At 72.6% G+C, this 57057-nt stretch carries 50 protein-coding genes (1 of these 50 cut by a window edge); 28 read left to right on the forward strand and 22 right to left on the reverse strand.

From position 1 onward, the window contains the following. Positions 1 to 129: 129 nt before the first annotated feature. Positions 130 to 534 carry an ATP-binding protein gene (locus tag KUM40_RS20365; protein WP_374227401.1) on the reverse strand — a complete coding sequence of 135 codons (405 nt, stop codon included), beginning with the start codon at positions 532 to 534 and terminating at the stop codon, positions 130 to 132. A gap of 112 nt (positions 535 to 646) precedes the next feature. Here KUM40_RS20365 and KUM40_RS20370 point away from each other — a divergent pair, with 112 nt between their 5' ends. Continuing rightward, on the forward strand, positions 647 to 1465 hold the full coding sequence (locus tag KUM40_RS20370; RefSeq protein WP_217167444.1) for a helix-turn-helix transcriptional regulator: 819 nt from the start codon (positions 647 to 649) through the stop codon (positions 1463 to 1465). Beyond that, complete coding sequence (locus tag KUM40_RS20375) at positions 1462 to 1701, forward strand: DUF397 domain-containing protein (protein ID WP_217167445.1); 240 nt, start codon at positions 1462 to 1464, stop codon at positions 1699 to 1701. Before KUM40_RS20370 ends, KUM40_RS20375 begins: the two co-directional genes overlap by 4 nt. Here the strand turns inward: KUM40_RS20375 and KUM40_RS20380 are convergent. Continuing rightward, positions 1658 to 3160 (reverse strand): carboxylesterase/lipase family protein, encoded by a 1503-nt coding sequence (locus KUM40_RS20380; protein WP_217167446.1) that lies wholly within the window; start codon positions 3158 to 3160, stop codon positions 1658 to 1660. The genes KUM40_RS20375 and KUM40_RS20380 overlap by 44 nt on opposite strands. A gap of 146 nt (positions 3161 to 3306) precedes the next feature. Here KUM40_RS20380 and KUM40_RS20385 point away from each other — a divergent pair, with 146 nt between their 5' ends. Next, entirely contained in the window at positions 3307 to 3645 is a 339-nt protein-coding gene (locus tag KUM40_RS20385) for an STAS domain-containing protein (RefSeq protein WP_217167447.1), read from the forward strand. A gap of 185 nt (positions 3646 to 3830) precedes the next feature. Beyond that, complete coding sequence (locus tag KUM40_RS20390; RefSeq protein WP_217167448.1) at positions 3831 to 4985, forward strand: LacI family DNA-binding transcriptional regulator; 1155 nt, start codon at positions 3831 to 3833, stop codon at positions 4983 to 4985. Here the strand turns inward: KUM40_RS20390 and KUM40_RS20395 are convergent. Next, positions 4900 to 5229 (reverse strand): hypothetical protein, encoded by a 330-nt coding sequence (locus KUM40_RS20395; protein WP_217167449.1) that lies wholly within the window; start codon positions 5227 to 5229, stop codon positions 4900 to 4902. The two genes, KUM40_RS20390 and KUM40_RS20395, sit on opposite strands and share 86 nt — an antisense overlap. A gap of 133 nt (positions 5230 to 5362) precedes the next feature. Here KUM40_RS20395 and KUM40_RS20400 point away from each other — a divergent pair, with 133 nt between their 5' ends. Beyond that, positions 5363 to 5788, forward strand: a complete 426-nt coding sequence (locus tag KUM40_RS20400; protein WP_217167450.1) for a VOC family protein — start codon at positions 5363 to 5365, stop codon at positions 5786 to 5788. On the opposite strand, the gene KUM40_RS20405 is transcribed toward KUM40_RS20400, so the two are convergent. The 3 genes from KUM40_RS20405 to KUM40_RS20415 are packed head-to-tail and all read right to left on the reverse strand — an operon-like array spanning position 5765 to position 8624. Further along, positions 5765 to 6448: a helix-turn-helix domain-containing protein gene (locus KUM40_RS20405; RefSeq protein WP_217167451.1), complete on the reverse strand. Its 684-nt coding sequence runs from the start codon at positions 6446 to 6448 to the stop codon at positions 5765 to 5767. The genes KUM40_RS20400 and KUM40_RS20405 overlap by 24 nt on opposite strands. A gap of 10 nt (positions 6449 to 6458) precedes the next feature. Next, complete coding sequence (locus KUM40_RS20410) at positions 6459 to 7394, reverse strand: AraC family transcriptional regulator (protein WP_217167452.1); 936 nt, start codon at positions 7392 to 7394, stop codon at positions 6459 to 6461. 51 nt (positions 7395 to 7445) lie between these two features. Continuing rightward, positions 7446 to 8624 carry a YihY/virulence factor BrkB family protein gene (locus tag KUM40_RS20415; protein WP_217167453.1) on the reverse strand — a complete coding sequence of 393 codons (1179 nt, stop codon included), beginning with the start codon at positions 8622 to 8624 and terminating at the stop codon, positions 7446 to 7448. A gap of 110 nt (positions 8625 to 8734) precedes the next feature. Between KUM40_RS20415 and KUM40_RS20420 the strand changes: the two genes are divergently transcribed. The 16 genes from KUM40_RS20420 to KUM40_RS20495 all read left to right on the forward strand — a co-directional run bounded on the left by KUM40_RS20420 (position 8735) and on the right by KUM40_RS20495 (position 27016). Continuing rightward, entirely contained in the window at positions 8735 to 10378 is a 1644-nt protein-coding gene (locus tag KUM40_RS20420; protein WP_217167454.1) for an acyl-CoA dehydrogenase family protein, read from the forward strand. A 241-nt stretch (positions 10379 to 10619) separates the two neighbouring features. Next, positions 10620 to 11909 carry a GAF domain-containing protein gene (locus KUM40_RS20425; RefSeq protein ID WP_217167455.1) on the forward strand — a complete coding sequence of 430 codons (1290 nt, stop codon included), beginning with the start codon at positions 10620 to 10622 and terminating at the stop codon, positions 11907 to 11909. A 647-nt stretch (positions 11910 to 12556) separates the two neighbouring features. Next, the gene (locus KUM40_RS20430) at positions 12557 to 13870 is read left to right on the forward strand and encodes a hypothetical protein (protein WP_217167456.1); all 1314 of its coding nucleotides are present in this window, start codon (positions 12557 to 12559) and stop codon (positions 13868 to 13870) included. A gap of 84 nt (positions 13871 to 13954) precedes the next feature. Then, positions 13955 to 14527: a GNAT family N-acetyltransferase gene (locus KUM40_RS20435; RefSeq protein WP_217167457.1), complete on the forward strand. Its 573-nt coding sequence runs from the start codon at positions 13955 to 13957 to the stop codon at positions 14525 to 14527. A gap of 126 nt (positions 14528 to 14653) precedes the next feature. Next, positions 14654 to 14737 carry a putative leader peptide gene (locus tag KUM40_RS42685; protein ID WP_309475039.1) on the forward strand — a complete coding sequence of 28 codons (84 nt, stop codon included), beginning with the start codon at positions 14654 to 14656 and terminating at the stop codon, positions 14735 to 14737. A 141-nt stretch (positions 14738 to 14878) separates the two neighbouring features. Beyond that, positions 14879 to 16576 carry a sulfite reductase SirA gene (sirA, locus tag KUM40_RS20440; RefSeq protein WP_217167458.1) on the forward strand — a complete coding sequence of 566 codons (1698 nt, stop codon included), beginning with the start codon at positions 14879 to 14881 and terminating at the stop codon, positions 16574 to 16576. Continuing rightward, on the forward strand, positions 16573 to 16752 hold the full coding sequence (locus KUM40_RS20445; RefSeq protein ID WP_217167459.1) for a hypothetical protein: 180 nt from the start codon (positions 16573 to 16575) through the stop codon (positions 16750 to 16752). The genes sirA and KUM40_RS20445 overlap by 4 nt, the downstream gene beginning before the upstream one ends. Next, a complete protein-coding gene (locus KUM40_RS20450; RefSeq protein ID WP_217167460.1) occupies positions 16749 to 17459 on the forward strand; it encodes a phosphoadenylyl-sulfate reductase in 711 nt (236 codons plus the stop codon). Before KUM40_RS20445 ends, KUM40_RS20450 begins: the two co-directional genes overlap by 4 nt. 1 nt (position 17460) lies before the next feature. Next, positions 17461 to 18069 carry an adenylyl-sulfate kinase gene (gene cysC / locus KUM40_RS20455; RefSeq protein WP_217167461.1) on the forward strand — a complete coding sequence of 203 codons (609 nt, stop codon included), beginning with the start codon at positions 17461 to 17463 and terminating at the stop codon, positions 18067 to 18069. Further along, positions 18066 to 19013 (forward strand): sulfate adenylyltransferase subunit CysD, encoded by a 948-nt coding sequence (gene cysD, locus KUM40_RS20460; protein WP_217167462.1) that lies wholly within the window; start codon positions 18066 to 18068, stop codon positions 19011 to 19013. The genes cysC and cysD overlap by 4 nt, the downstream gene beginning before the upstream one ends. 2 nt (positions 19014 to 19015) lie before the next feature. After that, positions 19016 to 20470, forward strand: a complete 1455-nt coding sequence (locus KUM40_RS20465; RefSeq protein WP_254395396.1) for a sulfate adenylyltransferase subunit 1 — start codon at positions 19016 to 19018, stop codon at positions 20468 to 20470. Between the two features lie 239 nt (positions 20471 to 20709). Continuing rightward, positions 20710 to 21813, forward strand: a complete 1104-nt coding sequence (locus KUM40_RS20475) for an aliphatic sulfonate ABC transporter substrate-binding protein (RefSeq protein ID WP_217167463.1) — start codon at positions 20710 to 20712, stop codon at positions 21811 to 21813. A 66-nt stretch (positions 21814 to 21879) separates the two neighbouring features. After that, entirely contained in the window at positions 21880 to 22689 is an 810-nt protein-coding gene (locus KUM40_RS20480) for an ABC transporter ATP-binding protein (protein WP_217167464.1), read from the forward strand. Beyond that, complete coding sequence (locus tag KUM40_RS20485; RefSeq protein WP_217167465.1) at positions 22676 to 23587, forward strand: ABC transporter permease; 912 nt, start codon at positions 22676 to 22678, stop codon at positions 23585 to 23587. Before KUM40_RS20480 ends, KUM40_RS20485 begins: the two co-directional genes overlap by 14 nt. 8 nt (positions 23588 to 23595) lie before the next feature. Further along, positions 23596 to 24366: a sirohydrochlorin chelatase gene (locus tag KUM40_RS20490; protein WP_217167466.1), complete on the forward strand. Its 771-nt coding sequence runs from the start codon at positions 23596 to 23598 to the stop codon at positions 24364 to 24366. A gap of 370 nt (positions 24367 to 24736) precedes the next feature. Beyond that, on the forward strand, positions 24737 to 27016 hold the full coding sequence (locus KUM40_RS20495) for an MMPL family transporter (protein WP_217167467.1): 2280 nt from the start codon (positions 24737 to 24739) through the stop codon (positions 27014 to 27016). A gap of 70 nt (positions 27017 to 27086) precedes the next feature. Here the strand turns inward: KUM40_RS20495 and KUM40_RS20500 are convergent, their stop codons facing one another. The 5 genes from KUM40_RS20500 to KUM40_RS20520 form a co-directional block, all read right to left on the reverse strand. Next, positions 27087 to 28340, reverse strand: a complete 1254-nt coding sequence (locus KUM40_RS20500; protein WP_217167510.1) for a glycosyltransferase — start codon at positions 28338 to 28340, stop codon at positions 27087 to 27089. A 68-nt stretch (positions 28341 to 28408) separates the two neighbouring features. Then, positions 28409 to 29191: a 23S rRNA (adenine(2058)-N(6))-methyltransferase Erm(O) gene (gene erm(O) / locus KUM40_RS20505; RefSeq protein ID WP_217167468.1), complete on the reverse strand. Its 783-nt coding sequence runs from the start codon at positions 29189 to 29191 to the stop codon at positions 28409 to 28411. A 314-nt stretch (positions 29192 to 29505) separates the two neighbouring features. After that, positions 29506 to 30789 (reverse strand): ABC transporter substrate-binding protein, encoded by a 1284-nt coding sequence (locus KUM40_RS20510; protein ID WP_217167469.1) that lies wholly within the window; start codon positions 30787 to 30789, stop codon positions 29506 to 29508. Further along, complete coding sequence (locus tag KUM40_RS20515; protein ID WP_217167470.1) at positions 30789 to 31622, reverse strand: carbohydrate ABC transporter permease; 834 nt, start codon at positions 31620 to 31622, stop codon at positions 30789 to 30791. Before KUM40_RS20515 ends, KUM40_RS20510 begins: the two co-directional genes overlap by 1 nt. Then, positions 31619 to 32566 carry a carbohydrate ABC transporter permease gene (locus KUM40_RS20520; protein WP_217167471.1) on the reverse strand — a complete coding sequence of 316 codons (948 nt, stop codon included), beginning with the start codon at positions 32564 to 32566 and terminating at the stop codon, positions 31619 to 31621. Before KUM40_RS20520 ends, KUM40_RS20515 begins: the two co-directional genes overlap by 4 nt. Positions 32567 to 32718: 152 nt before the next feature. Here KUM40_RS20520 and KUM40_RS20525 point away from each other — a divergent pair, with 152 nt between their 5' ends. Beyond that, positions 32719 to 33585, forward strand: coding sequence for a phosphotransferase enzyme family protein (locus tag KUM40_RS20525; RefSeq protein ID WP_217167472.1), 867 nt, complete (start codon positions 32719 to 32721; stop codon positions 33583 to 33585). A 67-nt stretch (positions 33586 to 33652) separates the two neighbouring features. Here the strand turns inward: KUM40_RS20525 and KUM40_RS20530 are convergent, their stop codons facing one another. Next, a complete protein-coding gene (locus KUM40_RS20530) occupies positions 33653 to 34387 on the reverse strand; it encodes a 3'-5' exonuclease (RefSeq protein ID WP_217167473.1) in 735 nt (244 codons plus the stop codon). A 124-nt stretch (positions 34388 to 34511) separates the two neighbouring features. Further along, positions 34512 to 35759, reverse strand: coding sequence for an SAV2148 family HEPN domain-containing protein (locus KUM40_RS20535; RefSeq protein ID WP_217167474.1), 1248 nt, complete (start codon positions 35757 to 35759; stop codon positions 34512 to 34514). A gap of 377 nt (positions 35760 to 36136) precedes the next feature. On the opposite strand from KUM40_RS20535, the gene glgX reads away from it, so the two are divergent. After that, positions 36137 to 38284, forward strand: coding sequence for a glycogen debranching protein GlgX (glgX, locus tag KUM40_RS20540; protein WP_217167475.1), 2148 nt, complete (start codon positions 36137 to 36139; stop codon positions 38282 to 38284). A gap of 72 nt (positions 38285 to 38356) precedes the next feature. After that, positions 38357 to 40840: a malto-oligosyltrehalose synthase gene (treY, locus tag KUM40_RS20545; RefSeq protein ID WP_217167476.1), complete on the forward strand. Its 2484-nt coding sequence runs from the start codon at positions 38357 to 38359 to the stop codon at positions 40838 to 40840. Positions 40841 to 40898: 58 nt separating this feature from the next. On the opposite strand, the gene KUM40_RS20550 is transcribed toward treY, so the two are convergent. The 3 genes from KUM40_RS20550 to KUM40_RS20560 form a co-directional block, all read right to left on the reverse strand. Beyond that, positions 40899 to 41363 (reverse strand): SSI family serine proteinase inhibitor, encoded by a 465-nt coding sequence (locus KUM40_RS20550; RefSeq protein ID WP_217167477.1) that lies wholly within the window; start codon positions 41361 to 41363, stop codon positions 40899 to 40901. Next, the gene (locus KUM40_RS20555; protein ID WP_217167478.1) at positions 41360 to 42685 is read right to left on the reverse strand and encodes a M14 family zinc carboxypeptidase; all 1326 of its coding nucleotides are present in this window, start codon (positions 42683 to 42685) and stop codon (positions 41360 to 41362) included. The genes KUM40_RS20550 and KUM40_RS20555 overlap by 4 nt, the downstream gene beginning before the upstream one ends. A 224-nt stretch (positions 42686 to 42909) precedes the next feature. Continuing rightward, a complete protein-coding gene (locus tag KUM40_RS20560; RefSeq protein ID WP_217167479.1) occupies positions 42910 to 43461 on the reverse strand; it encodes a DUF1707 and FHA domain-containing protein in 552 nt (183 codons plus the stop codon). 195 nt (positions 43462 to 43656) lie between these two features. On the opposite strand from KUM40_RS20560, the gene treZ reads away from it, so the two are divergent. Further along, a complete protein-coding gene (gene treZ / locus KUM40_RS20565; RefSeq protein WP_217167480.1) occupies positions 43657 to 45402 on the forward strand; it encodes a malto-oligosyltrehalose trehalohydrolase in 1746 nt (581 codons plus the stop codon). A 77-nt stretch (positions 45403 to 45479) separates the two neighbouring features. On the opposite strand, the gene KUM40_RS20570 is transcribed toward treZ, so the two are convergent. Both KUM40_RS20570 and KUM40_RS20575 read right to left on the reverse strand, forming a co-directional pair. Then, positions 45480 to 46421, reverse strand: coding sequence for an aminoglycoside phosphotransferase family protein (locus KUM40_RS20570; protein ID WP_217167481.1), 942 nt, complete (start codon positions 46419 to 46421; stop codon positions 45480 to 45482). Positions 46422 to 46476: 55 nt separating this feature from the next. Beyond that, positions 46477 to 47607 carry an aminopeptidase P family protein gene (locus KUM40_RS20575; RefSeq protein WP_217167482.1) on the reverse strand — a complete coding sequence of 377 codons (1131 nt, stop codon included), beginning with the start codon at positions 47605 to 47607 and terminating at the stop codon, positions 46477 to 46479. Between the two features lie 170 nt (positions 47608 to 47777). Here KUM40_RS20575 and KUM40_RS20580 point away from each other — a divergent pair, with 170 nt between their 5' ends. After that, positions 47778 to 48551: a metallophosphoesterase gene (locus tag KUM40_RS20580; protein WP_217167483.1), complete on the forward strand. Its 774-nt coding sequence runs from the start codon at positions 47778 to 47780 to the stop codon at positions 48549 to 48551. On the opposite strand, the gene KUM40_RS20585 is transcribed toward KUM40_RS20580, so the two are convergent. The 4 genes from KUM40_RS20585 to KUM40_RS20600 form a co-directional block, all read right to left on the reverse strand. Further along, positions 48544 to 49158, reverse strand: a complete 615-nt coding sequence (locus tag KUM40_RS20585) for a PDZ domain-containing protein (RefSeq protein ID WP_217167484.1) — start codon at positions 49156 to 49158, stop codon at positions 48544 to 48546. The two genes, KUM40_RS20580 and KUM40_RS20585, sit on opposite strands and share 8 nt — an antisense overlap. A 91-nt stretch (positions 49159 to 49249) precedes the next feature. Beyond that, a complete protein-coding gene (gene cyc2 / locus KUM40_RS20590) occupies positions 49250 to 51448 on the reverse strand; it encodes a germacradienol/geosmin synthase Cyc2 (RefSeq protein WP_217167485.1) in 2199 nt (732 codons plus the stop codon). A gap of 130 nt (positions 51449 to 51578) precedes the next feature. After that, complete coding sequence (locus KUM40_RS20595) at positions 51579 to 52808, reverse strand: damage-control phosphatase ARMT1 family protein (protein WP_217167486.1); 1230 nt, start codon at positions 52806 to 52808, stop codon at positions 51579 to 51581. Positions 52809 to 52897: 89 nt separating this feature from the next. Further along, positions 52898 to 53545 (reverse strand): ScbR family autoregulator-binding transcription factor, encoded by a 648-nt coding sequence (locus KUM40_RS20600; RefSeq protein WP_217167487.1) that lies wholly within the window; start codon positions 53543 to 53545, stop codon positions 52898 to 52900. A 378-nt stretch (positions 53546 to 53923) separates the two neighbouring features. On the opposite strand from KUM40_RS20600, the gene KUM40_RS20605 reads away from it, so the two are divergent. Continuing rightward, positions 53924 to 54937, forward strand: coding sequence for a substrate-binding domain-containing protein (locus KUM40_RS20605; RefSeq protein ID WP_217167488.1), 1014 nt, complete (start codon positions 53924 to 53926; stop codon positions 54935 to 54937). 44 nt (positions 54938 to 54981) lie between these two features. After that, positions 54982 to 57057: the 5' portion of a nitrate- and nitrite sensing domain-containing protein gene (locus tag KUM40_RS20610; RefSeq protein WP_217167489.1), read on the forward strand. The gene runs 459 nt beyond the window's last position; 2076 of the gene's 2535 nt are visible here — the first part of the coding sequence; the start codon lies at positions 54982 to 54984; its stop codon lies off the right edge, out of view.

Consider the following 57057-nt stretch of genomic DNA (forward strand, 5'->3'; position numbering starts at 1 on the left):
AGTCAAGGGTGACCCGAAGGGGCATCGCCGAAGGCGACGCGCAGCGACAGCGGAGCGCCCTTGACGCGGGTCGCGGAAGCACGACACTGGCCAAGAAGCGGGCGGCCCCACGCCCACTCCTCCAACTCCCTATGCACCACCCACCTCAAACCACACGACCTTGCCGGGCTCCCGCTCCGCCACGCCCCACTTGTCCGCCAGTTCCGACACCAGCAGCAGCCCGCGCCCGCCTTCGTCCGACTCGCCGGGGTCCAGGGGCACGGCCGGTACGCCGTCCCCGCTGTCGTGCACCTCGACGCGTACGCCGTCCCCGCAGGACAGCAGCCGCAGCAGGAAGCCCCGGCCGGGCGGCACGCCGTGCACCAGCGCGTTGGTCGCCAGTTCGCTGACGCACAGCACCACGTCGTCCGCGCGCCCGCGCACACCCCAGTCGGCGAGCACCTCTCGTGCGAACACCCGCGCGGCGGGAACGGACTGGCGCTCACGGCGGTAGAAGCGCTCACGTGGGGACGAGGGTGGAGTTTCACTGTTCACGTGACGAGAGTCACGCTCCGTGGTCATGATGAGACAGTGCGCATGGCAGTACGACCGGTCTGTACGGGTGCGCGATGGTGAAAGTACGCGACCGAGTGGGGAGTTCGACCTCATGGGCACGACTACACGGAGGAACGCCTCCGCGATGAAGATGGTGGGTGCGCTGCTCGCCCTCTACCGCCAGGCCGCCGGGCACACCCAGAGGTCACTGGGCGAGCGGTTCGTCATCGGCGAGCAGCAGATCGCCTCGATCGAGCAGGGCAGACGCCCACTGAAATCCGATCTCGCCGAGCAGCTCGACGAACTCCTGGAGACGAAGGGGGCGTTGTCAGTTGCCTTGAGCAGAATGCCCGAGGTCGATCTGGTTCCGTTGTGGGCGGAGGAGTACCTGGATCAGGAGCAGGAGGCCATCGTCATCTCCTCCTACGAGAACCAAGTGCTGCCCGGTCTGCTTCAGAGCGAGGGCTACGCCCGAGCCGTGTTCCACAGCCGCATCCCCGCCCTTGATGAGGACGAGATCGAACGGCACGTGGCGGCCCGCGTCGAACGCCAGGCACTCTTCCATCGCAAGGAGCCGCCCATCACCTGCTTTGTCGTCTGGGAGGCCGTATTGCGAGACCACTTGGGCGGCAAAGCGGTGTTCCTGGAACAGATCCGCCACCTGCGAGAGTCCTCCGAACTCCCCAACCTCGCTGTGCAAGTCTTGCCCCTGGCACGCACCGCGCATGCGGCACTCGACGGGCCGTTCGTGCTGCTTGAGACACCCGATCATCAGCGGCTTGCCTACACTGAGACACAACGGGGCAGCCAACTGATCGCTGCTCCCGACGAGGTGGCCATCCTTACGCAGAGGTGTGCGATGCTGCGGTCACAAGCCCTCACACTCGAGGACACGAGGGACCTTCTGGACCGTCTGCTAGGAGACCAATGAGCGGCAGCGCACTTCAGTGGTTCAAGTCGAGCTACAGCGGCAGCGACGGCGGCAACTGCATCGAAGTCGCCTACGACTGGCGCAAGTCCAGCTACAGCGGCGACGAAGGCGGCAACTGCGTAGAAGTCGCCACGCTCCCCACCGCCATCCACATCCGCGACTCCAAGTCCCCCGAGGGCACGGCCCCCCACGTCACCGTCGCACCAGCCGCCTGGTCCGCGTTCCTCGCGTGGTGACGTCGGCCTTCCACAGATCGAACTCGGCGTCGAGCGGGCCGTAGGCCGTACGGGGCGCACCGTCGCCGAAGACCCGCACGGGATGCGTGGCGTCCCAGGCCTCCCACCCGGGGTCTCCGGACTCCACGAACCGCACCCACGCCCCGTGCATGGCGTCGGCCAGCGACTGCGGAGCCCCCTCGCCCGCGAGCCTGCGCGAATCAGGCGTGTCTCCGGAGTCGAAGACGAAGCCCAGCTCCAGGGCGTGGCAGGCGCCGAGGTCGGGCAGGTTGGACGGCCAGGCGAACTCGTAGACGTACGACGATCCCGGGCGCGCGTCGGCCACGCGGTGCAGCGGGAGTCGGAGCAGGTGGTCGGTGACCAGTTGGCCCACCGTCTCGGCGGCCCCCGCGTCGGGACGCAGCGCACGGTAGCCGCGTACCACCTCGTTGCCGCAGTGGCAGCGGGCACGCGCGCCCGCGAGGGCCACCGCGCCGAGCCGGTCGACGCGTTCGAGGAGGCCACCGGGGACCAGCCAGAGCCGGTACTCGTCCCGGGTCCAGCCCATCATCAGGTCGACGCCCGGTGCCGCGTCGCCGTCGACGAGCGCCTCCAGCGGATCGCGGGTCAGCACGTCGCCGTCGACGACGAGGCCGAACCCGGGTCCGCCGAGTACGGGGCTGCTGAACCGCCCCACCTCGGCCTGGGCCCGCAGCAACTGAGCGCGGTCGGCGGCGGCGAACGCCTCGGCGGTGGCGGGGATCCTGAGGCGGGAGGCCATACGGCGGACGACGCGCCGTACCTTGTCGCGGTCGGCGGCCTCGGGGGCGCCGCTCTGGAGCACGGCCCGCCGGAACAGGCCCTGGGCGCGCGGCGCGGCGAGGAGGGCGCCGGTGCTGATGGCACCGGCGGACTGGCCGGCGACGGTGACCCGGTCGGGGTCGCCGCCGAAGGCCGCGATGGACTCGCGTACCCACTGGAGGGCGGCGATCTGGTCGCGCAGGCCGGCGTTGGCGGGGGCGTCCGGGAACAGTCCGTAGCCCTCCACACCCAGCCGGTAGTTGATCGAGACGCACACCACGCCGTCGCGGGCGAAGGTGTGGCCGTCGTAGACGGGGACGGCGGAGGAACCCCTGGTCAGGGCGCCGCCGTGGAGCCAGACCAGGACCGGCAGGCGGGCGCCGGGGCCCGGCTCGGGGGTCCAGACGTTGAGGTTGAGGCAGTCGTCGCCGGGGACGTCCGGGTCGGAGAGGTACTGGGCGAAGGCCTCGGAGTACGGCGGTTTCGGTGCTGTCGGGCCGAAGGAACCCGCGTCGCGCACTCCGCCCCAGGGCTCGGGCGGCAGGGGCGGGCGGAACCGGCGGGGGCCGGAGGGGGGCGCCGCGTAGGGGATGCCCCGGAACACGGCGACCGCGTGCTCGTACCTGCCGCGTACAGCCCCGTGAGGAGTGCTCACCACGGGGTTCGTCTGGCCTGCCATCTCCGCCACCAGCCCTTCGCCGCACAGTTGCACCGCTCATGTCAGAGCGTCCCGGGGCCCGGATCTATTCCGGGCCGCCCCACTTGTGACCGCTGGGGGACAATGGGAAGCACGTACGCCCGTGACGCGCCACCGAGGAGGCTGTCGTGACCGTCGACCCTCATCACTCCGGTCAGAACGCACCCGTAAGGATCGCCGAGGCCGACGGGCAGCACGCCGTGCTGAACTTCTCCGGAACGCTGGACGCACCCGCCCTGGGTCTGCTGGAAGAACTCCTCCTCGAGCCCCGGCTGCGGCAGCCCGGGGCGTTGGTCCTGGAGATGGGCGACCTGGAGCACATCGATCTGGCGTGCGCGTACGCGCTGCTGCGGACGGTCACCCGGACGCCGGCACCGGAGGCGCTCACCGTCCGGGGTGCCCGCCCGGCCGTGCACCGGACGCTGCGGCAGGCCGGGCTGGACTCCGTCGCCACCTTCACCGGGTAGCCGGCACTTCCCTGCCTCCTGCCTGGTCTCCTCCCTGTCTGCTCCCCCTGCCTCTTCCCCCTGCCTCTTCCCCCTGCCTCTTCCCTCTGCCCCCTCCCCGCTCTTCCCGCCGGGTCGCGGCGAACCTAGGATAGGAAGCGCTTTCTATCCCCGGGTGCCGGGGAGGCCGGAGAGGTGGTCGACCGATGGTCCGTACGGCGAGTGCGAGCACGTCGGCCGGGCCGACGCTGGCGGTGGTGGCCCGGGAGGCCGGGGTCTCGGTGCCGACCGCGTCCAAGGTGGTCAACGGGCGCGAGGACGTGGCGCCCGAGACCCGCCGCCGGGTCGCGGAGGCACTGGACCGCCTCGGCTATGTCCGCCGGCCCCGCTTCGACACCGCACGGGCCCCGCGGCTGGTCGACCTCGTCGTGCACTCCCTGGAGCGTTCCCGGTCGGGCGCGGTGCTGCACGGGGTGGAGGAGGCGGCGTACGGCGCGGGCCTCGAGGTCGTGGTCTCGGCGGACCTGAACCGGCCCAGGTCCGGGCCGCAGGAAGAACCGCGTCCGGCGGGCGGCCTGCTGGACAGGTTCGTCGTACGCGGCACGTCCGGGGTGCTGTTCAACCTGGCCGGGCTGACCGCCGCGCAGCACGCCTGGCTGGGGCAGCACCGCATCCCCTACGTGATGATCGACCCGGCCGTGGAACCGCCGCCCGGCGTGGCGTCGGTGGGCGCGGCGAACTGGCAGGGCGGGGTGACGGCGACCGAGCACCTGCTGCGCCTGGGGCACGAACGCATCGCCGTCGTCGCCGGCCGGCGACGCACGCTGTGCGGCGACGCGCGGGTCGCCGGGTATCGCTCCGCCCTCGCCTCGGCGGGGGTGCGCCACCGTCCCGAGTACGTCCGCCACGCCGGTTTCGACCGGGCCGCGGCCCGCCGCCGCATGCGGGAGCTGCTGGACCTGCCCGTGCCGCCGACGGCGGTGTTCGTCTGCTCGGACGCGATGGCCCTCGGCGCGTACGAGGCACTGGGCGAGCGGGGGCTGACGGTGCCCCGGGACATGAGCGTGGTCGGCTTCGACGACCTGCCCGAGGCCCGCTGGGTGACCCCCGCCCTGACCACGGTCCGCCAGCCGCTGTCGGAGATGGCGGCCACCGCGCTGCGCCTGCTGCTGCTCATGATGGACGGCCACCGCCCGGAGAGCACCCGCACGGAACTCTCGACCCGGCTGGTGGAGCGGGCGAGCACGGCAGCGCCGCACATCGCCCAGGGCGGCCCTACGGGTGGTGTGCCGCGGCGTCCTTCGTCAGCTCGACGGCCTGCACCAGGCCGAGTCCCGGCGCCGCTTCGCGCAGCACCTTGACCGCCCGGACGGAGTCGGCGGGGCCCTCGTAGCCGGCCATGGCGAAGCGTTCGTGGACCCAGCGGGCGCGCAGTTCCGCGTCGGAGGCCGCGGCGGCCCGGTCGACCAGCGCGGCGGCGCGTTCCAGTCCGGGCCGCTCCTCGGGCGTCGCCTCCGCGAGCGCCTGACGGATGCCGTGGGCGATGACGTCGGCGTCGCGCAGGACGAGGACGTTGAGTTCCGGTTGTCTGCCGCGTCCGAACATGGAGCCATGGTCGGTGCGGCGGCCGGTGGGTTGCAAGGGACTTGAGGGGCTTCTGAGGCACGGGGGCGAGACGACGTCCCCGGTGTCCGTTTTCTTCAAGACCGGGGCCGTACGCCCTGCCTACGGTGGCGCCATGACCGCACGATTCAACGCCATCAGCCTCATCGTCTCCGACATGGCCGCCTCCGTGGCCTTCTACCGCAGGCTCGGCTTCGCCTTCCCCGAGGGTTCCGAGGGCTCCGACGGTTCCGAGGGGCAGCCGCACGCCGAGGCCGAGTTGCCGGGCGGGATCCGGCTGCTGCTGGACACCGAGGAGTCCATCCGTTCCTTCACCCCCGGGTGGCAGCCGCCGGCCGGCGGCGGGCGGCACTCGCTCGCCCTGCTGTGCGACACGCCCGCCGAGGTCGACGCGTTCTACGCGGAGCTGACGGGCGCAGGCTGCAAGGGCGAGCGCGAGCCCTGGGACGCCCCCTGGGGGCAGCGGTACGCCGTGCTGGGCGACCCCGACGGCCACGGCGTCGACCTGTTCGCGCCACTAGCCGCGCAAGAGCGCGAGTAGCGTCGTGCCCGCCAAGTCGCGCACGTCCCGCGCCAGATGCGCCTGGTCCGCGAAACCGGTCCGGGCGGCCGTCTCGGCGAGGGGCGTGCCGTCGCGGGCCAGGGCGAGGGCGCGTTGCAGCCGCAGTACGCGGGCCAGCGTCTTGGGGCCGTAGCCGAAGGCGGCCAGGCAGCGGCGGTGCAGCCGGCGGGCGCCGATGCCGAGTTCGTCGGCGGTGGCGGCGACCGGGCGGCCCGCGTCGAGGGCGGCCACGACGCGGTGCAGCAGCGGGTCGGGGGGTTCGGCGTCGGCGGCCCTGGACAGCGCGGCCTCCTCCAGGCCGGTCGCCGGGTCGGGGGCCGCGTTCACGCGGGCGGCCAGGCGTCGTGCCCGCGCGGCCGGCCAGAGGTCGGTGAGGTCGACGCGCCGGTCGCGCAGTGCGTCGGCGGGGACTTCGAGGAGGGCGGGTGCGGTGCCGGGGTAGAAGCGGACGCCCGCCCAGCGGCCGGGGGCGCCTTCGGTGACGTACGCGCGGGTGTCGGGGCCCGCGACCAGCAGCCGGCCGTCGTACCAGAGCAGGTCCATGCAGCCGTCGGGCAGGACCCTGCCGGGGCCGGGCTCGCTCGGGGTGTTGGTCCACACCACCGCGCCGGCCAGCCGGGACGCCCGTTCCGCGTACACGCGTGCCAGGTTACGCCGGGGTCCGGTACTCCTGCGGGCTGACGCCGTACACCCGTTTGAAGGCGGTGGACAGGGCGAAGGCGCTGCCGTAGCCGACCTGGCGGGCGATCGCGCCGAGGGTGTCCTCGGTGTCGCGCAGCCGGTCGGCGGCGAGGGCGAGGCGCCAGCCGGTGAGGTACCCCATGGGGGGTTCGCCCACGAGGTCGGTGAAGCGCCGGGCGAGCGCGGCGCGGGAGACCCCGGCCTTGGCGGCGAGGGACGCGACCGTCCAGGGGTGCGCCGGGTCGTCCTGGAGCAGCCGCAGCACCCGGCCGACGACCGGGTCGCCCAGGGCCCGGTACCAGGCGGGCGTCTCGGCCGACGGACCGGCGAACCAGGCCCGCAGCGCGGCGATGACCAGCAGGTCGAGGAGCCGGTCCAGGACGACCTCCTGGCCCGGTTCGTCCCGCGTGACCTCTGCCGTCAGCAGGGGCGTGAGGGAGTTGTTGTCCCACGCGTCGGAGGTGAGGGACAGCAGTGGGGGCAGGGCGTCGAGCAGCCGGCCGCCGATCTCGCCCCGCACCAGGTAGGTGCCGATGAGCAGGGCGGCCTCGCCGTCGGGGCGGTCGCCCCAGGTGCGTACGCCGAGGTCCATCGAGCCGTTGAGGGGGCGTCCGTCGGGATAGCCGCACGCGCCGCCCGGCAGGATGACCGCCTGCGGGGCGGTGCCGGGGTCGTCCGCACAGGTGTACGGGTCGGGGCCGCGCGCGATGGCCAGGTCCCCGGCCCGCAGCCGCAGCCGCTCCCCCGTGTCCGGCACGACCCAGGCGTCGCCCCGGACCATCAGCATCACCGTCAGCGGCGCCCGGTCCTCGACGCGTACGGCCCACGGCGGGTCGAAACAGGCGCGGATCATGAACGCGCCACGTGCCCGGGGGCCCTCCAGCAGGCCGGCGAGTGCGTCCATGACGGCACAGCGTAGACGCACGCGCATGCGAGCGAGCCGTTCGGCGAACGGTTACGAGGCCTCGGGCTTGTCGTGGTTGTGGCCGTGGTTGTTGTGATTGTTGTGGTTGTTGTTGTGGGTGGTGGGTGGTGGGTTCTTCGCGTGGGTGCGCAGGCGGGCCGTGACGTCCTCGGGGGGCAGGAAGCGGGACCAGCGTTCCGGGAACTCGGAGGGCATGTCGGGGTCGCTGTCGCCGGCGGCGGCGGAGGTGCGGGCCACGTACTCGGCGACCTGGGCCTGGCGCAGCCGCTCGTTGGCCTCGCGGGCCGCGGCGGTCGCGGCGGCCGGCCACACCCGGTCGATGGCGGCGTTGACGGCGGCGCCGACGAGCACCGCGAACGCGGACACGCCGATCCACAGCAGCACGGCGACGGGCGCGGCCAGGGAGCCGTAGATGGTGGGGCCCTCGACCGTGTTGGTGAGGTAGATGCGCAGCAGGAAGCTGCCGAACACCCACATGGCGAGGGCGACCAGCGCGCCGGGGATGTCCTCGATCCACGGGGAGCGCACGGGCACGGACACGTGGTACAGCGTGGTCAGGAACGCCACCGACAGGATGATCACGACCGGCCAGTACAGCACCTGTACGACCGTCGTCGACCAGGGCACGATCCGCACCACGGCGTCCGGTCCCGCCACCATCAACGGCAGCGCGATCGACCCGATCAGCAGCGCGACGATGAACAGCAGGAAGGCCATCAGGCGGGTCCTGACGATGCCCCGGACGCCGTCGAGGCCGTACATCACGGTGATGGTGTCGATGAAGACGTTCACCGCGCGGGAGCCCGACCACAGGGCGAACAGGAAGCCGATGGAGATGACGTCGGGCCGGCCGCCCTTCATCACGTCGTCCAGGATCGGCTCGGTGATCTGCTTGACGCCCTTCTCGGAGAGCACCGCGCGGGAGGCGTCCAGGATGTTGTCGCGCAGGCTCTCGGTGGTGTCGGAGCCGATCCAGGAGTCGACGTAGCCGAGCAGTCCGAGGAGGCTCAGCAGCAGGGGCGGCACCGAGAGCAGGGTGAAGAACGCGGCCTCGGCGGCCAGGCCGAGGATGCGGTACTCCATGCACGAGTTGACCGTGTCCTTGAGCAGCAGCCAGGCGGTCCTGCGTTTGGAGACGTTCCGGTACAGAACCCGGGCGCGGTGGAGCCGGCCCGGGGGCCGTTCGGGGGATTCACTTGCTGGCTGCACGCCCTAAAGGTATCCGCCGCGGGGGGTGGCGCTCATCCGCGGACGGTCCGCGGACGTCCACGGTTCCGTCCCGGCTCGCCGCGGGCGCACGGCACGGTAGGTTCACGTTCATGGCAGGCAGTACCCACACCGTGACGAATCAGGCGCCGCCGCTGACCGGCTACGACGTCTTCACCGCCGACCGGGCCCTGACGGAGGCGGTCGAGCGGCACCTGGCCCCTCGGCTGCGTACGGAGGCGCTCGCGGAGCTGTCGGGCCTCGGCCGCGGTTGCGGCTCGCTCCAGACCCAGGAGTGGGGCGCGCGGGCCAACGACAATCCGCCGGTCCTGCGCACCCACGACCGCTACGGCCACCGCGTCGACGAGGTCGACTTCCACCCGGCCTGGCACCGGCTGCTGGGCAAGGGCGTCTCGGCGGGTCTGACCGACGCCTGGTCCCGGCCGGGCGGGCATGTGCGGCGCGCGGCCGGTTTCCTCATGTGGACCCAGGTGGACGCGGGCAACTGCTGTCCGCTGTCGATGACCCACGCCGCGGTGCCGGCCCTGCGCACCGACCCGGACCTGGCCGCCGAGTGGGAGCCGCGGCTGACCTCCCGCGTGTACGACCGGGAGCTGCGGCCCGCGCACCTGAAGGCCGGGGCGCTGTTCGGGATGGGCATGACGGAGAAGCAGGGCGGCAGCGACGTACGGGCGAACACCACCTCTGCGCGGCCGCTGGCCGAGGACGGGACGTACGAGCTGACCGGGCACAAGTGGTTCTGCTCGGCGCCGATGTCGGACGGTTTCCTGGTGCTGGCGCGGGCGCCGGGAGGGCTGACCTGCTTCCTGGTGCCGCGCGTGCTCGCCGACGGCACCCGCAACGTCTTCCTGATCCAGCGGCTCAAGGACAAGCTGGGCAACCGGTCCAACGCCTCCGCCGAGGTCGAGTTCGCCGGGACCTGGGCGCGCCGGGTCGGCGAGGAGGGGCGCGGGGTGCCCACGATCATCGACATGGTGGCGGCGACCCGGCTCGACTGCGTGCTGGGTTCGGCGGGGCTGATGCGGCAGGCGGTGACGCAGGCGGTGCACCACTGCGCGTACCGCGAGGCGTTCGGCGGGAAGCTGGTCGACAAGCCGCTGATGCGCAACGTCCTCGCGGACCTCGCGCTGGAGTCGGAGGCGGCGACCACGCCGGCGCTGCGGCTGGCGGCGGCGTACGACGCGGCCCAGGCCGGTGACGAGGGGGAGCGGGCGCTGCTGCGGCTGGTGGTGCCGGCGGCCAAGTACTGGGTGACCAAGCGGTGTGCGCCGGTGGCGGTGGAGGCGGCCGAGTGCCTGGGCGGCAACGGGTACGTGGAGGAGTCGGGCCTGCCCCGGCTGGTGCGCGAGTCGCCGCTGAACTCGATCTGGGAGGGCGCCGGGAACGTGCAGGCGCTGGACGTGCTGCGGGCGCTGGGACGGGAGCCGCAGGCACTGGACGCGTATCTGACGGAGGTGGGCCGGGCGCGCGGCGCCGATCACCGGCTGGACGGGGCGATCCGGGGGCTGCTGACGGAACTGGCCGACCTGGAGGCCGCCGAGGGGCGGGCGCGGCGTCTTGTGGAGCGGCTGGCGCTGGTGTTCCAGGGCGCGCTGCTGGTCCGGTACGCGCCGCCGGAGGTGGCCGACGCGTTCTGCGCCTCGCGGCTGGGCGGCGACGGGGGCGCGGCCTTCGGCACGCTGCCGCCCACGCTGGACCTGGCGTCGGTGGTGGAGCGGGCCCGGCCGGTGGCCTGATCCCGCCGCGTGGCGCGGGGGTGGTGCTGCGCCGACACGGCACCACCCCCGCCACACGGGCCCGTTCAGGCCGCGTACGCCGCTCGGGACGGCGTAGTTCAAGTTTGGACACCTGCAGGTCCGTCCACCAGGGTTGCAGGGGGTTGCAACTTGCGGTCGGCTGTGTGCGGACTGTGTCCTCGTGGCCCGGGCAACCGGTCACTATGAGACGAACATTCGGCTTCCGGAAGGACGAGGACCCGTGGCGCTCTCGCCGATGGACGTGACGCAGTTCGCCGCCGTCGACACGGCGCGTGCGGCCCGGATGCTCAGCGAGGTCCGCTCGGCGAGACTCTCGGGCGGGCGGGCTCCGGTGGCGCCGCGTCCGGTGATCGAGCAGTCCTGGGAGCGGATGCTGCGCGGCGGCGTCGATCCGGAGCACGACTTCCGCTCCGGGCTGCTGTCCCCCGAGGAGGTACGGCGGCGGCGCGAGTCCTCGGAGCTGCGGCATGTGCTGCCGGTGCTGCGGGAGGCGCTGCTGTCGGTCGCGGACGTGGCCCACCACATCATGGTGGTCGCCGACGACGACGGCCGGGTGCTGTGGCGGGAGGGCAGCGCGCCGGTGCTGCGCAGGGCCGACGGGCTCGGGTTCGAACTGGGCGCGGACTGGCGGGAGGAGGTGGTCGGCACCAACGGCGTGGGGACGCCCGCGGTCACCCGGCGGCCCGTCCAGGTCTTCGCCTCGGAGCACTTCGTACGGTCCCAGGCGACCTGGACCTGTGCCGGGGCGCCCATCACCGACCCGCGCAGCGGGCTGCTGCTCGGCGTGGTCGACGTGAGCGGGCCGCTGGAGACGATGCATCCGGCGACGCTCGCCTGGGTCGACTCGGTGGCCAAGCTCGCCGAGGCCAGGCTGCGGGAGTTGCACACGCAGTCGTTGGAGCGGCTGCGGGCGGTGGCCGCGCCGGTGCTGGCCCGGCTTGCGGGGCGGGCGCTGGTGGCGGACCGGGACGGCTGGACGGCGGCGGTGACGGGGATGCCGTACCTGGAGCGGGTGGTGCTGCCCAAGTCGCCGGAGGCGGGGGCACGGTGGCTGCCGGTGCTCGGGGCGTGCACCGTGGAGCCGCTTGCCGAGGGCTGGTTGGTGCGGGCCGCCGCCGAACCGGTGCCGCAGGGTGCCACCCGGATCGTGCTGGACCTCGGGCAGCCGCGCCGCTGGTCGGTACGGGTGCTGGGGGGCGCGGAGGACTGGGCCCGGGAACTGAGTCCCCGGCACGCGGAGTTGCTGTACCTGCTGGCGGTGCACCGGGGTGGTCGCAGCGCGGCCGGGCTGGCCGGGGACATGTTCGGCGACCCGGCCCGCACGGTGACGGTCCGGGCCGAGATGTCGCGGGTCCGCAGGTATCTCGGGGCCTACTTGGAACACCGGCCGTATCGTTTCTGCGAAGACGCCGAGGTCGAGATCCTCCTGCCTCCCGACCCCCGCGACCTGCTCCCCCACTCGACGGCACCGGCGGTGATGGACGGCCGCGCGTCGACGGGGGTGCGGTAAGGGCGGGGTGCCGTAAGGGCGGGGCCGTTAGGGCGGGGGCGTTCGCCCACATCCACGGCGCCCGGGCCCTCCCGCCCGGGCCTTCGTCGCGCCGAGCCTCCCGCCGCTCTCCCTACGCCGGGCGCCGGGTGTGGGGCGTGGGACGCAGGGCGTGGGGCCGTGGGGCGCAGGGCGCCGGTGCCACGGGACGTACGCGGCATGGGTCCCCGCCCGGCCGGACACCCGCCGGGCCCCGCCCGGGCCCCCGGCGCCCGGCCGGGCCCCGGCGGAGGGCAGGGTGCCCGTCGCGGCGCGTTCCCGGGCTCCCCGGCACCCGCCCAGGGTCCCGGCGGAGGGCGGGTGCCCGTCCCGGCGCGTCCCGGGCCCCCTGACGCCCGCCCGGGGCCCCGCCGGAGGGCGGGTGCCCGTCCCGGCGCGTCCCGGGCGCCCTGACGCCCGCCCGGGGCCCCGGCGGAGGGCTGGTGCCCGTCACGGCCCGTCCCGGGCGCCACGGATGGCCGTAAAGACGGGTTGATTTCGCATAATTGCATCGTCCGCGTCCGCCGACCCGCCCGTCTGTCGTAGCATCGTCTACGGACCGCCCCATCCGCTCCTCGGTCAACGCGACCACCGTCGAGCGCAGTTGGACCGGTGCTCGTGGAGGTTCTATGCAGCAGCGCGGCAGACACCGCCGGCGCAGACGGGGCAGGGCGCTGCGCGCGGCCCTGACCGGCGCGGCTCTCGCGCTGACCGGCGCCGCCACGCTGATCAGCGCCTCGCAGGCCACGGTCGCCGACGACCCCGGCGCCCTCAAACCCCTCACCTCCGCCACCGAGACCGACGCGCTGCGGCTGACGGAACACCGCGTACCGCGCCCCTGGCTCGACCGGCTCTCCGCCGCGATGGGCGAACCGGTGGGCGTCGACGCCGTCCTCGACTCCGCCGACCACACACTGCGTGACTCCGCCGACTGCACGGCCGGGGAGCGGGAGGCCCTGCCGGTCTTCCCCGCCGCCACCCGCGCCTACTGCTGGGACGACGCCGACACCGAGGGCTGGCGCCCCGGCGCGGTCACCACCTCCGGGGACGCCGACGAGGACGGCCGCTGGGGCACCCACCGCGTCATCCTCTCCGCCTGGTCCCGCGACGACGACACGCCCGAGGGCGGCCTCGCCCGGGTCTCCTTCGTCGACGCCGACGACCCCGCCCACCTCGGCTACACCTCGGCGCTCCTCGCCGTACCGGTCGACGGCGGCCACGACTACCGGGGGCTCGCCTCCCCCGTCACCGGCATGGTCTGGTACCAGGACAAGCTGCTGGTCACCACCGGCGCCGGGGACCGCGACGCGCTGTACGTGTACGACGTGGAACGGATCCAGCGGGCCACCACCACGGCGAACGCCGTCGGCCGGGTGCCCGGGGGCTGGGCGGCGAACGGCCACCGCTACGTGCTGCCCGCCGTCGCCTCCTACCGGCTCCCCGACACCGACGACGCCGCCCGGCCCGGCGCGATCTCCCTGGACCGGGGCACGTCCCCCGACAGCCTGGTGGCGAGCGAACGGGTCGACGCGGACAGCGACCGCCCCACCCGGCTGTGGCGCTACGCGCTGCGCACGGGCACGGACCCCGATCGCACCGGACTGCCGGTCACCGACTCCGCCGGGCAGGTGGACGCGGTGGAGGCGTACGAGACCGGGGCCGCCGAGGTCGGCGGCGTGCTGTCGCACCGCCGGCCCGGCACGGCGGGCTCCGACTGGTACCTGGGGCGCGCGGCCGGTGGACAGGACGGGCGCGGCACCCTGTGGCGCCAGGACTCGGAGGGCGCCCGGGCCACGGAGTGCGGGGCGGACCGGTCGCAGCGGTGCTGGAGCGGAGAGGCGGGCTCCCTGTCGTACTGGGCGCAGACCGGCGAGGTCTGGTCGCAGTCGGGCCGCATGCTGTTCGCGCTGCCCCTGACGTCGATCGAGGACGCGCTCGACTGACGGGCACGGGTGACGGGGTCCGGGTGACGGGCCCGTACGGGCGGGGATCGACAGATCCGCGAGGCGGATGATTCCCTGACCGGCATGACCAACATCGCCGTGACCACGTGGTCCCTGGAGCAGACGGCGCCCACCGATCTGCTGCCGGCCGCCGCGCCGGAGGGGGACGTCCGGATCGTCCGCTCCGAGGTTCCCTCCCCCGAGTTCAGCCGGTTCCTGTACGCCTCGGTCGGCGGCGACATCCGCTGGACGGACCGGCTCGGCTGGAGCCACGCGCGGTGGCGGGAGCACCTGGAGCGGCCCGGCGTGGAGACCTGGGTCGCCCACGACCACGGCACGCCCGCCGGGTACGTGGAGCTGACGCCCGGCGACGACGGGGTCGTGGAGATCGAGTACTTCGGCCTGATCCCGGCGTTCCGGGGCCGGCGCATCGGCGGCCACCTCCTCTCGTACGGCACCGCCCGCGCGTGGGACCTGGCGGAGCGCTGGCCGGGGCTGGCCACGACGAAGCGTGTGTGGCTGCACACGTGCAGCAAGGACGGCGCGTACGCGATGGACAACTACCAGCGCCGCGGGTTCCACCTGTTCGACACCAAGGTGGAGGAAGAAGCGGAAGTGGCCACTCCGGGGCCGTGGCCGGGGGCTTTCCCTTCCTGACCTGCGTCGACACGTCTGTTTTCGGCCGTGTGACCAACGACACCCTTGTCTCACTCTACGGGACAAGGGTGTCCGCATCTTGGATTAAGCTGGACCTGCTCCAGACCGCCGTGCCACGCTTCCGTCATGCCTGGAACTGGAATTGCCTTGGTGAGTCGGCGGCACGTCGACCTCGGCCGCATGTCCAGCGCCATCTGTCCGGGCCGCTGAGAGCACCCTCCAGCCCTTCCGGATTCCCCGCATTCGCCTGATTCCCGCGCAATGACGCGCACGTATGCCTCCCGTACGCCATGCGCCCATGCGCGCAGGTCAGAGCCGCTTTCCGCCTGTCCCGAAGGACGTGTCAAAACGATGACCGCCACCCCACCCAAGCCTGCTGCCGCGACCCCACGCCGCAAGGTGAGCCGTCACCGCGGTGAGGGCCAGTGGGCGGCCGGGCACTTCACCCCGCTCAACGGGAACGAGCAGGCCAAGAAGGACGACGACGGTCTCAACGTTCGGACACGTATTGAGACGATCTACTCCAAGCGCGGTTTCGACTCGATCGACCCCGGCGACCTGCGCGGCCGGATGCGCTGGTGGGGGCTCTACACCCAGCGCCGCCAGGGGATCGACGGCGGCAAGACGGCGATTCTGGAGCCGGAGGAGCTGGACGACAGCTACTTCATGATGCGCGTCCGTATCGACGGCGGCGCGCTGACCACCGCGCAACTGCGCGTCATCGGCGAGATCTCGCAGGAGTTCGCGCGCGGCACGGCCGACATCACCGACCGGCAGAACGTCCAGTACCACTGGATCCGGATCGAGGACGTGCCCGAGATCTGGAACCGCCTGGAGGGCGTCGGCCTGTCCACGGTCACCGCCTGCGGCGACACGCCCCGCGTGATGATCGGCTCCCCGGTCGCGGGCATCGCCGAGGACGAGATCATCGACGGCACGCCGGCGCTCGAGGAGATGAAGCGCCGGGTCCTGAACAACCCGGCGTACTCGAACCTCCCCCGCAAGTTCAAGACCGCGATCTCCGGGTCGCCGGTCCTTGACGTGGTGCACGAGATCAACGACGTGGCGTTCGTCGGCGTCGAGCACCCCGAGCACGGGCCGGGCTTCGACCTCTGGGTCGGCGGCGGGCTGTCCACCAACCCCAAGCTGGGCGTGCGCCTGAACGCCTGGGTGCCGATCGAGGACGTCCCGGACGTCTACGAGGGCGTCATCTCCATCTTCCGCGACTACGGCTACCGGCGGCTGCGCAACCGCGCCCGCCTGAAGTTCCTGGTCGCCGACTGGGGCGCGGAGAAGTTCCGCCAGGTCCTTGAGGACGAGTACCTGAAGCGGAAGCTGACCGACGGCCCGGCGCCGGCCGAGCCCACCAGCCGCTGGCGCGACCACATCGGCGTGCACCGGCAGCGCGACGGCCGCTACTACGTCGGCTTCGCCCCGCGCGTGGGCCGCGTGGACGGCACGATCCTGACCAAGGTCGCCGAACTGGCCGAGGCACACGGCTCGCAGCGCGTCCGCACCACCGTCGAACAGAAGATGATCGTCCTTGATGTCGAGGAGGGCCGGGTCGACTCCCTGGTGGAGTCCCTGGAGGCGCTCGACCTCACCGCCCGCCCCTCCACCTTCCGGCGCGGCACCATGGCCTGCACCGGCATCGAGTTCTGCAAGCTCGCCATCGTCGAGACCAAGGCCCGCGGCTCCGCTCTGATCGACGAGCTGGAGCGCCGCCTCCCGGACTTCGACGAGCCCCTCACCATCAACCTCAACGGCTGCCCGAACGCCTGCGCCCGCATCCAGACCGCGGACATCGGTCTCAAGGGCCAGCTCATGCTCGACGAGCGGGGCGAGCAGGTCGAGGGATACCAGGTGCACCTGGGCGGCGCACTGGGCCTGGAACCCGGCTTCGGCCGCAAGGTGCGCGGCCTGAAGGTGACGGCGGAGGAGCTGCCGGACTACGTGGAGCGCGTCCTGACGCGCTACCGGGCCGAGCGGGAGGACGGCGAGCGCTTCGCCACCTGGGCGGCCCGCGCCTCCGAGGAGGCCCTGTCGTGACGGAGCGCGCCGCACCCTTCTACTGCCCCTACTGCGGCGACGAGGACCTGCGTCCGGGTGAGCAGGGCCACGGCGCCTGGGAATGCGCGGCGTGCAACCGCGCATTCCAGTTGAAGTTCGTCGGGCTGCTGGCCCGGGGGCTTCAGCCCAATCCCACGGGAGGGGAACCGACATGACCGCGGTTCAGGAAGAGCGTACGACCGAGGACCTCAAGACCCTCGCCGAGCGGGCGGGCCGTGAGCTGGAGGACGCCTCCGCACTGGAGATCCTCCGCTGGGCCGCCGACACCTTCGGCAGCCGTTTCTGCGTGACCTCCTCGATGGAGGACGCGGTCGTCGCCCACCTCGCCTCCCGCGCCCTGCCCGGCGTGGACGTGGTGTTCCTCGACACCGGCTACCACTTCCCGGAGACCATCGGCACCCGGGACGCGGTCGAGGCCGTGATGGACGTGAACGTCATCACGCTCACCCCGCGCCAGACGGTCGCCGAGCAGGACGCCGAGTACGGGCCGAGGCTGCACGACCGCGACCCCGACCTGTGCTGCGCGCTGCGCAAGGTGAAGCCGCTGGAGGAGGGCCTGAAGGGCTACCAGGCCTGGGCGACCGGGCTGCGCCGCGACGAGTCCCCGACCCGGGCGAACACTCCGGTCGTCGGCTGGGACGAGAACCGGGGCAAGGTGAAGATTTCCCCCATCGCCAAATGGTCACAGGAAGATGTGGAAACGTACGTCACCGAGCACGGCGTTCTCACCAACCCGCTGCTGATGGACGGCTATGCCTCCGTGGGCTGCGCGCCCTGCACCCGTCGTGTGCTGGAGGGCGAGGACGCCCGCGCCGGACGCTGGGCGGGCCGCTCCAAGACCGAGTGCGGACTGCACGGCTGACATGACGACGACCGCCGGACCGACGACCACCACACCGACGACATCCGGACCATCGAGATCCAGGGAGAACCACGTGACGACCGGAGCCACCGTCTGGCTCACGGGGCTGCCCAGCGCCGGCAAGACCACCATCGCCCGCGAGCTGGCCGACCGCCTGCGCGAGGAGGGCCGACGCGTCGAGCTCCTCGACGGCGACGAGATCCGCGAGTTCCTGTCGGCCGGTCTCGGCTTCGGCCGCGCGGACCGGCACACCAACGTGCAGCGCATCGGCTTCGTGGCCGAGCTGCTCGCCCGCAACGGCGTCACGGCGCTGGTGCCGGTGATCGCCCCGTACGCGGACAGCCGGGACGCGGTGCGTGAGCGCCACGAGGCGAACGGCACGGCGTACGTGGAGGTGCACGTGGCCACGCCGGTCGAGGTGTGCTCGGTGCGCGACGTGAAGGGCCTGTACGCCAAGCAGGCCGCGGGTGAGCTGACGGGGCTCACCGGGGTGGACGACCCGTACGAGGAGCCCGTCAAGCCCGACCTGCGCATCGAGTCGCAGGACCAGACCGTCCAGGAGTCCGCCGCGGCGGTCCACGCCCTGCTCACCGAAAGGGGACTGGCATGACGACGTCCACGACGTCCGCCGCCACGGTGGAGGAGGGTACGGGCAGCCCGTACACCCTCTCCCACCTCGACGCCCTCGAGTCCGAGGCGGTGCACATCTTCCGTGAGGTGGCGGGTGAGTTCGAGCGGCCGGTGATCCTCTTCTCCGGCGGCAAGGACTCGATCCTGATGCTGCACCTGGCGCTCAAGGCGTTCGCCCCGGCCGCGGTGCCCTTCTCGCTGCTGCATGTGGACACCGGGCACAACTTCCCCGAGGTCCTGGACTACCGCGACCGCGCGGTCGCCCGGCACGGACTGCGGCTGCACGTCGCCTCCGTGCAGGACTACATCGACCGCGGTGTGCTCAAGGAACGCCCGGACGGCCTCCGCAATCCGCTGCAGACCCTGCCGCTGACGGAGAAGATCCAGGCGGAGAAGTTCGACGCGGTCTTCGGCGGCGGACGGCGGGACGAGGAGAAGGCGCGGGCCAAGGAGCGGGTGTTCTCGCTGCGCGACGAGTTCTCCCAGTGGGACCCGCGCCGCCAGCGCCCCGAACTGTGGAACCTCTACAACGGCCGGCACTCCCCCGGCGAACACGTCCGCGTCTTCCCGCTGTCCAACTGGACCGAGCTGGACGTGTGGCAGTACATCGCCCGCGAGGGCATCGAACTGCCCGCCATCTACTACGCCCACGAGCGTGAGGTCTTCGCCCGCTCCGGCATGTGGCTGACCGCCGGTGAGTGGGGCGGCCCCAAGGACGGCGAGGGTGTCGAGAAGCGGCGGGTGCGCTACCGCACCGTCGGCGACATGTCCTGCACCGGCGCCGTCGACTCCGACGCCGACAGCATCGCCAAGGTGATCACCGAGATCGCCGTCTCCCGCCTCACCGAGCGCGGCGCGACCCGCGCCGACGACAAGATGTCCGAGGCCGCGATGGAAGACCGCAAGCGCGAGGGGTACTTCTAGCCATGACCAGCACCACCGAACCCACCGAACCCTCCCGGCCCACCGGCCCCGCCACCGGCCCCGCCACCGGCCCCGCCACCGGCCCCGACACCGCTGTCGAGTCCGCCGGGTCCGTCGAGCCCGCCGGGGCGTTGGCAGCCTGGCAGTTGTCGGAGACGACCCTGCTGCGGTTCGCCACCGCCGGGTCGGTCGACGACGGCAAGTCCACGCTGGTGGGGCGTCTGCTGCACGACTCGAAGTCGGTGCTGACCGACCAGTTGGAGGCCGTCGAGCGCGCCTCCGCCAGCCGCGGCCAGGACGCCCCCGACCTCGCGCTGCTCACCGACGGCCTGCGCGCCGAGCGGGAGCAGGGCATCACCATCGACGTGGCCTACCGCTACTTCGCCACCCCGCGCCGCCGGTTCATCCTGGCCGACACCCCCGGGCACGTGCAGTACACCCGGAACATGGTCACCGGCGCCTCCACCGCCGAGCTGACCGTCATCCTCGTCGACGCCCGCAACGGCGTCGTCGAGCAGACCCGCCGGCACGCCGCGATCGCCGCCCTGCTGCGCGTCCCGCACGTCGTCCTGGCCGTCAACAAAATGGACCTGGTCGACTACCGGGAACCCGTCTTCGCCGCCATCGCGAAGGAGTTCACCGCCTACGCCACCGAGCTGGGCGTCCCCGAGGTCACCGCCATCCCCATCTCCGCCCTCGCCGGGGACAACGTGGTGGAACCCTCCGCGGTCATGGACTGGTACGGCGGCCCCACCGTCCTGGAACACCTGGAGACCGTCCCGGTCAGCCACGACCTCGCACACTGCCACGCCCGGCTGCCCGTGCAGTACGTGATCCGGCCCCGCACCGCCGAGCACCCCGACTACCGCGGCTACGCCGGCCAGATCGCCGCCGGCACCTTCCGCATCGGCGACGAGGTCACCGTCCTGCCCTCGGGCCGCACCTCGAAGGTCTCCGGCATCGACCTGCTCGGCACACCCGTCGACGCCGCCTGGACGCCGCAGTCGGTCACCCTGCTGCTGGAGGACGACATCGACGTCTCCCGCGGCGACCTCATCGTGCCCCGCCAGGACGCCCCGGCCACCAGCCAGGACGTCGAGGCCACCGTCTGCCACGTCGCCGACGCCCCCCTCACCGTCGGCCACCGCGTGCTCCTCAAGCACGGCACCCGCACCGTCAAGGCCATCGTCAAGGACATCCCCGCCCGCCTCACCCTCGACGACCTGTCCCTGCACCCCCACCCCGGACAGCTCGCCGCCAACGACATCGGCCGCGTCAAGATCCGCACCGCCGAGCCGCTGCCCGCCGACTCCTACGCCGACTCCCGCCGCACCGGGTCCTTCATCCTCATCGACCCCAGCGACGGCACGACCCTCACCGCCGGCATGGCAGGCGAGTCCTTCGCCGCACCCGAACCCGTCAACGACCCGGCAGACGACGACGGATGGGACTTCTGAACATGAACTCCCCCGACGTCTACTCCACGTTCGCCAAGGAGGGCGGCCGCGTCGGCAGCGGTGCTCTCGGCAGCGGACAGGGCGGAGTGGCGCGATGTGCGCGTTGACGTACGCGCACTGCCCGCGCGCCCTCGCCCGCCACCCGCACAGCCGAAGACCTGCCGACCTCCCGGCCACGACCTGACACCTCGGACGAACCGACAGGCGTGAGAGCCGGACCAACGAGAGGAACACCTCCCGTGCCTGCCACCACCGCCCTGCGCCGCACCCTGGCGGTCATAGCCGCGCTCCCCCTCCTGGCCCTGGCCGGGTGCGGGTACGGCTCCCAGGCCAAGGACGACGACACCGTCAAGATCGCGGCGGGTGCGGAGAAGATCGACGGTCTCGACTCCGTCCGGATCGGCTACTTCGGCAACATCACCCACGCCACGGCGCTGGTCGGCAACCAGAAGGGCTTCTTCCAAAAGGAGCTGGGCGCCACCGAGGCCAAGTACGCCGCCTTCAACGCGGGCCCCTCCGAGATCGAGGCACTGAACTCCGGCTCCATCGACATCGGCTGGATCGGCCCCTCCCCCTCGATCAACGGCTACACCAAGTCCGGCGGCAAGAACCTGCGCATCATCGGCGGCTCCGCCTCCGGCGGCGTGAAACTCGTGGTCAACCCCGACAAGATCAAAACCCTGGACGACCTCAAGGGCAAGCGCATCGCCACCCCCCAGCTCGGCAACACCCAGGACGTCGCCTTCCTCAACTGGATCGCCGAACAGGGCTGGAACGTCGACGCGCAGAGCGGCAAGGGCGACGTGACGGTCGTACGCAGCGACAACAAGGTCACCCCCGACGCCTACGAGGCCGGCTCCCTGGACGGCGCCTGGGTGCCCGAGCCGACCGCCTCCAGGCTCGTCGCCGAGGGCGGCAAGGTACTGCTCGACGAGTCGACGCTGTGGCCGGACAAGAAGTTCGTGATCACGAACATCGTCGTGTCGCAGAAGTTCCTCAAGGAGCACCCCAAGGCCGTCGAGGCCGTACTCAAGGCCTCCGTCGACACCAACGAATGGATCAAGGCCAACCCCGGCCAGGCCAAGGCCGCGGCCAACAAGCAACTGGAGAAGGACACCGGCAAGGCCCTGCCCGCCGACATCCTCGACCCGGCATGGAAATCGATCCAGGTCACCGACGACCCACTGGCCGCCACCCTCGACGCCGAGGCCGAGCACGCCGTGAAGGCCGGCCTGCTGGACAAGCCGAACCTGGACGGCATCTACGACCTCACCCTGCTCAACAAGGTCCTCAAGGCCAAGGGCCAACCCACCGTCGACGACGCCGGACTCGGCACGAAGTAGACCCGCAACCGCCCCCGCGACAGTCCCCCGCAACCGCCCCGCATCCGTCCCCAGGAGGTGACGACCATGACCACGACCACGCCCACGACCACGCCCCCCATCGCCGAGGCCGCCGACGGCAGCGAGTCGGCCACGCCCGCCGCCCGGATCGAGCACGTCTCGAAGTCGTTCGCGGGCCCCGCCGGGCAGCAGCTCGTACTGGACGACATCAGCCTCGACGTCGCACCCGGCGAGTTCGTCACCCTCCTGGGAGCCTCCGGCTGCGGCAAGTCCACCCTGCTCAATCTGGTGGCCGGCCTCGACAAACCCACCACCGGCGCCATCACCACCGACGGACGCCCCGCCCTGATGTTCCAGGAGCATGCCCTCTTCCCCTGGCTCACCGCCGGCAAGAACATCGAACTCGCCCTCAGGCTGCGCGGCGTACCCAAGTCGGAACGCCGCGACAAGGCCGAGGAACTGCTCGAACTCGTCCGGCTGAAGGGCGCCCACGGCAAGCGGGTGCACGAACTGTCCGGCGGAATGCGCCAGCGGGTCGCGATGGCCCGCGCGCTGGCCCAGGAGAGCAGGCTGCTCCTGATGGACGAGCCGTTCGCGGCCCTCGACGCCATCACACGCGACGTGCTGCACGACGAACTGACCCGCATCTGGCGCGAGACACGGCTGTCCGTCCTGTTCGTCACCCACAACGTCCGCGAGGCCGTCCGCCTCGCCGAGCGCGTGGTGCTGCTGTCCTCCCGGCCCGGACGCGTGGCACGCCAGTGGACCGTCGGCATCCCGCAGCCCCGCCGCATCGAGGACACCGCCGTCGCGGAGCTGTCCGTCGAGATCACCGAAGAACTGCGTGGGGAGATCCGCCGACATGGCCAGCACTGACACGACGCGTCCCGCCGAGGGCGCGGGCCCGAAGGACGGCGGCGATCTCGCCGGTCTGGAGGCGGGCCTGGACGCGCTGGAGTCGGTGCAGCAGGGACGCACGCCGCTGCGGCAGACCTTCGTGGAGAAGATCCTGCCGCCCACCGTCGCCGTACTGCTGGTGCTGGCCGTGTGGCAGGCACTGGTGTCGTTCAAGATCGTGGACGATCCGACCAAGCTGCCCGCACCCTCCGACGTGTGGAACGTCGTCCACCAGGCCTGGCTCCAGGGCGAACTGCTCGGCTACATCTGGACCAGCGTCTCCCGCGGCCTGCTCGGCTTCTTCTTCGCCCTCCTGATCGGCACCCCGCTGGGACTGCTGGTGGCACGGGTGAAGTTCATCCGCGCGGCGATCGGCCCGATCCTGTCCGGCCTCCAGTCCCTGCCCTCGGTCGCCTGGGTACCGCCCGCCGTGATCTGGCTGGGCCTGAACAACACGATGATGTACGCCGTCATCCTCCTCGGCGCCGTCCCCTCCATCGCCAACGGCCTGGTCTCCGGCGTCGACCAGGTCTCCCCGCTCTTCCTCCGCGCCGGCCGCACCCTCGGCGCCACGGGGCTGAAGGGCACCTGGCACATCGTGCTGCCCGCCGCACTGCCCGGCTACGTCGCCGGCCTCAAACAGGGCTGGGCCTTCTCCTGGCGCTCACTCATGGCCGCCGAGATCATCGCCTCCTTCCCCGACCTCGGCATCGGCCTCGGACAATTGCTGGAGAACGGCCGCAACGCCAGCGACATGGCCATGGTCTTCGAGGCCATCCTGCTCATCCTCACCGTCGGCATCGCCATCGACCTGCTCATCTTCAGCCCGCTGGAGCGCTGGGTACTGCGCAGCCGCGGCCTGCTGGTGAAGAGCTGAGGCGCCGCATGCACCGTCCGGTCCGCACCCTCCGTCCCGCCCGGCCCGTCCTTCTGGTCGTCGCCCACGGCAGCCGCGACGCGCGGCACGCCGCGACCGTGCACGCCCTGGTCCGCCGGGTGCGGGCGCTGCGCCCGGACGTACGGGTGGAGACCGGCTTCCTGGACTTCAACGTCCCCTCGGTGCAGGGCGTGCTGGAGTCCCTGGACGCGGAGGGGGTGCGGGACGTGGTGGCGCTGCCGCTGCTGCTGACCCGCGCCTTCCACGCCAAGTCGGACATCCCGGCGGTCCTCGCGGACGCGCCGCCGCGCCTGCGGATCCGGCAGGCCGAGGTGCTGGGCCCCTCGCCGCTGCTGCTGTCGGCGCTGGAGCGGCGGCTGTACGAGGCGGGCCTCACGCCCGCCGACAAGTCCTCGACCGGGGTCGTACTGGCCTCGGCGGGGTCCTCCGACCCGGAGGCGATCGCAGTGATCGCTGATATCGCGCGGGAGTGGCGGCACACCGGTTGGTGCGCCGTGCGGCCTGCGTTCGCCTCCGCATCCCTTCCGCGCACCGAGGACGCCGTACGGCGGTTGCGGGCGCTGGGCTGTGCGCGCGTCGCCGTCGCCCCGTACGTCCTGGCGCCCGGCTTCCTGCCGGACCGTATCGCGCGGGGCGCGGCCGGGGCGGACGTGCTGGCGGACGTCCTGGGCCCCTCGCCGGAGGTGGCGCGGGTCCTGCTGGAGCGGTACGACGCGGCGCGGATGCCGGTGGCGGTGTCGGTGGCGGTCGGGGCCTGACGGCACGAGAAGACCGTCGTGCCCCGTGGGGGTGGGCACGACGGCCGGGTCCGCGGCGGGCGGACGTGCGCGCCACTCTCGCCGATGCGACGTGCGGGGTTCAACCACTTCACGCGCCTGTGACTTAATCAACAACTTTTCAAATGAGCGCCGACGCGGCACCGCACCCCTGATCCGAGGCCCCCGGAAATCCCGGTAGATGTAAGGGGCCGGTGTCCTCCTCAGCGGTGAGCGCGGCGATACGGAGGGATGAGCCGGCGCCCTCGTACGTCACCGGAGAGCACGACGCCACGACCTTATGCGGGCCATACCTTCGAAACGCGAGGTGGCGGCAGGGGGCCGGCACCGCTCACGAGGGGGCAGGCCCGTCATGCGGAACCGAGAGACACGGGTGCGGGGCATAGCCGCCCGGGCCGGCGGCTGGAGTGCCCGGCACCGATGGGCCGCCGTCGGGATCTGGATGCTGTTCGTCGTCCTGGCGATGGGGCTCGGGTCGGCGGCCGGCCGGGTCGACGTCAAGGACAGCGACCAGTTGGGCGGCGAGACGCACACCGCCGCCAGGATCGTGGAGAACGCCGGGATCGACGAACCGGCCAGTGAGAGCGTCCTGATCCAGTCGAAGGACGGGGGCCCGAAGGCCACGGACGCCGAGTTCCGCGCCGCGGTCGGCGCGGTCGTCACCGCGGTGGAGGGGACCGGGAAGGTCACGGGCGTGACCTCGCCGTACGACGCGAAGACGATCTCGAAGGACGGCCGCAGCGCGCTGGTGCAGTTCGACATGCGCGGCGAGGCGGACACCGCGGGCGAGCGGGTCGAGCCGGTGCTGAAGGCCGTCGAGGGCGTGCAGAAGGAGCACGGGTCGCTGCGGATCGAGGAGATCGGCGGCGCCAGCATGATGAAGACGTTCGACGACGCGTTCGGCGACGACTTCAAGAAGGCCGAGTACTCGGCGGTGCCGGTGGCCCTCGGCATCCTGCTCGTCGCCTTCGGCGCGCTGGTGGCGGCGCTGGTCCCGGTGGCACTGGCGATCACCGCGATCGTCGCGACCATGGGTCTGGTGGGCCTGGTCAGCCACGTCCAGCCGATGAGCGAGACCGCCAACTCCGTGATGCTGCTGGTCGGTCTGGCCGTCGGCGTCGACTACTGCCTGTTCTATCTGCGCCGCGAGCGCGAGGAGCGCGCCGCCGGGCGGGACGCGCGGACGGCGCTCCAGATCGCCGCCGCGACCAGTGGCCGGGCGATCGTCGTCTCCGGTGTCACGGTGTGCGTGGCGATGGCGGGCATGCTGTTCACCGGTATCGCCGAGTTCGAGGCGATGGGCCTGGCCTCGCTGATGGTGGTCGCGGTCGCGATGGTCGGCTCGGTGACGGTGCTGCCGGCGCTGCTGTCCCTGCTGGGCGAACGGGTCGAGAAGGGCCGCGTGCCGTTCCTGCGCCGCCGGAAGCCGAGCGGTGGCACGGGTGAGGGCAGCCGGTTCTGGACGGCCGTCCTGCGACGGGTGCTCGCCAAGCCGCTGCTCGCCGCCGCGGTGGCCGTCGGTGCGCTGCTGGCCGTCGCCGCGCCCGCCCTCGGTATGAAGACGCAGAACCTCACGCTGGACCAGGAGTTCGGCGACTCGCTGCCCATCGTGCAGACGTACAACCGGGTCAACGAGGCGTTCCCCGGCGGTTCGGACCCGGCCGAGGTGGTCGTGAAGGCCGACGACATCAACGCGCCCGAGGTACGGGCCGCACTCGCCGACTTCCAGGACCGGGCGATCAGTTCGGGGGCGTCGCGCGGGCCGGTCGACATCACGGTGCACGACGAGCAGAACATCGCGCTGGTGTACGTCCCGCTGGTCGGCGGCTCCGACCAGGACAAGGCGGGCGAGAGCCTGGACAAGCTGCGGGACGACGTACGGCCGGCGACGCTGGGCGAGATCGACGGCGTCGAGGCCCCGATCACCGGGCAGGTCGCCGGTTCGAAGGACTTCAACGACCAGTTGGTCGGGTCGGTCCTGCCGGTCATCGTGTTCGTGGTGGTCTTCGCCTTCCTGCTGATGCTGCTGTCGTTCCGTTCGCTGACCATCGCGCTGACCTCGATCGTGCTCAACCTGCTGTCGGTGGGCGCGGCGTACGGCATCCTGGTCGCCGTCTTCCAGCACGGCTGGGGCGCCTCGCTGGTGGGCGCGGAGGGGGTGGGCGCCATCATCACTTGGCTGCCGCTGTTCCTCTTCGTGATCCTGTTCGGTCTGTCGATGGACTACCACGTGTTCGTGGTCTCGCGGATCCGCGAGGCGCGGCTGCGCGGGCGGAGCACTCAGGAGGCGATCCAGCACGGCGTGGTCACCACGGCGGGGGTCGTCACCAGTGCGGCCGTCATCATGGTCGCGGTGTTCGCCATCTTCGGCACGCTGTCGATGCAGTCCATGAAGCAGATGGGCGTGGGCCTGGCGGCGGCGGTGCTGATCGACGCGACGATCATCCGGGGCGTGCTGCTGCCGGCCGTGATGTCCCTGCTCGGCGAGCGCAACTGGTACCTGCCGAAGTGGCTGCACCGGCTGCCGGACCTCACCCACGACGAGTCGGCCGAGGCGATCGCGCCGACGGCGCGTGGCGGCGAGGGCGAGCGCGGGGAGCAGGGGGAGCTAGGCGAGCGGGTCGGGGTCTGAGCGGCCCGCGACGCGGGAGGGCCCGTCGGTTCCGGGGGAACCGACGGGCCCGTCCGCGTCGCCGCTCGGGTCAGGCCCTCGCGGCCGCCAGTTCCGCCTCGATGAGGTCGGCCGCGCGCCGGGTGCCGCCCTCCTCGGCCATCTGGCCCTGGATCTCCGTCAGCCGCCCGGCGACCTCCGGGTCGGCGACCAGCGCGAGGGCGGCGGTGCGCAGCGCCTCGGCGGTGGCGTCCTCGGTGGGGAGCACGCGGGCGACGCCGAGTCCCTGGAGCATGTCGGCGTTGCCGAACTGGTCCGCGGCCTGCGGTACGGCGATCATCGGCGTGGCGGTCGCCAGTCCCTCCTGGCTGCCGCCGGCACCCGCGTGGGTGACGAACAGGTCGGCCTGCTGGAGGATCGCCAACTGCGGCACCCATGTGCGTACTTCCACGTTGTCCGGTACGTCGCCCAGCTCGGCGGGGTCGACGTGCCGGCCGATCTGGAGCACCGTGTGCCAGCCGGGCAGCTCGCCGAAGGCCTTGACGCACTCCCGGTAGAACGACGGCTGCTTGGTGAAGGCCGACCCGAGGGAGACGAGGGCGACCTTCTCGGCGCCGGCGGGGCGGGTCCAGTCGCCCTCGGCGGTGCGGTCGCCCTGGCAGGCGCCGACGAACGTGTACGCCTTCTCGTCGACCCGGTCGGCGTTGGGCTGGAGCGCCCTGGGGATCAGCACGAGGGAGCGGTCGGGGCGGCCGACGAACGGGTCGGGGTGGTCGGTGATCCCGTTCTCCTCCAGCCAGGCGTGGAAGCGGGCGTAGTACGCCTGGCCGCGCTCGGTCTTCAGGGGCTCCTCCCACATCGGCTCGCCGACCTCCTGCTCGTACCCCTCCCAGGCCACCATGCAGGGCGACAGGGAGACCACGGGCACGTCCCAACGGCGGCCGAGGACGCGGGCGGGGTAGGAGGCGATGTCGTGCAGGACGAGGTCCGGCCTGTCGCCCTCGTAGGCCTCGGTGAGCTGCGGGAGCGACTGGATCGCGTCGTCGAGGAAGGGCTCGACGTTGTCCAGCAGGGTGCTTCCCCACGCCTCCGGGTCGGCGTCGGGGCCTGGCAGGGTGCTGTTCCAGAGCTTGGGTTCGGCGCCCGTCCCGGCGACCTTCTCCGCGAGGAGCGGCGGGATCGCGTACGTCACCCGGTGTCCTCGCGCGACGAGCTCGCGGATCACCTCGAGGCTGGGGTTCACGTGGCCGTAGGCGGCGATGGAGAACATGGCGATGTGAGCGGGACTGGTCATGCGCCGACCGTACGCGAGACGATACGTCTCGTGCAACTGGTTTCGGTTCATCTCGTGCGGCTCCTTTCGGTTCATCTCGTGCGACTCGTTTTGCTTCATTTCGTGCGGCTCCCTTCGCTTCATACCGCCAGCTCCTCGTGCAGGCGCAGCCACCGGCCGGGGGCCACCTCGCCGACGAGTACGCCGGGGTCGAGCCGCGCGGCCCGGAACGCCGCGTCCACCCGGCGCCGGGGGTGGGCGCGGCGCAGGGACGCGTGCAGTGAGCCGCCGACGCCCGAGAAGCCCAGCTCGACCAGGTCCGCCCAGCCGCGGCGGGCGGCGGCGCCGGTGAGCAGCGGGGTGTCGCGGCGTTCGAGGCGGAGGATGCCGGCGTCGACGCGCGGCGCCGGCCGGAAGCGGTACCGGCCCACCCGGCCCGCCAGCCGCCACTCGTGACGCGGCCAGGTCAGGACGGTGAGCAGGGTCCAGCGGCCGTAGTCGCCGGTGCGTTTGCGGGCGTACTCGAGCTGGGTGAGGAGGGTGGCGTCGGTGAGGCCGGGTGCGGTCAGGCACCAGTCGACGATGTCCGCCGTCCGGGAGAAGGGCACGTTCCCGGCGACCGAGAACGGTGCGCGCGGGGGCCGCGCGGTGAGGAAGTCACCGGCGACGACGTGGACGTGGGGGAAGCGCGCGAAACGGGCGCGGAGCCCGGGGACGAGCCGGGCGTCGATCTCGTAGGCGTGCAGCTCGCGGCTGCGGCGGGCGAGCGGCTCGGTGAGGGCGCCGTTTCCGGCGCCCACTTCGAGCAGGAGGGGAGGGTGCCGGCTGTCGGGGGCGGCGAGCCGGGCGACGTGTTCGGCGGTGGAGCGGTCGGCGAGGAAGTTCTGCGAGAGCGTGCGCGCACGCGAAGTGGAGCGGGCCATGGCCTGCGATCCTTTGTCTTCCGTGAAAGGGGCGGAAAAGGGCAGCCGAAGGCCCTGACCGGAAGACGAAGGCGAAAATGGGTACGCGGAGGCTCAGCCCCGCCGCACGTGTGAGACGTGTGTCAGCGGCGGGGGGACCCCGGGCCGGTCAGGGCTCCGGGGCCACGACGCATCCTGATGGAGTACGTGCAGCCCCGGCCGAGACCGGAGTTGAAGACCGCGTTGAAAGCTGCCACGAACGGCACGTTAGGCGGCCGCGTGCCGGACGGGCAACGGGTTTTCGGGCGGACGGGCGGACGGGGCGGCCCGGCCCGTCAGCGCTGGTACCGGGCGAGTACGAGGTTTCCGTCCTCCTGAAGTCTGTGGCGCAGTTCGTCCATGCCGATCGCCCCGCTGTAATACTCCTGGAGCGCGGGCGTCGCCACCTTGTCCTTCCACTCGGCATAGCCGCGCACTGACTGCGCGGGCGCCGAGCGCAGGTGGCTCGCGAGGGCGGTGCCGGTGGCCCAGCCCCGTTCGGAGGTGTGCAGGGCGGGGTCCTTGAGGGCCTCCTTGCCGGTCGGCAGCATCCAGTCGCCCAGTGCGAGGCGCACCATGTTGTCCGGCTGGAGGAGGAAGTCGACGAACGCGGCGGCCTCCTTCTTGTGCGGGCTGTCCTCGGCGATCGACAGGGTCTGCGGGCTGACCCCCTGAGTGAGCCCGTCGCTGCCCGCCGGGGCGGGCAGCACCTGCCAGTCGAAGCCCTCGGGGGCCTGCTGCTCGATCTGCTGGCGGTAGGAGAACCCGAGCGGCACCATCGCGTACTTGCCCGCGAAGAAGCCGGGCAGGGTGTCGGAGCCGCCACTGCCGAGCGTGGTGGGAGAGGCGCTGTGGTCGGTGTCGACCTGATCGTGGATGGTGCGGGGCACGACCTGGTCGCCCTCCTCGAAGCGGACGGTGACCTTGCCGTCCGCGCCGCGGTGGAAGAGCTGTCCGCCGGTGGACAGGGACAGGTTGAGCGTGGCGGACACGGGCTCCTTGAGCGGCCAGGCCACCCCGTACGTCCCGTCGCCGCTCAGCTTCTTCGTCACCTGCCGGAACTCCGGCCAGGTCCAGGGGTGTTCCGGCGTGGGAATCCGGACGCCCGACTTCTTCAGCAGGGTCGCGTTGGCGATCAGTACCCGCGGTTCCTGGAGGAAGGGCACGCCGTAGACGCCGTCGTCGAAGGTGACCGTCTCCCAGGCGCGCTGTGGGATGTCCGACTTCAGCCGCGCGGGCAGCAGGTCGGTCAGGTCGGCGAGGTAGCCGCCGTAGGCGAAGTCCGCGAGGTCATCGGAGGCGTCGTGGATGATGTCGGGCGCCTCGCCGCCCTCGAAGGAGGTGAGCAGTTGGTCGTGGACGCTGTCCCAGCTCCCCTGGACGTACTCGACGCGCACGTCCGGGTGGGTGGCGTTCCACTCCCGCACCAGCTCTTTGTTGACCTTGACCGACTCGTCCTGCCAGGCCAGGGACTGGAAGCGCAGGGTGATCCGGCCGTCGTCGGCGCCGCCGCCGCCCTGGGTGCAGCCCGCGAGGAGCAGGGCGAGGGCGAGGAGCAGGGTCACGGTTCTCGTGCGCATCAGCTCTTCACCGCCCCGGTGAGCATGCCGCCCGTGATGCGTCGCTGGATGAGCGCGAAGACGACCAGTGAGGGCAGGGTCGCCAGGAAGGCCGCCGCGGCGAGCGGGCCGAGGTCGGCGACGCCCTCGGCGCCGATGAAGTGGGTGAGAATCACGGGCAGGGTCTGTTTCTCCGGTGTCTTCAGCAGCACCAGCGCGAAGAAGAACTCGTTCCACGCGGTGATGAACGCGAACAGGGCCGTCGCCACGATCCCCGGCGCGAGCAGCGGCGCGGTCACCGACACCAGGGTCCGCAGCCGCCCGGCGCCGTCGACCGCCGCCGCCTCCTCCAGCTCGGCCGGTACGGCGCGGACATACCCGGCGAGCATCCACAGCGCGAACGGCAGCGACCACACGACGTACACCATCACAAGGCCGGGAACGGAGTTGATCAACCGGAGGTTCTTCAGGACCAGGAAGAGCGGGATGATCAGCAGGACGAAGGGGAAGGCCTGGCTGACCACGACCCATCCGGTGGCCGCCCTGCTGAGCCGGCCGCGGCGGCGGGCCATGACATACGCCATCGGCGTGGCGATCAGCACGGCGATCACGGCGGCGCCGAGCGCGGCGAGCAGGGAGTTGAACGCTGCGTGCAGCAGCGGCTGTTCGTCGAAGGCCTGCCGGAAGTTGTCGAGGGTGGGGTGCTTCGGGATCCAGGTGGGGTGCAGGCTCGCCAGCTCGCGCGGTGGCTTGAACGCGATGGAGATCAGCCAGAGGAACGGGAACGCCAGGAAGACGAGGTACGCGAGCAGCGCGGCGTACTGGCCCACGCGGGCCCCGGTCGAGGTTCTCAACGCTCGCCACCTCCCTTGGACTCGCCCCTGAGCCGGCCGACCAGGAAGACGGCCAGCAGAACGGAGATCACGGCGACCATGACGCAGCCCATCGCCGCCGCGTAGCCGAACTGCCCGTACCGGAAGGCCTCTTCGTAGGCGAAGAGCATGGGCAGCCGGGTGCGGCCGCCGGGTCCTCCGTTGGTCAGCACGTAGACCAGGGCGAAGGAGTTGAAGTTCCAGATGACGTTGAGCGCGGTGATGGCGAGGGCGACCGGTCTCAGGGCGGGCCAGGTGACCGTGCGGAAGCGGCGCCAGGCTCCCGCGCCGTCGACCGCGGCGGCCTCGTGCAGCTCGCGCGGGGTGTTCTGGAGTCCCGCGAGCAGGGCGACCGTCGTCTGCGGCATCCCCGCCCAGACTCCGACGACGATGACGGCGGGCAGGGCGGTGCCGAGGCCGCTGAGCCAGTCGTGGCCGTCGCCGAGGCCGAGGTCGCGCAGGGTCTCGTTGAGGATGCCGGCGTCCGGGTTGTAGACCAGCCGCCACATGATGCCGACGACGACCTCGGGCATGGCCCAGGGGATGATCGCGAGGGCCCGGGCCAGCCAGCGCAGCCGCAGGTTCTGGTTGAGCAGCAGGGCGAGACCGAGCGCGAGCAGGAACTGCGGCACCGTCACGCCGACGGCCCACAGCAGGCCGATCCGGAAGGACTCCCAGAACAGCGTGTCGTGCAGCAGGTCCTGGAAGTTCAGGGTGCCGATCCACTGGGTGGGCTCCGTGCGGCCGGACTGGGCGTCGGTGAACGCCAGCATGATGCCGTAGAGCAGCGGCCCGACGCTGAGGACCAGGATGGGGATCAGCGCGGGCAGCACCAGGAACCAGGCGCCGTGATCCGGTCCGCCCCGTGGGCGGTCCGGGCCGGGCGCACGGCGCGCCGGTCTCCTCGAATCGGTCACCAATGTCACGTAATCAGCCCCTTTGCACGGCTCGAACGGGCCTGGTCATGGTCGTGAAGGCGCCGTGCCCCGTCAAGAGCCCGCGCACACGCTCCCACCAGTACGAATGCGACACTGGCGGACGGATGGCGGGAACCCGAAGGACACGGAGGCACGGGACGATGGACGAGGCACGGGCGCGGGAGGTGCTGGCCGCGGCGGAGGTGCTGCCCGGTGCGGCACGGGAGGCGCGGCTGCTGGCCCTCGGCGAGAACGCGGTGTTCGCCGCCGGTGACATGGCGGTCAAGGTGGGCCGCGACGCCGAACTCCTCGAGCGGGCCCGCCGGGAGCTGGCCGTCGCGGTGTGGCTGGAGGAGGCCGGTGTGCCGGCGGTGCGGGCGGCCGACCCGACGGCGCTGTTCGTCGACGGGCACCCGGTGACCGTGTGGCGGCGGCTGCCCGACCCGGTGCGGCCCACCGAGCCGCGGGACGTGGCCGCGCTGCTCCGGTTCGTCCACGAACTCCCCCTCCCCTCCTCCTTCGAGCTGCCGTCCCGCGAACTGCTGGGCGGTGTGGAACGCTGGCTGCGGCTCGCGGGCGACGTGATCGACCCGGCGGACGCCGCGTATCTGCGCGGGCGCAGGGACGGCTTCGCGTCGGCCGCCGCCGCACTCGTCCCGCGCCTGACGCCGGGGCCGATCCACGGGGACGCGCTGCCCCGCAATGTGCACGTCGGTGCCGACGGGCCGGTCCTGATCGACCTGGAGACCTTCTCCGCCGACCTGCGCGAGCACGACCTCGTGGTGATGGCGCTCAGCCGGGACCGCTACGGGCTGCCCGCCGAGGCCTACGACGCCTTCACCGCGACCTACGGCTGGGACGTGCGTGAGTGGGACGGGTGTGAGGTGCTGCGCGGTGCCCGGGAGACCGCCAGTTGCGCATGGGTGGCCCAGCACGCGCCGAGCAACCCGAAGGCACTGGCCGAGTTCGAGCGCAGGGTGGCGTCACTGCGGGACGAGGACCCTACGGTGCGCTGGTACCCCTTCTGACCTTCTGCCCCTTCTGGCCTTCCGCCCCGTCTGGCCTTCTGCCACCGGGGTACGGGGAGGCGTCGGGTCAGACCCGCTCGTCGGCCGGTTCCCCGGCCGGATCGCGCAGCGGCCAGGTGCCGTCGACGACGGCCGTGGCGTCGCCCTTGCGGCGCAGGAAACTCTGGAAGTCCGCCGCCCACTCGGCGTACCACTCGATCTGGCGGCGGTGCAGCTCCGCCGGGCCGAGGGACGCGACCTTGGGGTGGCGGCCGGCTATCGCGCGGGCCAGCCGGGCCGCGGCGAGGGCGTCGGCCGTGGCGTCGTGGGCCGCGTCGAGCGGGACACCGTACTCCCGGCAGACCGCTTCCAGATTGCGCTTGCCCCGGCGGTAGCGGTCGACGGAACGGTCGATGGTGTACGGGTCGATGACCGGGGCCGGGTCCAGGCCGCCCAGGCGCTCGCGCAGCGACGGGAGTCCGTGGCGCCGCAGTTCGGCGGAGAGCAGGGTGAGGTCGAAGGCCGCGTTGTAGGCGACGACCGGGGCGCCCGCCTTCCAGTGGTCCGCGAGGACTCCGGCGATGGCGTCCGCGACCTGGCCGGCGGGCCGGCCCTCACTGGCCGCGCGTTCGTTGCTGATGCCGTGCACCGCCACCGCGTCCGCCGGGATCTCCACGCCCGGGTCGGCCAGCCACTCCCGGCGGCCCAGCGGCTCCCCGCCCCTGACCTCGATCACGGCCCCCGTGACGATGCGCGCCTCGCGCGGATCGGTGCCCGTCGTCTCCAGGTCGAAGCCGATCAGCAGCTCCCGGTGCCAGCCCATGGGCGGTCCCCCTTCTTGGTGGTGCGTTCCCCCAGTGGTCTCCACCCTCCCACGGGCCACTGACAATCAGAGGATCGCATTCCGCTTATCCCGTCCGCACCGCGCCCGCACCCCGGCTCGACATTCACGACACCGGACGCGAATCGGCCCACATCAGCTCGAACTCCTCACGGTAGGTGGGGAAGAGTCCGCCTTCGTCGAGCCGGCCCGACTTCACGACCTTGCCGCCGTTGCGCCCGTTGCGCAGCACGAGGACCGGCGCCTCCATCCCCCGGGTGCGGCGCAGATAGGACTGTACGACCGCGATGCCGTCGGCGCCGTCCCCGTCGACCAGGTAGGCCGTGAAGCGGGGCGTCTCGTCGAAGACCTGGATCTCGAACGCGCCCGGGTCCCGCAGCCGGGCACGCACCCGGCGCATGTGCAGGATGTTCATCTCCACGGCCCGGCTCAGCTCGCCCCGCTTGATGCCCAGTTCGCGCTCGCGGCGCTTGATCGCGCTGGAGGCCGGGTTGAGGAAGAGCAGCCGCACCCGGCCGCCGGACTCGGCCATCCGCACCAGGCGGCGGCCGGAGAAGTTCTGCACGAGCAGGTTGAGGCCGATACCGAGGGCGTCCACGCGACGGGCGCCGCCGAACAGGTCCTCGGCGGGGAACTGGCCCAGCAGCCGCACCCGGTCCGAGTGCACGGCGACCACGTCGGCGTAGCGGTCGCCGACCAGGTCCTCCACCGCGTCGACCGGCAGCCGGCGCGCGGAGGGCACGTCGCCGCCCGCGCCGAGCACCTCGAGGAGCCGCGCCGAGGCCCGTTCGGCCTGGCTCAGGACCGCCTCGGACAGCGCCCGGTTGCGGGAGACGACGTTGCGGGTGACCTCCAGCTCGTCCAGGGCGAGTTCGACGTCGCGGCGCTCGTCCACGTAGGGCTCGAAGCACGGCCAGTGCTGCACCATCAGCTCGCGCAACTGCGGCAGGGTGAGGAAGCTGAGGACGTTGTCGTCGGCCGGGTCGAGCAGGTAGCCCTTGCGGCGGCTGACCTCACGGACCGCGACGGCGCGCTGCACCCACTCCTGACCGGCGGGTCCGGCGGCGGCGACCACCCAGTCGTCGCCGTGGACCGGTTCGTAGATGGGCCGCAGGACGGCGGCCACGACGGCGCGCAGGCGCTGCTCTACGAGGTTCAGCCAGATGTAGGCCCGGCCCGCCCGCTGCGCACGCGTGCGCACCTCGTGCCAGGCGCCGGCGTCCCAGTCCAGTTCCGGACCGATCGCGCCCGCGTCCATCGGCCGCGCCAGGGACACCGCACCGGGCGGGACGTCCGTGGAGTTCCCCTGATGACCGTCGTCACCAGGAGGCAGCTCCAGCCCTCCCGAGCCCACCCGAGTACCGCCTTCCGCTCCCCCGGAGCACTGCCGGGGACACCCCGTCTCAACGATCAAGGAAGGGTACTCCGGGAGCGGTCCGCGGTGCAGCCCGATGGACGGGCCGGTTTTCCCAACATCCTTGATCCACAAGCGTGTTCCGGTCGCCCTGACACCAGGGAGTGAGCGGATTCATAGCGGTGACGTGCCCGGGTGCGGGGAAGGATCCCCCGCGCCCGCCCCGGGGCGGGTACGGAGCGGGTACGCAGCGGAACGCCGAAGGGTGGGTAGGAGGACGTACGTGCTAGGCGGTCGCCTCACTTTCGGGGAGACTTCCGCAGGACTCGGAGCCAAGGCGTCCGCACCGGCGCCCCACACCTGAAAGAGTCGTGTTCATGCAGGTCTGGCCTGGAGAGGCGTATCCACTCGGTGCCACGTACGACGGCGCCGGCACCAATTTCGCGGTCTTCACGGAGGCCGCCGACCGAGTAGAGCTGTGTCTGCTGCACGACGACGGCTCGGAGACCGCGATCGAGCTGCGGGAGAGCGACGCCTTCGTGCGGCACGCGTTCGTGCCGGGCGTGATGCCGGGGCAGCGCTACGGGTACCGCGTGCACGGCCCGTACGCCCCGGAGCGCGGACTGCGCTGCAATTCGGCGAAGCTGCTCCTCGATCCGTACGCGCGTGCGATCAGCGGTGCGGTCCAGTGGGGCGAGGAGGTGTACGGCTACCACTTCGGCGACCCCGAACGGCGCAACGACCTCGACTCGGCGCCGCACACGATGACGTCGGTCGTGGTCAACCCGTACTTCGACTGGGGCGACGACCGCCGCCCCCGGACGGAGTACCACCACACGGTGATCTACGAGGCCCATGTGAAGGGCCTGACCATGCGGCACCCGGGTCTGCCGGAGGAGCTGCGGGGCACCTACGCGGCCCTCGCGCATCCGGCGCTCATCGAGCACCTCACGGGGCTCGGGGTGACCGCGCTGGAGCTGATGCCGGTCCATCAGTTCGTCAACGACCACCGGCTGGTGGACATGGGCCTCAACAACTACTGGGGCTACAACACGGTCGGCTTCTTCGCCCCGCACAACGCGTACGCCTCCTGGGGCGACCGCGGCCAGCAGGTGCTGGAGTTCAAGTCGGCGGTCAAGGCGCTGCACGAGGCGGGGATCGAGGTGATCCTGGACGTCGTCTACAACCACACCGCCGAGGGCAACCACCTGGGCCCGACGCTGTCCTTCAAAGGCCTCGACAACCCCTCGTACTACCGGCTGGGCGACGACCCCCGCTACTACATGGACACCACCGGGACCGGGAACTCGCTGCTCATGCGGTCCCCGCACGTACTGCAGATGATCATGGACTCGCTGCGGTACTGGGTCACCGAGATGCACGTCGACGGGTTCCGCTTCGACCTCGCGGCCACCCTGGCCCGGCAGTTCCACGAGGTGGACCGGCTGTCGTCGTTCTTCGACCTGGTGCAGCAGGACCCCGTGGTCTCGCAGGTGAAACTGATCGCCGAGCCGTGGGACGTGGGCGAGGGCGGCTACCAGGTGGGCAACTTCCCGCCGCTGTGGACCGAGTGGAACGGCAAGTACCGGGACACGGTGCGGGACCTGTGGCGCGGCGAGCCGCGCACGCTGGCGGAGTTCGCGTCCCGGCTGACCGGATCGTCCGACCTCTACCAGGACGACGGGCGCCGCCCGCTGGCCTCCATCAACTTCGTGACCTGCCACGACGGCTTCACCCTGCACGACATGGTGGCGTACAACGACAAGCGCAACGAGGCCAACGGCGAGGACAACCGCGACGGCGAGAGCCACAACCGCTCCTGGAACTGCGGCGTCGAGGGCGACACCGACGACCCGGGGGTGCTGGAGCTGCGGGCGCGGCAGATGCGGAACTTCACCGCCACCCTGCTGCTCTCCCAGGGCGTCCCGATGATCAGCCACGGCGACGAGTTCGCCCGCACCCAGCGGGGCAACAACAACGCCTACTGCCAGGACAACGAGCTGGCGTGGGTGGCGTGGCCGGACGGCGGCGACGACATCACCGGTTTCGGCACCGGGACCGGTACCGGTACCGCGCTGTCGGAGTTCACCCGCGCGATGGTGTGGCTGCGCAAGGACCACCCCGTCTTCCGCAGGCGCCGCTTCTTCCACGGGCGCCCGGTGCAGGGCACGCACGACGAGCTGTCGGACATCGCCTGGTTCACCCCGGAGGGCGCGGACATGACGCAGCGGGACTGGAACTCGGCGCGCGCGTCGGCCCTCACGGTGTTCCTGAACGGCAACGCGATCTCCGAGCCCGGCACCCGCGGGGAACACATCGCCGACGACTCGTTCCTGCTGATGTTCAACGCCGCGCCGAAGCCGCTGGACTTCGTGGTGCCGGTCGACCACGGCCGGCAGTGGGAGGTGGTCGTCGACACGGCCCTGGCGGAGGGGGTGCCCGCGGGCACGGGACCGAAGGTGCAGGCAGGAGACCGGCTGACCCTGCTGGACCGGAGCCTGACGGTGCTGCAGCGGCCCGTGTAGGGGCGGGCTCCCCCTGCACCCGTGCAGGGGGACGGTGACAGGAAAGGCGGCGGGGCGGGTACGTAGGTCTCCATGACACCTGAGCGACCCGACCCGGTGCCGTCCTCGGCCTCCCCCGCCGCCCCCGCGTCCCCCGCCGTCCCCGCCGTCCCCGCTCCGTCGGCCACCTACCGGCTCCAGCTTCAGCCGGGCTTCCCCTTCGAGGCCGCGGCGGCGGCCGTGCCGTACGTGGCCTCGCTCGGCGTGTCGCATCTCCACCTGTCCCCCGTCCTGGAGGCGGTCCCGGGCTCGCGGCACGGCTACGACGTCGTCGACCACGCGCGCGTGCGCGAGGAACTGGGCGGCGAGGAGGGGTTGCGGGCGCTGGCGCGCACCGCGCGGGAGTACGGTCTCGGCCTGGTGGTGGACATCGTGCCCAACCACATGGCGATGTCCCCGCAGCACAACCACGCCCTGTGGGAGGTGCTGCGGGAGGGTCCGGAGTCGCCGTACGCGCGGTGGTTCGACATCGACTGGCAGGCGCAGGACGGCCAACTGCTGCTTCCGGTGCTCGGTGCCCCGGTCGGCGAGGTGCTGGACGACCTCCGGGTCGACGGCGACGTGCTGCGCTACCACGAGCACGCCCTTCCGCTGCGGGACGGCACCGCGGAGCTGCCGCTGCCGCGGCTCCTGGACGCACAGTGGTACCGCCCGGTGTGGTGGCGGCTGGCCCGCACCGAGCTGAACTACCGGCGTTTCTTCAGCATCTCGGAGCTGATCGGCGTGCGCGCGGAGGACCCCGAGGTGTTCGAGGCCACGCACGCCACGATCCTGCGGCTGCTGCGCGAGGGCGTGATCGACGGACTGCGCGTCGACCACCCCGACGGCCTCGCCGACCCCGGCGGGTACCTCGAGCGGCTGCACCGGGCGAGCGGCGGCCGGTGGACGGTGGTGGAGAAGATCCTCGCGGACGGGGAGCGGCTGCCCGCCGCCTGGCCGGTCGCGGGCACGACCGGCTACGACGCCCTGCGGCACGTCGACGGGCTCTTCACGGAACCGGCCGGGTACGGGGAACTGCTCGGGCGGTACCGCGGGTTCGCCGCCCCGCGGGCGGACCGGGGCGGGGACTGGGCGGCGACGGTGCGGCGCGCGGCGTACAAGGTGCTCACGCACGAGCTGGCGACGGAGATGGACCGGCTGACCCGGGTGGCCCACGGCCTGTGCGTCGCCTCGCCGGACCCCGCGCTGCGCGACCGGGCGCCCTGGGCGCTGCGCACGGCCTCGCGGGAACTGCTGGTCCGGACGGAGGTGTACCGGCCGTACACGTCGGCGGACGCGGCGACGGTCGTCACCGAGGAGGCGGCGGCCGAGGCCCGGCTCGCCTTCACGGTGCCCGAGGAGGCCGACGCGGTGGACGTCGTACGGGATCTCGTGCTGGGGCGGTACGGGGACGGTCCCGAGCACGTGGAGTTCCGGACGCGGTTCGCGCAGACGGCGTCGGCGCTGCGCGCGAAGTCGGTCGAGGACACGGCGTTCTACCGCTACGTGCCGCTGCTGTCGGCGACCGAGGTCGGCGGGAACCCCGGGAGTCCGGCGGTGTCGTCCCAGGAGTTCCACGCGTACTGCGCGCGCGTGCAGCGCGACTGGCCCGCGACGGGGACGGTCGTCACGACCCACGACACCAAGCGCAGCGCCGACGTGCGCGCCGCGCTGGCGGTGCTCACGCAGTGCCCCGGGCGGTGGGCGGACGTCCTGGCGGAGGTTACCCGTACGGGCGAGGGGGTGCCGGACGCCCAGGTGGCGTGGGCGGCCTGGCAGACGGTGTTCGGTCTGGGCCGGGCGGACGAGGAGCGCGTGCGGGAGGCGCTGCTGAAGCACGTGCGCGAGGCGGGGATGCACACCAGTTGGACGGAACAGGAGGCGTCGTACGAGGAGGCGGTGGCCCGGTTCGTCGCGGCGGGGCCGTGCGGCGCGCCGGGCGAGCGGGTGGCCGCCCTCCGCGCCGCCCTGGCGCCGCACATCCGGGCCAACGTCCTCGGCACCGCCCTGACCCACCTCACGATGCCGGGCGTGCCGGACCTCTACCAGGGCACCGAGCACGAGTACCTGGCGCTGGTGGACCCGGACAACCGCCGGCCGGTGGACTTCCCCACCGACGGGGATGGGGACGGGGGCGGGGACGCCCGGGGCGCCGGGGAGAAGACGGCGGTGACCCGGGCGGCGCTGGCCCTTCGGGCGCGGCGGCCCGGCGCCTTCGGCGACACGGCGACGTATGAACCGCTGCCCGCCGAGGGCCCGGCGGGCGCGCACTGCGTGGCGTTCGCCCGCTCCGGGCAGGCCGTGACCGCCGTGACCCGGCTGTCGCTACGGCTCGCCGAGGCGGGCGGCTGGCGCGGCACGACACTGCCGCTGCCGCCGGGCCGGTGGGCCGACACGCTGGCGCCCGGTCGGGAGTTCACGGGGCACGCGCGCGTGGCGGACCTTTTCACGGACAGACCGGTGGCGCTGCTGGAGCGGGTGGAGGGGACGGACCAGGCGGAGGCGGCGGAGGCGGAGGCGCAGGGGGACGGCGGCTGATCGTCACGCGCGTGTGCGCGTGCGTCCCCACCTATGCCCGTACACCGCCGCGCCCGGCTCACCCCTGCGCGGCCGACCCGTGCAGCCCGTCCAGCCCGTCCAGTGCGAACACCGCCCCCGTCCGCGCCGCCATCACGCACGGGCTGGGGAAGGTCCGGGTGTACTCCACCGGCCGGCCCCGCCACTGCCCGCGCGCGTGGGCGGTCACCGGGGCGTAGATCATCGGGCAGTAGGCGTCCCGCGGCGGGAGGTCGGCGATGCGGCCGTCCGTCGCGTCGAGTTCCGCGCAGGCGCGCGCCGCGCGGGCGTGGCCGCGGGGCGGGTCGCACAGCAGCAGGGCGGTGCGGGTGGCACCAGAGCGGGCGTCGCCGCGACTGACCGTGAGGAGGAGCCAGTCGCTCGACGTGGCCCGCCCGGCGGCGGCCTGCGCCGGGACTGCGCAGACGACGAGGAGGGTGGCCGCGAGCGCCAGGAGGCCGGCCCGGGCGGCAGTGGCCGTGAGGGTCGTGAGGGTGTGGGTCATTCCCGGTGCATCGGCACCGCGGCCTCGGAACCCCAGCCCGGCTCACCCGAACGGGAGCCCGCGGTGCGGCGCCGCCCGGCCAGTTCGAACGCGGCGAGTACGACCCGTGTCTGGTACTCGACCTGGCGCGCGACCGGTATCCAGTGGGCCGCGCAGCCGTCGCGGTAGTCGGCGCAGCCCTCGTCGACGAGCCGGTCCAGTTCGGGCAGGACGCCCGCCGGATCGCCGCCGGTGCGGGTCACGAGCTGATGCAGCAGTCCCGCGGTCCGCAGGGACAGGCGTCGACCGGCCAGGCGCAGCGCGACCAGGTGGGCGGTGTTCATCGGCGGCAGCGAGCGGCCCGAACCGTCGTCGGTGTCCGGGTCCCACGCGTCGGCGAGCCGGGGACAGACCAGCAGGTAGTCGTCGACCGGTGCGAGGAGGTGCGCCGCCTCCGGCACGGCGGCGAGGTGGGGCCGGACGCGGGCGAGGACGCGGTGCAGGCGCCGGGTGTCCTGGCGCAGGGTGCGGCTCACGGAGCGCAGCACCGCGTCCCGGTCGGCCGGGGGCGAGCCGTCCGCCACGCCCGCCACGCCCCACATGGGCGCCTCGACGACCGCGGTGACGGTGCCGTAGCGCCGCGGGTGGCACCACGTCGAGTCGACGGCGGCCTCGGTGATGGCCGCGGTGAGGTCGCCGCGCCGGGGCGGCGGTATGCGGTAGACGGCGGGTCCGAGGTCGGGCCAGTACAGGGTGTCGTAGGCGCCGAGTTCGCGGGGGACGCCGAGCCGGGCCGCGGTGTGGGCGATGCGCTGGGCGAGGCCCGGCAGGTCGTGGGTCAGCTCGACGAAGCCGCCGCCGACGTCCACGCCGTGCAGCGAGCACTGCAGGAAGGGCCGCAGTTCGTCCTGGAGTGCGAGCAGGGTGCGGGTCTCCGGCAGGGTGGCGCGGTCCGGGCCGTCGGGCAGCCACTCGGGCTGCTCCAGGAAGCCGGGCCGGAAGAAGTTCCGGGCGTAGCGGCCGAGGGTGTACGGGCCGGTCAGCCAGCCCTCGTTGCGGCGCAGGCCGTCGGGGTCGACGCACAGCAGCAGGTTCCAGGTGGCGTCGGCGCCCTCGGTGAGCCGGGGGTCGGCCGCGGCCCGCTCGGCCAGCCGCAGGGCGGTGGCGCCGCCCACGGGCTCGTTGGCGTGCGGTCCGGCGACGACGAGGACCTGACGGCTGCCGTGGCCGACGGAGAGCAGCAGCAGCGGGATGCCCGCGCGGGAGGTGCCGACGCGCCGCAGCCGGGCGTGTCGGGGGTACCGGGCGACGAGTGCGGCGGCCCCGGCACCCAGCTCGTCCACGGTCGGGTAGCGCAGGAGGGGCGGCAGGGCACACCTCCACGAATGCGGGCCGTCGATTCACCTGGCGTGCGCGGTGTACGCACAGTCAGTCACGACTTGGAAGGTACGTCAACACCACGAAAAGCAAAGGGATCTGCCCCACGAAACGGGCGCGACACCGAGTGATGCCCAGGCCAGAGATCCTGCGGGGTCGGTCCGGGCGGGCTCCGTCGCGTCGGTTCGCGTCAGTCGACGGACAGGCGGAAGGCCATCCGGCCGAAGCCGATCTGGTCGCCCTCGCGGACGACGGCCGCGCCGATGACCCGCCGTCCGTTGACCGTGGTGCCGTTGGTGGAGCCCAGGTCCCGCAGCACCCACATGCCGCCCTGGCGGCTGAGTTCCGCGTGCACCCGGGAGACCGTCTCGTGGTTCAGCCGCAGCCCGCTCGCCGGGTCGCGCCCTATGCGCAGCGAAGGGCCGGCGCCGGGGTGCGGCAGCAGCAGCTTGGGCAGCCGCTCGGCCCGCCAGGCCCTGCCGAGCCGTACGCCGAACCCGGACACCGCCTCGACGGTGCCGAACACCAGCCGCGACAGCCGGCTCTCGGTGGGCAGGTCGGCGGTGAGGGCGGCGAGCTCGTCCGAACGGCGGGCGGTGAGCGCCAGCTCCATGCGGCGGATGAACGTGTCGTGCGACAGACGCCCCATGGCGACGCCGTCCCGGAGTACCTTCAGCGCCTTGTCGCGCTCCGCGTCGGACAACCGCGCGGGGTACGTGTTGAACTCGAAGGACGACGTCACGGAGCTGATTGTCGGTCAGCCCGGCCGGAGTGTCCAGAAAACGGGAAACGGGAAAACGGCCTCCCCCGCGCGCGGTACGGCACGACAGCGGCACGACACCCGCCGCGAACGGGGGCAATCCCCAGCGGAATGATCCCTTTTGCAGGACCATGGACGCGGGCTACATCACGGTGAGCAGACGAAGGGGAACCGTCCGTGCAGTTCGAGGTGTGGGCACCGCAGGCCGGCCGAGTGACGTTGCGGTGCGACGGCGCCACGCGCGCGCTGGAGCGTGATCCGGGACGACCGGGGTGGTGGTGCGGTGAGGCCGAGGCGCAGGGCGGCTCGCGGTACGGCTTCGCGGTGGACGACGGGCCGGTGCTGCCGGACCCGCGCTCGCGCCGCCAGCCGGACGGACCGGACGGGCCGAGTGCGGTCGTCGACCACGGGCGGTACGCGTGGCGCGCCGAGTGGGCCGGGCGCCCGCTGCCCGGCGGCGTCCTGTACGAGCTGCACGTGGGGACGTACACGCCCGAGGGCACGCTCGACGCCGCCGCCGCGCGTCTCGAGCACCTGGTGCGGCTGGGCGTCACACACGTCGAGTTGATGCCGCTGTGCCCCTTCCCCGGCCGGTACGGCTGGGGGTACGAGGGGGTCTCGCCGTGGGCGGTGCACGAGCCGTACGGCGGGCCCGAGGCGCTGAAACGGTTCGTCGACCGGGCCCACGAACTCGGCCTGGGCGTGGTCCTGGACGTGGTGCACAACCACCTGGGCCCCTCCGGCAACCACCTGCCGGTCTTCGGCCCGTACTTCACCGACACCCATCACACGCCCTGGGGCGTCGCCGTGAACCTGGACGCGCCCGGCTCGGACGAGGTGCGGGCGTATCTGGTGGACAGCGCGCTGGCGTGGCTGCGGGACTACCGGATCGACGGGCTGCGCCTGGACGCGGTGCACGCCCTGGCCGACACACGCGCGTGCCACTTCCTGGAGCAGTTGTCGACCGCCGTGGACGACCTCGCCGCCGACCTGGACCGCCCGCTCTTCCTGATCGCCGAGTCCGACCTGAACGACCCGCGGATCATCACCCCGCGCGCGGAGGGCGGCCTGGGCGTGCACGCGCAGTGGAACGACGACTTCCACCACGCCCTGCACGCCGCGCTGACCGGGGAGTCGCAGGGCTACTACGCCGACTTCGCGCGCGACCCGATGTCGGCGCTCGCCAAGACGCTGACCCGGGGCTACTTCCACGACGGCACCTACTCCGGCTTCCGGGGCCGCTCCCACGGCCGTGCGCTGGACCGCGGCCGGGTGGCGGCGCACCGGCTGACGGGCTACAGCCAGACCCACGACCAGGTCGGCAACCGCGCCCAGGGCGACCGCCTGGCCGGGCTGGTCTCCCCCGGCCTCGCGGCCTGCGCGGCCACGCTGACGCTGACCGCGCCGTTCACACCGATGCTGTTCATGGGCGAGGAGTGGGCGGCCGGCACGCCGTGGCAGTTCTTCACCGACCACACCGACCCGGAGCTGGCCGAGGCGGTACGGCGCGGCAGGCGGCGGGAGTTCGCCGCGCACGGCTGGCGCGAGGAGGACGTGCCCGACCCGCAGGACCCGGCGACGCGCGAGCGCTCCTGCCTCGACTGGTCGGAGCCGGCACGGGAGCCGCACGCGCGCGTACTGGACTGGTACCGGCGGCTGATCGCCCTGCGTCGCGAGGAGCCGGACCTGACCGACCCCGACCTGGCCGACACCAGGGTGGCGTACGACGGTGCGGCGCGCTGGCTGGCCTTCCGGCGCGGCGACATCCGGGTGGCGGTCAACCTGGGCACCGAGCCGGCGGCGATCCCGCTGGGCAGCCGCCCCGCGCGCGTACTCGCGGCGTGGGAGCCGGTGGAGGGACCGGGCGCGGACGGGCTGCTGTGCGTACCGGGCGAGTCGAGCGTGGTGCTGGCGCAGGAGTGAGGCGGCAGGAGTCAGGAGTGAGGCGAGCGGGGTGAGGCGGGGCTGCCTCGCGGGCGCCGTACCGGAGCGAGGGCCGCTCAGGGGGTGTCGCTCGCGCCGTCCTCGCGCAGCTCCGTCACCCGTTCCAGGAGGATCGGTTCCCAGGCGCGGCGCAGCCGGGTCCTGAGCAGGGGCAGGGGCAGCGGGGCGTCGGAGCGGCCGGCGAGTGCCTCCGCGAGCCGGACGACCGTGTCGCAGCGGGCCAGCCACAGGCCGCGCAGGCAGGGCCGGGCACCGTAACCGGCGAGGGTGGCGGCGCGGACGGCGGCGGGTGAGCCGACGGAGAGCGCGAGCCCGGCGATGTCCTCGGCCGGGTCGCCGAGGACCGCGTCGGACCAGCCGAGTACGCCGCGCACCCGGCCGTCGGAGCTGACGACGAGGTGCTCGCCGGTCAGCGCGTGGTGGACGAGGACCGCCGCGCCCGGCTGGACGGCGAGCTGGGCGGCCGCCTCCCGGGTGAGCCGCTCCGGCCGCGCGGCGTCGAACTCGTCGGCCGCGGCGAGGCGGCGGACGGCACGCTCGGCGGCCTGCCGCAGGGTCTCCAGGGAGCGCGGGGCCGCCCGTGGCACGCCGAGTGTCTCGGCCTGGCGGACCGGCACCTCGCGCACCGAGGTGAGCAGCCCCGCGAGGTCCGCCTCGCCCAGGGCGGACACGTCGTGGTCCTCACCGGACCCGCCGGCCAGTCTGGCGTCCAGCGTGTAGGTGAGGCCCGGTGCCCACTCGCCGTGCGCCACGCTCGTGGGCACCGCGACGGAGGCGTACGGGCGGACCAGTTCACGCAGCCGCAGTTCGCGGCGCCGGCGCACGGCGGTCTCGCGGTCGGGGGAGAGCCGCAGCACGTGCCGGGCGCCGACCCACCAGGTGTCGGGTTCGGCGCCGCCGACGGCGACCGGCCGGACGTCGGGTTCCGTGCTCCCGCCCAGCAGGGAGCGGACCAGTCGGCGGACGGTGTCCGCTGTGGGTGTCGGTGCCTGGGTCATCTCGCGCCGTCGTCCTCCGGTTCTGCCGGGGCGTTCGGGGTCCGTCCGTCACCGGTCACTCGACCACGACCAGCTCCCGGGTGGTGTCGTTGAGCCGTCGGCCGCCGTCCCCGGTGACGGTGACGATGTCCTCGATGCGCACCCCGAACCGGCCGGGGAGATAGACGCCGGGCTCGACGGAGAAGCACATGCCGGGCACCAGGGGCTGTTCCTCGCCCTCGATCATGTACGGGGGTTCGTGCGTGGTGACGCCGATGCCGTGCCCGGTGCGGTGGATGAAGTACTCGCCGTACCCGGCGCCGGCGATGACCGCGCGGGCGGCCCGGTCCACGTCCTGGCAGGCGGCGCCTGGACGCACCGCCCGGAAGCCGGCCTCCTGGGCCTCGCGGACGAGGTCGTGCACCCGGCGCTCCTCGTCGGTGGGTTCGCCCACGTGGACGGTGCGGGAGGTGTCGGAGCCGTAGCCGTCCTTGAGGCCGCCGAAGTCGAGGACGACCATGTCGCCGTCCTCGATGACGCGGTCGCCGACGTCGTGGTGCGGGTTGGCGCCGTTCGGCCCGGAGGCGACGATGGTGAAGTCGACCTGGGAGTGGCCGAAGCGCCGCAGCAGGCCGGCGAGGTCGGCGGCGACCTCGGACTCCCTGCGTCCGCCGAAGCGGACCTCGCGGATCTCCTCGAAGGCGGCGTCGGCGGCGGCGCCCGCCGCGGCCAGCAGCTCCAGCTCCGCCGCGTCCTTGACGGCACGCAGCATGGGCAGCGCCACGGTGAGGGAGGCGTAGGAGGTGTCGGGCAGCGTCCGCTGAAGGGCCAGCAGGTGCATGGCCCAGGCGTTGTCGCTGATGCCGAAGCGTCCCGAGCCGTCGAGGAGGGCGGCGGTGGCCGCGTAGGGGTCCTTGCCGTCGGTCCAGTCGCGCAGGGTCAGCGCGGGCGCTCCGGCCGCCTTCTCGGCGTCGGGGGCCTCGAGCGTCGGGACGACGAGCACGGGGTCGCGGCCGGGGGCGAGGACGAGCAGGGTGAGCCGTTCGGTGTCCGCGGTGGGCGCGTACCCGGTGAGCCACACCAGGTCGGGGCCCGGGGCCACCAGTAGCCCGGCAAGCCCGGCGTCGGCGGCCTCGCGCGCGGCGCGCTCCATGCGGGCCCGGTAGTCGTCGGCGGTGAAGGAAGCGGCGGGGCTGCTGCCGGTCATCCGGGCCTCCCGGGGCGAAAGAGTGAAGGGACCACGGCAGCATCCTGCCCTCAGGACGGGGGCGACGCGAGCCGATTGGCATGGAGCAACCCTCCCGACTAATGGTTTGATGTGCTCCAAGCATTAGCTACGGGAGCCTGCCGTTCGGGCGCCCAAAGGAGGCCGGCACCATGCTCGTACTCGCGCACATCAGCGATCTCCACCTGGACGGAAGCCCGCGGGCGACCGAGCGCGCCGAGCGGGTGCGCGACCGGTTGTGGCGGCTGCCGGGGCGGGTGGACGCGCTCCTGGTGACCGGGGACGTCGCGGACCACGGCGCGGAGGCGGAGTACGAGGAGGCCGCCGCGATCCTGGGGCTGCGCGACGGCTCCGCACCGTTCCCCGTGCTCACCTGCCCCGGCAACCACGACAGCCGCGCCCCCTACCGCAAGGCCCTGCTCGACCGCCCCGCCGCCGACGGTCCGGTCAACGACCTGCGTGTCTTCGACGGCGGTGCGGTCCTGATGTGCGACTCCAGCATTCCGGGCAGCGACGAGGGAGAGCTGGACGAGGAGACGTACGACTGGATCGAGGCGTCGCTCGACGGACTCGACGAGTTCGACGGGCTCGACGGCGGCCGCCCGGCCCTCCTCGCCTTCCATCACCCGCCCGTGGCACTGCACCACCCCCTGCCCGACTCCTACCGGTTGCGCGATCCCGAGCGCCTCGCCGCGCTGCTGGACCGGCGGCCCGGGATCGCGGGGCTGATCACGGGTCACGCCCACACGCCCGCCGCCACCGTGTTCGCCGGGCGGCCCCTGGCGGTCGGCCCCGGGGTGACGTGGACCCTGCGCCTGCCCTGGGAGGGCGAGCAGCTCGCGGACCGGGACGCGCCGGTCGGGCTGGCCTACCACGTGCTGGACGACGCCGGACGGCTCACCAGCCACTTCCGTACGGTCATGTGACGACGCCCGGTACGGCCGTGAGCTGCTGGTAGCCGCCGCTCTCGTGGCGCACGGTGACCTTGACCTCCTTGCCGGGTCTGGCGCGGGCCACGGCGTGTGCGAGGTCGGCCGCCGAGTCGACGCGGGTCGTGCCGAAGGCCAGGAGTACGTCCCCGCGCACCAGGCCCGCCGTGTACCCGGGGCCGGGCACGTGGACACCCACGATCCGGGCTCCCGGCTTCTCGTCGTCCACGGCCTCGACGCCGAGGGTCGCGCCGGCCGGCGCCGGGGAGGGGGACGGAGCGGCCGACGGGTGGGCCGGGGCGGCCCGGGTGCCGGACTGCACCCCCGCCCCCGCTCCCTCTCCCTCTCCCGCTTTCCCTCCCGGCGCCCCGGCCTGCTGTTGCAGTTCGGCGAGTTTGCTCATGCCGATCACGGTGGCGCCCACCGTGCCGAGTCCCACGCCCGCGAAGAGGAGGGCGGCCGCGGCGAGCACGCCGAGCAGCAGGGTGGTGAGCCGCCGGCGGCGCCGGCGCCCGGCATGCGGGCGCCGGGCGCTGTCGGGCGTGGTGCCGGGGCCCGGTTCCCGGCCGGGCATCGGCTTGGGACGCAACGCTGTCTGTTCCATGGATCGCCTCCGGCAGGTGCTCTACCCGGCGCACCGGTGCGGGACGAGCCACGAAAGAGTGAGACTGAACGTCGGTCAGGGCGTCAGGGCTTCAGGACGTCAGGGCGGGACGGCTCCTCGACACCGGGATCGGCGTGGGTACGGGCGGGGCCGGGATCCGGTCCGGGAGGAAGCCGTGGGTGCGTCCCGCGAGGTACTCGGCCTTGTAACGCGGGACGTTGCGGTGCCAGTTGAGGATGCCGGCCATCCAGTTCTGGAGGTCGGCGACATAGCCGTGCATGATGGTCCGCGCCTCTTCGGAGAGCTGGAAGTCGTCGTACACGACGGGGAGTTCGTGCGCGACGACGTGCTCGAACTGGCGCATGCGCTGGTTCATCAGGTCCTGCACGACATTGAGGGCGGCCGGGTAGTCGACGCCGAAGAAGTTCTGCACGACGAGGACCGCGTTGTGGATCTCGCCCTCGTACTCGATCTCCTTCTGGTACGAGAAGACGTCGTTGAGGAGGCAGGCGTAGTCGATCGCCGCGTTCTCCAGGGAGCGGACGGGTCCGCTGCGGTAGACCTCGGGCGGCACGGCCGGGCCGTGTCCGGCTCGGCACAGGCCGAGGGTCAGGTCGGAGCCGAAGGTGGCGCGCCGCATCTCCAGGTAGTCCACCGGGTCGGGGACGCGGTTCTGGATCTGGTTGGACAGCTCCCACACCCAGGCTTCGGTCATCGTGTCCACGGCCGCCTTCAGCGGCCGCCGCTCTTCGGGCGTCATACCGGCCGTCGTGCGCGCCCACAGGTCGATCAGGGAGCGTTCCATGGCGTTGGCGGGCGGCGGGGCCGGCTCGCCGTCGAGCGGCATGCAGGCCGACAGGCGGGCGGTGGTCAGCCGGGCGGCGGCGAGGTCGCGGCGGTGCCCGTAGACGAGCGGGTAGTAGTCGTCGCCGTACGTCCCGAAGGCCAGCCAGCCGGAGGCGAGGTCGAGCTGGTCCTGGGTGGCGTCGGGGTCGAGTCCTGCGGCGCACAGCGGGAGGTCGCAGCTCGCGAGCTTGTCCTCGTCCCAGACGCCCTCGCCGAGGAAGCCGATCCGCCGCGACCACTCGAACAGGTGCCGCCGGGCGCCCTCCAGGGCGGGGCTCAGCTCCAGCGGGTACGGCATGCGGATGTCGGGGATGATCGACGGGCCGACCTTCTGGAAGGGCACGTACGTGTAGGGGCGGGCACGCTTGGCGACCGCCGCGGCGAGCAGCGCGCCGACGTCCGCGGCTGAGGTGCCGGGCCCGGTCAGCGCCTGCCAGCCGGCCAGGGGACGCTCGCCCTTGTTCATGTACCGGCTGGAGCGCATGTGCCATTCGTGGCCGCCGGACTGCCAGTCCTGGAGGCCCTTGGTGTACGCGCCGACGGCGGCGGTCTCGGGCGGGGCCAGGCCGTTCTCCAGGGCCACGGCGGGCACTTCGGTGAACGCGGTGTGCTCGAACTGGTGCAGCCGGGAGGTGAGGACGTCGTTGACCAGCTCGGCGGCCTCCTGGGTGGTGCAGTCGAAGAAGGTCTCCAAGACCAGCACCCCGTTGCTCAGCTCGCCCTCGTCCTCGACCTCCCGCTGGTAGGAGAAGAGGTCGTTGCGCAGGTGCACGGCGTCGGAGAACGTCTCCATCAGCACCCTGAGCGGCCGGGACCCGGCGACGGCGGCGGGCACCTCGGCCGTCGCGTACTCCACGAGCCCGGCCGACCAGGGGGCGCCGCCGACCTTGCGGCGCATCTCGATGTACTCGACGGGGTTGGCGATACGCCCCTCGTTGATGTTGGACAGCTCCCACAGGGACTCGTTGAGCAGGTGTTCGGTGGCGACGGCGAAGCGGCGGCGCCAGTCGGCCGACATCGCGGGCACCGTGCGGGCCCACAGGTCGGCGAGGCCCGCCTCGACCGGGTTCTCCGGCTCGGGCGTCTCGGTGGCCGGGTCCAGCGGCATGAACAGGGGGAGCCGGTCCAGGTGGGCTTTGCCCGCGACGCGGTCCTGGCTGCGTTTGAACTTCTCCAGGAAGTGGTCGTCGAAGAAGAAGACCCACACGTACCAGTCGGTGATCAGGGAGAGCGCCGGCCCGTCGCAGTCGGGGTGGGTGTAGGCGCAGAGCAGGCCGTAGTCATGGGCGTCGAGGTCGGACTGCTCCCAGACCCCGGAGCCCTCCAGCATGCCCATCTCGCGCGCCCACGTCGTCGAGTGGGCGCGTGCCTCGTCGAGATGCGGGTTGAGCCGCGCGGGATGCGGCAGGTAGAAGTGCGGGAGTTCGAAGGGCTGTTGCGTCATGGGCGGGCACTACCCAGGGCACTTCGGACACATCCCCCGGGCAGGACATGATCACACCATCGCGTGAATCAGTGCGGAATCCGGGAACTTCTCGCTCAGCACCCGACCCGGGGTCGTCGTCTGACCTGGGTCACCGCCTGACCTGGATCAGGGCGTGCGTCCCGCTGGTCCGCCAGCGCTGCTCGCCGCTCGCCACCAGTGCCGCCTCGGTCCGGGCGGTCAGGCCGGTGATCACGTCGGACTTCAGGGTGCGCAACGCGGCGACGGGGCCGGGGAAGTAGGCGGTGGCGTCCGCGAAGGACGTGGTCGGCGGCCACCACCTGTCGCCGACCAGGCGGCGGTAGTTCAGATCGCCCTTGAGGACGGTGACCGTGGCCGCGGCGAAGTCCTCGCGCAGGTCGTCGGGCATGTCCGCGTACGGCAGCGGGGCGCAGGAGAAGGGGTGGGCGCGGACGGTGACGCGGCCGTCGGTCAGGGCGGTCCACAGCCGCTCGCCGTACGTGGTGGCCTCGCCGCCCGCCGCGAGGAGCCGCCGCAGCGCGTCGAGCACGTCGGTGGGCGTGGCGTCGGAGACGTAGTACGGGTACGGCTTGACGTGCAGGACGGCCCGGTCCACGCGGCCCTCGGCGAGCAGGTGCGAGACGAGGAGCAGGTCGGGGACGAGTTCGCGGCCCGCGTTGTCGGCGACCAGGCAGAGGGTGTTGGGGCCGGTGGTGCCGGTCCCGGAGGGCGGGAGCAGGGACCACAGGGTGTCGCTGTCGTCGGCGACGAGGGCCCCCACCTCGCCGTTGGTGGCGGTGGTGTCGGTGGTGCCGCTGCCCGCGTCGGAGAGGCGGAAGCCGAGGTCGGCGCGGTTGCCCCAGAGCGAGCCGTGCAGCAGGGCCCGGGTCCGCTCGTCGGCGCTCAGGGCGGGGAGGCGGTCGAGCGCGGCGAGTTCCTCGTCCGTCTCCGGTGCGTCGAGTTCGGCGAGCTTGGCGGGCCGGAAGGGGTCGACGCCCTGCCAGGCGCCGGGGCCGAAGTAGCCGACGGCGTCGAGGAGCCGGCGGTAGAAGTGGCTCTCCGCCCACAGCCAGGGCACGTCGTACCAGGAGCGGCCGGCGTACGCGTCCATGCCCCAGTCCGCCCAGCGGTCCCGGTCACGGCCGGTGGCGTCGGCGTCGGCGGGCAGCGGCTCGATCACCCCGTCGGCGCAGCTCGCGAGCAGCGCGTCGAGCGCGTGTCGCCTCTCGGGGTCGTGGGGGAACGCGTCCCGCACCTGCCGGACGATGGCCGGGTGCCGATCGGCCAGCACGCCGTACGGGAAGGACCCGGGCTCGTTGCCGAGGATGACGGGGGCGGGCTCGGACGGGGTGTCGGGCATGCGCGTCACCGTATCGCGCGGACCGCACCGCGCCGACGGAACCGGCGCCCTGCCCGGACGCCCGCCCGGACGCCTGTCCGGATGCCCTGTCAGGCCGCGCCCGTCTCCCGTTCCAGGCGGGCCGCGAGGGTGAGGTAGCGGGCGCGTCGGGTCACCGGCACCATGCCCCGGATCAGGATGTGCCACATCTCGGCCAGGCGACGGGGCTGCCGCCCGGCCGGTTCCAGGGTGCTGCTCACGACGCGGGTGCCGACGATGGAGCAGACGAGGGTGTGGGCGACGGAGTCGACGTCGATGTCCGGCTGCACGTCGGACTGCCGGACGGCGTCGAGCAGCCGGTACGTGGCGATCTCCCGCCACTCGGTGAAGGGGTGCGGCAGCGGCGGCCGGACCGGCACTCCCGCGGTGGCGAGCCGCAGCCCGGCCCGCAGCACCGGCCCCTCCTCGCAGAGCCGCGCCATGCCGAACGTGAGCCGCATCAGCGCCTCCAGCGAGGAGTAGCCCCGCCCGTCCAGGTCCGTCGCGAGCCGGCGGGAGGTCCGGGACTGTATCTCCATGATGGCGTGGGCGAGGTCCTCCTTCGCCGCGAAGTGGAAGTACAGCGCGCCCTTGGTGACCCCGGCGTGGGCCACGATCTCGCTCAGGCTGGTCGACTCGTAGCCGTGACGGTCGAACAGGTCGGCCGCGGCACCGACGATCGTCGCGCGGGTCTGCTCGGCGCGTAGCTGCCTCGCCATCGGCTGAACTCTCCTGGGCTGGAACTCGACAGACCGTGCCGCCTGTCTTTACCCCCCGTACACGATAACTCACCGGCTAACTGTCCGTCAGATCAGTCTCCTTGCCGACACCGCGGAGCGCAGACGCCCACGGGCACGGGCACGGGCACGCTGCTCGACATACCGCCCGGCATTCCGCTTCGGCCCGCTTTCGTCTCCCCGTTCATCACGATGCGGCACCGACAACTGACAGCAGATCGCTGGTCACTTGACTACCAGCGGTCACACGCGGTTTGCTCCGGCCAGGCGAGTTTCACCCGGTTGGCGCACTGACCCGCGGCTCCGGGCCACTCGTCCCGTTCCTCCTGCTCGGCCGCACAGCGAGGTGCTCCAACCCCCATGAGTACATGTTCCCCGTCCATCCACTCCCCCGGACGTCCGCGCACCGCGGCCCTCGCCGTGGCCGTCTGTCTGCTGGCGGCCGGCTGTTCCGCCCTCGGCGGGGACGAGGACGGCTCGAGCGCGGACGCCGCGGGCGGGTCCGGCGCCGACCAAATGAAGATCGTCATGGTCACCCACGGCGGTGAGGGCGACGCCTTCTGGGACCGGGTGCGCAAGGGCGCCGAGGCGGCCGCCGCCAAGGACGGCATCGACCTGACGTACGCCGGCGACGCCGACACCGCCGACCAGGCCGACCTCGTACGGGACGCCGTAAGCGACAAGGTCGACGGCATCGCCGTGACCCTGGCCAAACCGCAGGCGATGAAGGCGCCGGTCGCCGAGGCCAGGGCCGCCGGGATACCCGTGGTCGGCCTCAACTCCGGCATCGACGCCTGGCGGTCCACCGGGCTCCTGGGATACTTCGGGCAGGACGAGAGCGTCGCGGGCCGCGCCGTCGGCGACAAGCTGAACGACCTCAAGGCCAAGCACGCCCTGTGCGTCATCCACGAGCGCGGCAACGTCGCCCTGGAGGCCCGCTGCGCGGGCGTGAAGAAGACCTTCAAGGGCGAGAGCGAGATGCTCTACGTCGAGGGCACCGACATGAAGGCGGTCGGCGCCGCCGTCACCGCGCGGCTGCGGCAGGACCGCAGCATCGACGAAGTCGTCATGAACGGCGCGGCGTTCGCGCTGACCGCGGTCAAGTCGGTCGACGAGGCGGGCAGCAGCGCCCACGTCGCCACCTTCGACCTCGACAACGACCTGGTCGCCGCCGTCAAGAGCGGGGACGTCCAGTTCGCGGTGGACCAGCAGCCGTATCTCCAGGGCTATCTCGCGGTGGACGCGCTCTGGCTGTACCGCACCAACGGCAACGTGAGCGGCGGCGGAGTGGCCCCCGTGCTGACCGGCCCCGCGTTCGTGACCCGGACGAACGCCGACGCGGTCGCCGAGTTCGCCGCGGGCGGCACCCGGTGACCGCCCCCCTCGCCACCCTCCCCCACTGATCGCCTAGGACGACGATGCCTGCACGGAAGACACGGAAGAAGGGTGCCCGACGCCGCCTCGGCTCCATACGTCTCTCCCTGATCCTTCTGGCCCTGGTTCCCGGCGTCACCCTCGCCGCCGTGTGGGGCGTGACGACGATCCAGATGTTCTCGGAGGGCCTGCGGCTGCGCGCGCAGACCGAGTTGAGCCGCGACACCGGGGCCATGGGCACCGAGGCCACCCTGGCCCTGCAGAAGGAGCGCAGTCTGTCGGCGGCCTGGCTGGCCGCGCCGGACGGCGACCGGACGGCACTGGACGCGCAGCGCGAGAAGACGGACGCGGCGGTCGCGCAGTTGGTCGGCCAGTCCGACGCGATCGAGAGCGCGCCCTCCCGGATCTCGGAGCAGCTCTACTCGGTACTCGGCTCGGTGGGCAGCCTGGAGTACTACCGCAGCCAGGTGGACAACCCCAGCGACATCACCGCCGAGCAGGCGCTCGACCAGTACACCTCTATCGTCGACGAGCAGATCCACGCCTTCCAGGAACTCTCCCAGGTCGACGACGGCGACCTCACCTCCCAGGCGGGTCCGCTGGTCGCCCTGGAGCACGCCGCGGAGCTGGTCTCCCAGGAGGACGCCCGGCTCACGCTGGCCTGGCCGTCCGACCGGATGGACGAGGAGCAGTGGTCCCGGTTCGCCCAGTTGGTGCACACCCGCCGCTGGCTGGTGCAGGACCAGATCGTCCCCTCTCTGACGGGCAGCGCGAAGACCCAGACCGAGCGCATCCTCGCCAGCTCCGAGTGGAAGTCCATGCAGGACGTCGAGGACCAGGTGCTCGAGGCCCGTGCGGCGGACGGGGACGAGCGGATCGACCTGCCGGACGCACGGGAGCGCTGGATCAGCGCGTTCGAGAAGATCTCCACCCAGTACGGGCAGCTCATCCGGCAGCAGACGGACGGCCTCCTCGACCGCAGCGCGGATGAGGCACGCGGTCTGCTGATCAAGGCCGGCATCCTCAGCGCGGGCGGCCTGGTCGCCCTGCTGCTCTGCATCGTCATGTCCTGGCGCATCACCCGCTCGCTGTCCCGGCGGCTGCGCGGGCTGCGGCTGGCCACCCTGAGCCTGGCCGAGGAACGGCTGCCCGAAGTGGTGGCCAGGCTGGAGCGGGGCGAGACGGTCGACGTGGAGTCGGCGACCCCGCCCCTGGACTACGGGCGGGACGAACTCGGGCAGGTTGCCCAGGCGTTCAACACGGCGCAGCGCACCGCCGTGCACACCGCCGTCGAACTCGCCGACACGCGGCGCGGCTTCCAGAAGGTGATCCTGGGCATCGCCCGGCAGAGCCAGAACCTCGTCAACATGCAGCTCGGCAAGCTGGACGCCCTGGAGCGCGAGCACACGGACCCCGAGATCCTGAAGGGCCTGTACGAACTGGACTCCACGGCCAGTCAGTTGCGGCGCTACGAGGAGAACCTCGTCATCATCAGCGGCGAGCAGCCCCGGCGCACCTGGCGCGAGCCCGTGGCGCTGGTCGACATCCTGCGCAGCGCCGTCGGCGAGGTCGCCGAGTACCAGCGGGTGGAGCTGCACACCGACGAGGAGGTGGCGCTGGCCCCGCCCGCGGTGGCCGACGTGATCCACCTGCTGGCCGAGCTGATCGACAACGCCACCGCGTACTCCCCGGCCCCCAACCCGGTCGGGGTGCGGGCGGCGCTGGTGGCCAAGGGCCTGGCCATCGAGATCGAGGACCGCGGACTGGGCATGTCGGAGGAGGACTACGCCTCCTTCAACGCCCAGTTGGCGGTGGCTCCGCAGTTCGACGTGGTGGCGCTCGCCGACGACCTGCGGCTCGGCATGTTCGTCGTCGCCCGCCTCGCGCACCGGCACGGCATCACCGTGACGCTGCGCTCCTCGCCGTACGGCGGGACCACGGCGATCGTGCTGGTCCCGCACGACATCGTGACGCGCGAGCCGTTCGGCGCCGCGGGCGGCACCGGTGACACGGCGGCCCGTGCGGACGGCCCCGGAGCAGCCGAGGGCCCGGTACCGGGCTCGTCCGCCGCGCCCGCCGCGCCCGCCGTGCCCGCCGCCCCGAGGGCGGAGGCGGACGGC

Source organism: Streptomyces sp. AC512_CC834 (assembly GCF_019049325.1).
Taxonomy (GTDB): Bacteria; Actinomycetota; Actinomycetes; order Streptomycetales; family Streptomycetaceae; genus Streptomyces.

Coding starts and splice junctions, on each gene's coding strand:
- KUM40_RS20370 (WP_217167444.1), top strand. CDS start 647: ATGGGCACGACTACACGGAGGAACGCCTCCGCGATGAAGATGGTGGGT.
- KUM40_RS20375 (WP_217167445.1), top strand. CDS start 1,462: ATGAGCGGCAGCGCACTTCAGTGGTTCAAGTCGAGCTACAGCGGCAGC.
- KUM40_RS20380 (WP_217167446.1), bottom strand. CDS start 3,160: ATGGCAGGCCAGACGAACCCCGTGGTGAGCACTCCTCACGGGGCTGTA.
- KUM40_RS20390 (WP_217167448.1), top strand. CDS start 3,831: ATGGTCCGTACGGCGAGTGCGAGCACGTCGGCCGGGCCGACGCTGGCG.
- KUM40_RS20395 (WP_217167449.1), bottom strand. CDS start 5,229: ATGTTCGGACGCGGCAGACAACCGGAACTCAACGTCCTCGTCCTGCGC.
- KUM40_RS20400 (WP_217167450.1), top strand. CDS start 5,363: ATGACCGCACGATTCAACGCCATCAGCCTCATCGTCTCCGACATGGCC.
- KUM40_RS20410 (WP_217167452.1), bottom strand. CDS start 7,394: ATGGACGCACTCGCCGGCCTGCTGGAGGGCCCCCGGGCACGTGGCGCG.
- KUM40_RS20420 (WP_217167454.1), top strand. CDS start 8,735: ATGGCAGGCAGTACCCACACCGTGACGAATCAGGCGCCGCCGCTGACC.
- KUM40_RS20430 (WP_217167456.1), top strand. CDS start 12,557: ATGCAGCAGCGCGGCAGACACCGCCGGCGCAGACGGGGCAGGGCGCTG.
- KUM40_RS20435 (WP_217167457.1), top strand. CDS start 13,955: ATGACCAACATCGCCGTGACCACGTGGTCCCTGGAGCAGACGGCGCCC.
- KUM40_RS42685 (WP_309475039.1), top strand. CDS start 14,654: ATGCCTGGAACTGGAATTGCCTTGGTGAGTCGGCGGCACGTCGACCTC.
- sirA (WP_217167458.1), top strand. CDS start 14,879: ATGACCGCCACCCCACCCAAGCCTGCTGCCGCGACCCCACGCCGCAAG.
- KUM40_RS20450 (WP_217167460.1), top strand. CDS start 16,749: ATGACCGCGGTTCAGGAAGAGCGTACGACCGAGGACCTCAAGACCCTC.
- cysC (WP_217167461.1), top strand. CDS start 17,461: ATGACGACGACCGCCGGACCGACGACCACCACACCGACGACATCCGGA.
- cysD (WP_217167462.1), top strand. CDS start 18,066: ATGACGACGTCCACGACGTCCGCCGCCACGGTGGAGGAGGGTACGGGC.
- KUM40_RS20465 (WP_254395396.1), top strand. CDS start 19,016: ATGACCAGCACCACCGAACCCACCGAACCCTCCCGGCCCACCGGCCCC.
- KUM40_RS20480 (WP_217167464.1), top strand. CDS start 21,880: ATGACCACGACCACGCCCACGACCACGCCCCCCATCGCCGAGGCCGCC.
- KUM40_RS20485 (WP_217167465.1), top strand. CDS start 22,676: ATGGCCAGCACTGACACGACGCGTCCCGCCGAGGGCGCGGGCCCGAAG.
- KUM40_RS20490 (WP_217167466.1), top strand. CDS start 23,596: ATGCACCGTCCGGTCCGCACCCTCCGTCCCGCCCGGCCCGTCCTTCTG.
- KUM40_RS20495 (WP_217167467.1), top strand. CDS start 24,737: ATGCGGAACCGAGAGACACGGGTGCGGGGCATAGCCGCCCGGGCCGGC.
- KUM40_RS20500 (WP_217167510.1), bottom strand. CDS start 28,340: ATGAACCGAAACCAGTTGCACGAGACGTATCGTCTCGCGTACGGTCGG.
- KUM40_RS20510 (WP_217167469.1), bottom strand. CDS start 30,789: ATGCGCACGAGAACCGTGACCCTGCTCCTCGCCCTCGCCCTGCTCCTC.
- KUM40_RS20525 (WP_217167472.1), top strand. CDS start 32,719: ATGGACGAGGCACGGGCGCGGGAGGTGCTGGCCGCGGCGGAGGTGCTG.
- KUM40_RS20530 (WP_217167473.1), bottom strand. CDS start 34,387: ATGGGCTGGCACCGGGAGCTGCTGATCGGCTTCGACCTGGAGACGACG.
- glgX (WP_217167475.1), top strand. CDS start 36,137: ATGCAGGTCTGGCCTGGAGAGGCGTATCCACTCGGTGCCACGTACGAC.
- treY (WP_217167476.1), top strand. CDS start 38,357: ATGACACCTGAGCGACCCGACCCGGTGCCGTCCTCGGCCTCCCCCGCC.
- KUM40_RS20550 (WP_217167477.1), bottom strand. CDS start 41,363: ATGACCCACACCCTCACGACCCTCACGGCCACTGCCGCCCGGGCCGGC.
- KUM40_RS20570 (WP_217167481.1), bottom strand. CDS start 46,421: ATGACCCAGGCACCGACACCCACAGCGGACACCGTCCGCCGACTGGTC.
- KUM40_RS20575 (WP_217167482.1), bottom strand. CDS start 47,607: ATGACCGGCAGCAGCCCCGCCGCTTCCTTCACCGCCGACGACTACCGG.
- KUM40_RS20580 (WP_217167483.1), top strand. CDS start 47,778: ATGCTCGTACTCGCGCACATCAGCGATCTCCACCTGGACGGAAGCCCG.
- KUM40_RS20585 (WP_217167484.1), bottom strand. CDS start 49,158: ATGGAACAGACAGCGTTGCGTCCCAAGCCGATGCCCGGCCGGGAACCG.
- cyc2 (WP_217167485.1), bottom strand. CDS start 51,448: ATGACGCAACAGCCCTTCGAACTCCCGCACTTCTACCTGCCGCATCCC.
- KUM40_RS20595 (WP_217167486.1), bottom strand. CDS start 52,808: ATGCCCGACACCCCGTCCGAGCCCGCCCCCGTCATCCTCGGCAACGAG.
- KUM40_RS20600 (WP_217167487.1), bottom strand. CDS start 53,545: ATGGCGAGGCAGCTACGCGCCGAGCAGACCCGCGCGACGATCGTCGGT.
- KUM40_RS20605 (WP_217167488.1), top strand. CDS start 53,924: ATGAGTACATGTTCCCCGTCCATCCACTCCCCCGGACGTCCGCGCACC.